Origin of the sequence: Marinobacter sp. AN1, assembly GCF_026013985.1 — a bacterium.
In the GTDB taxonomy this organism is placed as follows: Bacteria; Pseudomonadota; Gammaproteobacteria; order Pseudomonadales; family Oleiphilaceae; genus Marinobacter; species Marinobacter segnicrescens.
Genome location: NZ_CP110342.1, coordinates 519045 through 576715, shown reverse-complemented (window position 1 = coordinate 576715; position 57671 = coordinate 519045). Strand labels below are relative to the sequence as shown.

General features: G+C 56.2%; 50 protein-coding genes and 4 pseudogenes (2 of these 54 cut by a window edge). 30 read left to right on the top strand and 24 right to left on the bottom strand.

Annotation, left to right across the window (positions count from 1 at the left end; translation table 11 throughout):
* From LJ360_RS02490 to LJ360_RS02470, 5 genes are all read left to right on the top strand, one after another.
* Window positions 1–588, top strand: partial view of a hypothetical protein gene (locus LJ360_RS02490; protein ID WP_091855282.1) — the 3' portion only. Its footprint begins 126 nt before the window's first position; the window shows 588 of its 714 coding nt (coding positions 127–714); its start codon lies beyond the left edge, outside the window; the stop codon is at window positions 586–588.
* Window positions 589–641: 53 nt separating this feature from the next.
* Window positions 642–1034, top strand: coding sequence for a DUF2384 domain-containing protein (locus LJ360_RS02485; protein ID WP_264995154.1), 393 nt, complete (start codon window positions 642–644; stop codon window positions 1032–1034).
* An 82-nt stretch (window positions 1035–1116) separates the two neighbouring features.
* The gene (gene umuD, locus LJ360_RS02480) at window positions 1117–1560 is read left to right on the top strand and encodes a translesion error-prone DNA polymerase V autoproteolytic subunit (RefSeq protein ID WP_264995153.1); all 444 of its coding nucleotides are present in this window, start codon (window positions 1117–1119) and stop codon (window positions 1558–1560) included.
* Complete coding sequence (locus LJ360_RS02475) at window positions 1557–2306, top strand: CLCA_X family protein (protein WP_264995152.1); 750 nt, start codon at window positions 1557–1559, stop codon at window positions 2304–2306. Before umuD ends, LJ360_RS02475 begins: the two co-directional genes overlap by 4 nt.
* Complete coding sequence (locus tag LJ360_RS02470; RefSeq protein WP_264995151.1) at window positions 2303–3589, top strand: Y-family DNA polymerase; 1287 nt, start codon at window positions 2303–2305, stop codon at window positions 3587–3589. The genes LJ360_RS02475 and LJ360_RS02470 overlap by 4 nt, the downstream gene beginning before the upstream one ends.
* A gap of 40 nt (window positions 3590–3629) precedes the next feature.
* Here the strand turns inward: LJ360_RS02470 and LJ360_RS19945 are convergent, their stop codons facing one another.
* On the bottom strand, window positions 3630–3935 hold the full coding sequence (locus LJ360_RS19945) for a DUF1778 domain-containing protein (protein ID WP_413774390.1): 306 nt from the start codon (window positions 3933–3935) through the stop codon (window positions 3630–3632).
* Between the two features lie 201 nt (window positions 3936–4136).
* On the opposite strand from LJ360_RS19945, the gene LJ360_RS02465 reads away from it, so the two are divergent.
* Window positions 4137–4784, top strand: coding sequence for an SOS response-associated peptidase family protein (locus LJ360_RS02465; RefSeq protein ID WP_320108781.1), 648 nt, complete (start codon window positions 4137–4139; stop codon window positions 4782–4784).
* Window positions 4785–5316: 532 nt separating this feature from the next.
* Here LJ360_RS02465 and LJ360_RS02460 read toward each other — a convergent pair.
* Window positions 5317–6129: a PaaX family transcriptional regulator C-terminal domain-containing protein gene (locus tag LJ360_RS02460; protein ID WP_264995149.1), complete on the bottom strand. Its 813-nt coding sequence runs from the start codon at window positions 6127–6129 to the stop codon at window positions 5317–5319.
* Window positions 6130–6168: 39 nt separating this feature from the next.
* On the opposite strand from LJ360_RS02460, the gene LJ360_RS02455 reads away from it, so the two are divergent.
* From LJ360_RS02455 to LJ360_RS02430, 6 genes are all read left to right on the top strand, one after another.
* Window positions 6169–6975 (top strand): crotonase/enoyl-CoA hydratase family protein, encoded by an 807-nt coding sequence (locus LJ360_RS02455; RefSeq protein WP_264995148.1) that lies wholly within the window; start codon window positions 6169–6171, stop codon window positions 6973–6975.
* A 15-nt stretch (window positions 6976–6990) separates the two neighbouring features.
* Complete coding sequence (locus LJ360_RS02450; RefSeq protein WP_264995147.1) at window positions 6991–7563, top strand: class I adenylate-forming enzyme family protein; 573 nt, start codon at window positions 6991–6993, stop codon at window positions 7561–7563.
* A complete protein-coding gene (locus LJ360_RS02445) occupies window positions 7563–8513 on the top strand; it encodes a class I adenylate-forming enzyme family protein (RefSeq protein WP_264995146.1) in 951 nt (316 codons plus the stop codon). The genes LJ360_RS02450 and LJ360_RS02445 overlap by 1 nt, the downstream gene beginning before the upstream one ends.
* A 177-nt stretch (window positions 8514–8690) precedes the next feature.
* Complete coding sequence (locus LJ360_RS02440) at window positions 8691–9944, top strand: ISL3 family transposase (protein WP_264994661.1); 1254 nt, start codon at window positions 8691–8693, stop codon at window positions 9942–9944.
* A gap of 526 nt (window positions 9945–10470) precedes the next feature.
* Window positions 10471–11070, top strand: a complete 600-nt coding sequence (locus tag LJ360_RS02435; protein WP_264995145.1) for a hypothetical protein — start codon at window positions 10471–10473, stop codon at window positions 11068–11070.
* Window positions 11071–11980: 910 nt separating this feature from the next.
* On the top strand, window positions 11981–12316 hold the full coding sequence (locus LJ360_RS02430; protein ID WP_264995144.1) for a hypothetical protein: 336 nt from the start codon (window positions 11981–11983) through the stop codon (window positions 12314–12316).
* A gap of 112 nt (window positions 12317–12428) precedes the next feature.
* On the opposite strand, the gene LJ360_RS02425 is transcribed toward LJ360_RS02430, so the two are convergent.
* Window positions 12429–13730 carry an IS1380-like element ISMaq3 family transposase gene (locus tag LJ360_RS02425; RefSeq protein WP_011784498.1) on the bottom strand — a complete coding sequence of 434 codons (1302 nt, stop codon included), beginning with the start codon at window positions 13728–13730 and terminating at the stop codon, window positions 12429–12431.
* 286 nt (window positions 13731–14016) lie between these two features.
* Window positions 14017–15341, bottom strand: a pseudogene (locus LJ360_RS02420) (IS1182 family transposase).
* 262 nt (window positions 15342–15603) lie between these two features.
* Here LJ360_RS02420 and LJ360_RS02415 point away from each other — a divergent pair.
* The 3 genes from LJ360_RS02415 (at window position 15604) to LJ360_RS02405 (ending at window position 17963) form a co-directional block, all read left to right on the top strand.
* Entirely contained in the window at window positions 15604–15873 is a 270-nt protein-coding gene (locus LJ360_RS02415) for a zf-TFIIB domain-containing protein (protein ID WP_172515652.1), read from the top strand.
* Between the two features lie 181 nt (window positions 15874–16054).
* Window positions 16055–16498 (top strand): hypothetical protein, encoded by a 444-nt coding sequence (locus LJ360_RS02410; protein ID WP_039882014.1) that lies wholly within the window; start codon window positions 16055–16057, stop codon window positions 16496–16498.
* A gap of 31 nt (window positions 16499–16529) precedes the next feature.
* Window positions 16530–17963 carry an alkaline phosphatase D family protein gene (locus LJ360_RS02405; protein WP_074211047.1) on the top strand — a complete coding sequence of 478 codons (1434 nt, stop codon included), beginning with the start codon at window positions 16530–16532 and terminating at the stop codon, window positions 17961–17963.
* A gap of 247 nt (window positions 17964–18210) precedes the next feature.
* Here the strand turns inward: LJ360_RS02405 and LJ360_RS02400 are convergent, their stop codons facing one another.
* Together LJ360_RS02400 and LJ360_RS02395 are read right to left on the bottom strand one after the other, a co-directional pair.
* Entirely contained in the window at window positions 18211–20691 is a 2481-nt protein-coding gene (locus LJ360_RS02400; RefSeq protein ID WP_008173696.1) for a heavy metal translocating P-type ATPase, read from the bottom strand.
* Window positions 20669–20914 carry a hypothetical protein gene (locus tag LJ360_RS02395; RefSeq protein ID WP_136632012.1) on the bottom strand — a complete coding sequence of 82 codons (246 nt, stop codon included), beginning with the start codon at window positions 20912–20914 and terminating at the stop codon, window positions 20669–20671. The genes LJ360_RS02400 and LJ360_RS02395 overlap by 23 nt, the downstream gene beginning before the upstream one ends.
* A 359-nt stretch (window positions 20915–21273) precedes the next feature.
* Here LJ360_RS02395 and LJ360_RS02390 point away from each other — a divergent pair, with 359 nt between their 5' ends.
* The 3 genes from LJ360_RS02390 to LJ360_RS02380 all read left to right on the top strand — a co-directional run bounded on the left by LJ360_RS02390 (window position 21274) and on the right by LJ360_RS02380 (window position 28127).
* Window positions 21274–22575, top strand: a complete 1302-nt coding sequence (locus LJ360_RS02390; protein WP_264994259.1) for an IS1380 family transposase — start codon at window positions 21274–21276, stop codon at window positions 22573–22575.
* A gap of 297 nt (window positions 22576–22872) precedes the next feature.
* Window positions 22873–24816 (top strand): hypothetical protein, encoded by a 1944-nt coding sequence (locus tag LJ360_RS02385; RefSeq protein WP_264995143.1) that lies wholly within the window; start codon window positions 22873–22875, stop codon window positions 24814–24816.
* 320 nt (window positions 24817–25136) lie between these two features.
* On the top strand, window positions 25137–28127 hold the full coding sequence (locus LJ360_RS02380) for a hypothetical protein (RefSeq protein WP_264995142.1): 2991 nt from the start codon (window positions 25137–25139) through the stop codon (window positions 28125–28127).
* 346 nt (window positions 28128–28473) lie between these two features.
* Here the strand turns inward: LJ360_RS02380 and LJ360_RS02375 are convergent, their stop codons facing one another.
* The 4 genes from LJ360_RS02375 to LJ360_RS02360 form a co-directional block, all read right to left on the bottom strand.
* The gene (locus LJ360_RS02375) at window positions 28474–29775 is read right to left on the bottom strand and encodes an IS1380-like element ISMaq3 family transposase (RefSeq protein WP_011784498.1); all 1302 of its coding nucleotides are present in this window, start codon (window positions 29773–29775) and stop codon (window positions 28474–28476) included.
* Window positions 29776–29964: 189 nt separating this feature from the next.
* Entirely contained in the window at window positions 29965–30279 is a 315-nt protein-coding gene (locus LJ360_RS02370) for a hypothetical protein (RefSeq protein ID WP_264995141.1), read from the bottom strand.
* Complete coding sequence (locus LJ360_RS02365) at window positions 30269–31483, bottom strand: site-specific integrase (RefSeq protein WP_264995140.1); 1215 nt, start codon at window positions 31481–31483, stop codon at window positions 30269–30271. The genes LJ360_RS02370 and LJ360_RS02365 overlap by 11 nt, the downstream gene beginning before the upstream one ends.
* On the bottom strand, window positions 31476–31712 hold the full coding sequence (locus LJ360_RS02360; protein WP_264995139.1) for a hypothetical protein: 237 nt from the start codon (window positions 31710–31712) through the stop codon (window positions 31476–31478). The genes LJ360_RS02365 and LJ360_RS02360 overlap by 8 nt, the downstream gene beginning before the upstream one ends.
* 151 nt (window positions 31713–31863) lie before the next feature.
* Between LJ360_RS02360 and LJ360_RS02355 the strand changes: the two genes are divergently transcribed.
* From LJ360_RS02355 to LJ360_RS02340, 4 genes and pseudogenes are all read left to right on the top strand, one after another.
* The gene (locus tag LJ360_RS02355; RefSeq protein WP_264995138.1) at window positions 31864–32070 is read left to right on the top strand and encodes a helix-turn-helix domain-containing protein; all 207 of its coding nucleotides are present in this window, start codon (window positions 31864–31866) and stop codon (window positions 32068–32070) included.
* A 30-nt stretch (window positions 32071–32100) separates the two neighbouring features.
* Window positions 32101–32622, top strand: coding sequence for a winged helix-turn-helix domain-containing protein (locus LJ360_RS02350; protein ID WP_264995137.1), 522 nt, complete (start codon window positions 32101–32103; stop codon window positions 32620–32622).
* Window positions 32619–33014 (top strand): restriction endonuclease, encoded by a 396-nt coding sequence (locus LJ360_RS02345; RefSeq protein WP_264995136.1) that lies wholly within the window; start codon window positions 32619–32621, stop codon window positions 33012–33014. The genes LJ360_RS02350 and LJ360_RS02345 overlap by 4 nt, the downstream gene beginning before the upstream one ends.
* 187 nt (window positions 33015–33201) lie before the next feature.
* Window positions 33202–33812: pseudogene (locus LJ360_RS02340) on the top strand (transposase); the annotation flags it as partial.
* 96 nt (window positions 33813–33908) lie between these two features.
* On the opposite strand, the gene istB reads toward LJ360_RS02340, so the two are convergent.
* Entirely contained in the window at window positions 33909–34664 is a 756-nt protein-coding gene (istB, locus tag LJ360_RS02335; RefSeq protein ID WP_091849090.1) for an IS21-like element helper ATPase IstB, read from the bottom strand.
* Window positions 34665–34678: 14 nt separating this feature from the next.
* Entirely contained in the window at window positions 34679–36223 is a 1545-nt protein-coding gene (istA, locus tag LJ360_RS02330; protein WP_264995135.1) for an IS21 family transposase, read from the bottom strand.
* A gap of 231 nt (window positions 36224–36454) precedes the next feature.
* Between istA and LJ360_RS02325 the strand changes: the two are divergent.
* Window positions 36455–36979: pseudogene (locus LJ360_RS02325) on the top strand (IS3 family transposase); the annotation flags it as partial.
* On the opposite strand, the gene LJ360_RS02320 reads toward LJ360_RS02325, so the two are convergent.
* From LJ360_RS02320 to LJ360_RS02300, 5 genes and pseudogenes are all read right to left on the bottom strand, one after another.
* On the bottom strand, window positions 36960–37514 hold the full coding sequence (locus tag LJ360_RS02320; protein WP_264995134.1) for an SCO family protein: 555 nt from the start codon (window positions 37512–37514) through the stop codon (window positions 36960–36962). The pseudogene LJ360_RS02325 and the gene LJ360_RS02320 overlap by 20 nt on opposite strands.
* A pseudogene (locus LJ360_RS02315) lies at window positions 37511–37717 on the bottom strand (cytochrome c oxidase assembly protein); the annotation flags it as partial. The gene LJ360_RS02320 and the pseudogene LJ360_RS02315, both read right to left, overlap by 4 nt.
* Window positions 37718–37723: 6 nt before the next feature.
* The gene (locus LJ360_RS02310; protein WP_264995133.1) at window positions 37724–38683 is read right to left on the bottom strand and encodes an arsenic resistance protein; all 960 of its coding nucleotides are present in this window, start codon (window positions 38681–38683) and stop codon (window positions 37724–37726) included.
* Window positions 38684–38711: 28 nt separating this feature from the next.
* Entirely contained in the window at window positions 38712–39173 is a 462-nt protein-coding gene (locus tag LJ360_RS02305) for a hypothetical protein (RefSeq protein WP_264995132.1), read from the bottom strand.
* A 14-nt stretch (window positions 39174–39187) separates the two neighbouring features.
* Window positions 39188–40030, bottom strand: a complete 843-nt coding sequence (locus LJ360_RS02300) for a cation diffusion facilitator family transporter (protein WP_264995131.1) — start codon at window positions 40028–40030, stop codon at window positions 39188–39190.
* A gap of 120 nt (window positions 40031–40150) precedes the next feature.
* On the opposite strand from LJ360_RS02300, the gene LJ360_RS02295 reads away from it, so the two are divergent.
* Window positions 40151–41503 (top strand): TMCO4 family protein, encoded by a 1353-nt coding sequence (locus LJ360_RS02295; protein WP_264995130.1) that lies wholly within the window; start codon window positions 40151–40153, stop codon window positions 41501–41503.
* Between the two features lie 166 nt (window positions 41504–41669).
* Here the strand turns inward: LJ360_RS02295 and LJ360_RS02290 are convergent, their stop codons facing one another.
* Window positions 41670–42413 (bottom strand): Piwi domain-containing protein, encoded by a 744-nt coding sequence (locus tag LJ360_RS02290; protein WP_264995129.1) that lies wholly within the window; start codon window positions 42411–42413, stop codon window positions 41670–41672.
* Entirely contained in the window at window positions 42389–43921 is a 1533-nt protein-coding gene (locus tag LJ360_RS02285) for an argonaute PAZ domain-containing protein (protein WP_264995128.1), read from the bottom strand. Before LJ360_RS02285 ends, LJ360_RS02290 begins: the two co-directional genes overlap by 25 nt.
* 116 nt (window positions 43922–44037) lie before the next feature.
* On the opposite strand from LJ360_RS02285, the gene LJ360_RS02280 reads away from it, so the two are divergent.
* From LJ360_RS02280 to LJ360_RS02270, 3 genes are all read left to right on the top strand, one after another.
* Window positions 44038–44913 carry a WYL domain-containing protein gene (locus LJ360_RS02280; protein ID WP_264995127.1) on the top strand — a complete coding sequence of 292 codons (876 nt, stop codon included), beginning with the start codon at window positions 44038–44040 and terminating at the stop codon, window positions 44911–44913.
* 1068 nt (window positions 44914–45981) lie between these two features.
* A protein-coding gene (locus tag LJ360_RS02275) for an IS3 family transposase (protein ID WP_264995126.1) occupies window positions 45982–47209 on the top strand; the annotation gives its coding sequence in 2 pieces (ribosomal slippage) (window positions 45982–46358 and window positions 46357–47209; 1230 coding nt in all).
* 89 nt (window positions 47210–47298) lie between these two features.
* Complete coding sequence (locus LJ360_RS02270) at window positions 47299–48600, top strand: IS1380 family transposase (RefSeq protein WP_264994259.1); 1302 nt, start codon at window positions 47299–47301, stop codon at window positions 48598–48600.
* Window positions 48601–48899: 299 nt separating this feature from the next.
* On the opposite strand, the gene LJ360_RS02265 is transcribed toward LJ360_RS02270, so the two are convergent.
* Entirely contained in the window at window positions 48900–49865 is a 966-nt protein-coding gene (locus tag LJ360_RS02265) for a GlxA family transcriptional regulator (RefSeq protein ID WP_264995125.1), read from the bottom strand.
* A gap of 105 nt (window positions 49866–49970) precedes the next feature.
* Here LJ360_RS02265 and LJ360_RS02260 point away from each other — a divergent pair, with 105 nt between their 5' ends.
* The gene (locus LJ360_RS02260; protein ID WP_264995124.1) at window positions 49971–50513 is read left to right on the top strand and encodes a cysteine hydrolase family protein; all 543 of its coding nucleotides are present in this window, start codon (window positions 49971–49973) and stop codon (window positions 50511–50513) included.
* A 72-nt stretch (window positions 50514–50585) separates the two neighbouring features.
* On the opposite strand, the gene LJ360_RS02255 is transcribed toward LJ360_RS02260, so the two are convergent.
* A complete protein-coding gene (locus LJ360_RS02255; RefSeq protein WP_264995123.1) occupies window positions 50586–51854 on the bottom strand; it encodes an MFS transporter in 1269 nt (422 codons plus the stop codon).
* Between the two features lie 211 nt (window positions 51855–52065).
* Between LJ360_RS02255 and LJ360_RS02250 the strand changes: the two genes are divergently transcribed.
* A complete protein-coding gene (locus tag LJ360_RS02250; protein ID WP_264995122.1) occupies window positions 52066–52452 on the top strand; it encodes a PilZ domain-containing protein in 387 nt (128 codons plus the stop codon).
* A gap of 106 nt (window positions 52453–52558) precedes the next feature.
* Window positions 52559–53266 (top strand): nitroreductase, encoded by a 708-nt coding sequence (locus LJ360_RS02245; RefSeq protein ID WP_264995121.1) that lies wholly within the window; start codon window positions 52559–52561, stop codon window positions 53264–53266.
* Window positions 53267–53317: 51 nt separating this feature from the next.
* Here LJ360_RS02245 and LJ360_RS02240 read toward each other — a convergent pair whose 3' ends face one another.
* The 3 genes from LJ360_RS02240 to mltF all read right to left on the bottom strand — a co-directional run.
* The gene (locus LJ360_RS02240) at window positions 53318–55426 is read right to left on the bottom strand and encodes a sensor domain-containing diguanylate cyclase (protein ID WP_264995120.1); all 2109 of its coding nucleotides are present in this window, start codon (window positions 55424–55426) and stop codon (window positions 53318–53320) included.
* Window positions 55423–56406, bottom strand: a complete 984-nt coding sequence (locus tag LJ360_RS02235; RefSeq protein WP_264995119.1) for a substrate-binding domain-containing protein — start codon at window positions 56404–56406, stop codon at window positions 55423–55425. Before LJ360_RS02235 ends, LJ360_RS02240 begins: the two co-directional genes overlap by 4 nt.
* A 124-nt stretch (window positions 56407–56530) precedes the next feature.
* Window positions 56531–57671: the 3' portion of a membrane-bound lytic murein transglycosylase MltF gene (gene mltF, locus LJ360_RS02230; protein WP_264995118.1), read on the bottom strand. 245 nt of this gene lie beyond the right edge of the window; only the last 1141 of its 1386 coding nucleotides appear in the window; the start codon falls outside the window, past its right edge; the stop codon is at window positions 56531–56533.

Below are 57671 nucleotides of genomic sequence, written 5' to 3'. Positions count from 1 at the left end.
CCCGAAACGCTCTGGCACCGCTATCAGAAAACCCGTGCCGAGTACTACGAAGCCCGTTGGGCCATGCGGGCGGCGGCCATCAAATACCTGGACTTCATTCGTACCGAGCACCCGCGGGTCAAACCGTTTCGGGGAGTGGGGTTTCAGGGTATTACCCTGGGCATTGGGACCATCGGCGGAAACCAGACGGAACAGTGTTACTTCCAGGTGAACGCACCGGGCAATCCCATGCGCATTGCCATTACCGAGAACCAGACCCTCTCAATAGCCTGGGACCGCGCCGTCGATCTGTGGGGCGAAGCTTTCGGTATCCGCCAGAAGGACATTGAGGCAAAACGCCAGACTCCGCCCACGCCGGAGCAGTTCAAGCGGCTGCGCAAGCACATGAACGAGGAAGAACGTGCCAGCCTTGGCGTGGGCGTGCTGCACCATGTTTATGCGGAACAGCGTGCTGAGCTTGAGCGCCAGAAATCCCGCAACCGTCTTAATAAAGAACGGCCTGTTGACCGAGATGATCTGCTGGATGTGCATGCACGCCTGGAGCGGGAGATCAGCGAGTTCATGGAAAAATCCGGGGCGCGGGCCTGAGTCAGCGACCTGGCCGAGATGCCATCCCTATCAATTGAAGGTGAAGTACTCACATGCAATGCACAGAAGGCCCAAGCCCAGCTGTACCCGTCGATAAAGCGGCAGTCGCCCTGAAAGGGTTTCGGCACATTATGGTGCAATGGGGCTGCACGGAGGCCGAGCAGAAACAGTTGCTGGGACTGAGCCAAGCAGAGTTCGACGAGCTCACCGCCGACAAATCGGCTGAAATGTCCGGGCAGGTGCTTGAGCGAATCAGTTATCTGATGGGCATCGCCCGCGCACTCGATACGCTTTACCCGAGCGACGATCGAGCTGCCGAGCGGATCCGTAAGCCCACCACGGATGAGCCGTTTCGCGGGCTGTCGCCACTGGCTTTTATGTTGGCTGACCCGCAGGAGGGGCCGAGACTGACCCGCCGGTACTTTGATTGGAAAGCGATGACATAGGAGGTCGTTGCCAAGATTCGAGTTGACCCGGAGGGCGCCCCTGTAGAGAATACTGTATAAATAAACAGTATTCGGTGCCAGCATGTCCTGCATCCTGCTAGGTGATTACCATTCCCTATCCGCGCTCTCGATTCCGCTTTTCCTGGAGCGCATCTCCGCTGGATTTCCATCGCCGGCGGAAGACTACATCGAGAAAACCCTGGACCTGAACGAGCTGTGCATTGAGCATCCGGCAGCGACGTTCTTTGTTCGCGTCCAGGGCGAGTCGATGATTGAGGCGGGGATCTTCCCGGACGACGTACTCGTGGTTGACCGCTCCCTGCGGGCGGGGCATGGGGACATCATCATCGCCAGTCTCCGTTCGGAAATGACCGTCAAGCAACTGCACCTGACTCCGCCGCCCGTCCGGTTATTGCCCCGTAACCCCGCCTTCGCGCCGATTGTTCTGGGGGAGGACGACGTGCTGGAGGTCTTTGGCGTGGTAACCAACGTGGTCCGCTCGCTGCGTCGTGGCGGTAAGTCATGACAAGCAGCCAGCCTGTGTCCTTCGTCACCGTCCGGCGTCGATTTGAATTCCGCAGTATCGAAGTGGGCCGTTGGGTAACAGAGCCGGAGAGAGATCGGGCCGCCGTTCGCTTCTACCAGGCCCTATGCGATCTGATGACGGTAGTGAACGGCCCGGAATCGCTCATCTCCCTACGTGGCACCCTCGGTCTCCAATATGGCGTTGGCGGTCGTCCTGGCGTGGCGGCTCACTACATCCCAGCCACCCGTCAACTGGCCCTGGCCAAGAATGCCGGTGCCGGCAGCCTGGCCCACGAATGGTTCCATGCCTTCGATCACTATATGGGGGCCAAGGCTTTTCGGTCGTCCCTGAGCACCGCGTTTGCATCGAGTGCCTGGCTGGACAGCGTTCAGCGCAAACCGCATCCATTGAACGATCTTCTGGGTGAGTGTTTCCAAGCCATTTTGCTGAACGAAGAGTGGACTCAACCGAGCGAGCTGTTCCAGACGTCCCGACAAGCGGACAAGAAGTTAAAGGTGCTCTACTACGCCCGGCCGGAGGAAATCTGCGCTCGGGCGTTCGAAGCCTTTGTGGAAGATCGCGAGCCGCACAACCGATTTCTGGTCAACGGCACCGTTCATTCGGATGAAGCCCGGTCGGGACTGTATCCCCAGGGCGCTCAGCGCCAGCGAATTAATGCAGCCTTTGATGCGTATTTCCAGGCGCTGGGCGAGGCGCTCTATCGTCAGCAGGCCAAAGCCGGATGAAGCCATCGGTATTTGCGTTGGTGGACTGCAATAATTTCTATGCCTCCTGCGAGAAGCTGTTTCGTCCGGATCTACGGTACACGCCGGTCGTGGTCTTATCCAATAACGACGGCTGCGTGGTCGCCCGCTCGAAGGAAGCCAAGGCGCTTGGTATCAAGATGGGCGTGCCGATACACCACATCAAAGCCGAGATTCGTCGCTACGGCATTGAGGTCTTTTCCTCCAACTACACGCTCTACGGCGATATGAGCCGACGGGTAATGACCACATTGGAAGCGCTGGCGCCCCGGGTGGATGTGTACTCAATCGACGAGGCCTTCCTGGATCTCACCGGAATCAACCGGGTAGTTCCCGTTGAAGAGTTTGGGCGGCAAGTTAAAGACACCGTCTACCAGAACGTCGGGCTGCCTGTCTGTGTCGGGATTGCGCCGACCCGAACCCTGGCCAAACTGGCGAACCACGCCGCCAAGAAGTACGCCGCGACCGGAGGGGTTGTGGACCTGACCGATGCAATCAGGCAAAGGCGCCTCATGGACAGAGTCCCAGTCGGTGAGGTGTGGGGTGTCGGGCGCCGGATAACGGCTCGTCTGGAAAGCCTGGGGATTACCACAGCGTTGCAACTGGCCGAGGCAGACCCTGCCACATTGCGAAACCAGTTCTCTGTGGTACTGGAGCGAACAGCCCGCGAGTTGAACGGCATTCCCTGTTTACCCTGGGAAGAGGCGCCTCAACCGAAAAAACAGATCATGTGCTCCCGATCCTTCGGTCAGCCACTGACACAACTGAAGGACCTGGAAGAAGCTCTCGCGCATTTTGCCACCCGGGTAGGCGAGAAGCTCAGGCGCGGCGACCAGTTCGCTGGCGAGATCATGGTGTTTATTCGGACTAATCCATTCAGGCCTGAGGTACCTCAGTATTCCGAGAGTGTCACGACCAGGCTCATCATCCCGAGCCAGGATTCGCGGGTCATAGTGGATAAGGCGTTGGAGCTATTGAGATCCATCTACCGTCAAGGATACCAGTACGCCAAAGCGGGCGTTCTTGTCAGCGAACTGGTAACGACGTCGGTACGACAAGCGGATCTGTTTGAAGCCGAGCCTGCTGAGACTGGGGGTGGTACCCGCTCCGAAAGGCTTATGGCTTTGATGGATCAGATCAATCGACGATCCCGGGGTGCCCTGACCACCGCAAGGCAGGCAGGTAACAATGCCTATGCAATGCGACGTTCACATCTCTCACCGGCCTACACCACAAATTGGCGGCAGTTGCCCGTCGTGCACTGAAATGGCTGGATCACAGTCGTACCAGCAAAGCGGGAAGCAATTACCTCGATTTTTGAGGCTGTTGAAAACGACGTTTTCGGTCCGCATGCCGACTTGCTGCCTCACGCAACGGTTCATTAGGCGGAGTAGGATTGCCGAGTACCTCCATCATACGATCGGCCGCTTCATTCGTAACCCTGATCGTCGTGGCTTCCTCTACGATTTTCTTGGCCATTCTAGTGGCTGCATCGACCAGAAATTGGTTCATACTCCGTCCGGATAACTCCGCTGCACGCGCAATGCGCTGGTGCGTCTTAGGGTCGACACGGGCGGTCACACGAGTGAGTCTGGTCTGATTGGTAGTCATGATGAAACCATCGCTTGGGGATTACGCGAAGTCTGTCGCGCAGATGTTGGTCGAATGAAAGGCATGGCGGCAGACACGACGACTCTATAACGACGATTCTAGCAGCTTCTGCCGGCGGCGGATGGCCTTTTCATACCTGTCAGGCGTAGGATCGTTTGGTACATAGCGTTTGGGAGGCTTGTCATGTGTGGGCGCTACAATGTGACTGATTCACCTGAGGTCCAGGAGCTAATGGGGCAACTTGGTCTGCCAGGTATCGCGCCGCGCCCTCAGCTGAATGTGCCACCTGGCGGTATCGGCGAATTCGTGATGGAGGCGGGTGGTGACCGTTATCTGGAACCCGGTATCTGGTCATTGCTGATCGAGCCCCGTCCGGAGGGGCATGGCTACCGGCCAAACCCGAAATTTCACACCTTCAACGCACGCAGTGACCGGCTCGCTTCCAGTCCGCTCTGGAAGAAGGCCTATCCCTCCCACCGCTGCATTGTCCCCGTCAGCGCGTTCCACGAGTGGCAGGGGAAGCAGGTCTATAATATACACCCAGAGCGGGAAGCCACAGCTCTGGCCGGGTTATGGCAATCCTGGCACTTTGGGGAGGAACAGGTAAGCTCCTTCACTGTGATCACGCTACCGCCTCACCCACGGTTCAGTCACATCCATCCGCAGAGCATTCCTTTGATGCTGAGGCCGAGGGATTTTGATCTGTGGCTGGATCCGGATTTTCATCACACGGACGCCTTTGCCCATTTGATGAAAACGCATATACCGGCGCCACTGGTGTGTGAGCCGGTCAGGAGTACGAAGGACCTGGCGCCTGTTGCGGAAGCCGAAGTTCTTGCGGCAGATTAGGTATTGATAAAGACTCAGAGAATGGAGCTTTTCAATGATTGGGGAAGAACAACCACACCTCACTGACCAACATGGTGACGCCGGCCTTCGCTGGCTGCTGGATCGTAGAGAACGGTGGGACCTCACTGACTCGGAGTTGGCTTGCTTGCTGGGCGTACCTACCAATAGGTTACTTAGCTGGAAGGATCAGGTAGCGTCCGCTGAACTTGTGCCTCTACCGTCTGAAGTCTTGGAAAGGATTGGGTTGCTGTTGGGGCTCCATAAAGGGCTGGTTAACCTGACTCCAACCGGCCAAGAATCTATGGCTGTGGAATGGTTTCAGAAACCTGTCGACCTTTGGGGGCTGGACGGAGAGTCTATTCGTTCATTTCTGCTGAAAGACCCACGTACCAGCGAATTGATCCAGATGGTGCAACGCATAAAATCGGCTGCCCTTTAAGGAACCCGGAACCAGCCCAGTCTATCTAGCGGTGGTATTTAAACGAGCTTTTTCTCGCCCCCCCCTGGTGCGCTGCCAGTGAGGCACCTGTAGTTACACGCCCAATACCTTCAACCAGATTTTGATCGCCACCGTCTGATACTCCTGCATCAGGCTGATCAACCTGAGCCGTTGCTTGCTGGGAACAAGCTCCTCGGGTAGCAGAGGGTCCCGAATAATCTGACGAATGACGGATCGGCCGAAGACCAGAGATTCCGCTGCAGCCGTCTCTGGTGACAAGGTTTTCAGTCTCCCCAGCTGATCAGATACCTGATCAACCAATCGCTTGTAGTCCCGGAGCAAAGTTTGTTTATCCCAAAGTGACCTTGCTGCCTGCTCATCGTCCTCTGAGAAACCCTGAATCTCAAATACATGCGCTTCAGCAGCCAGGCCAAGCCCCTTCAGGTCCTTGCGCAGGACCTTGACGCCACCAACCAGGTTATCCGGACGAACACTCAGCCCTTCAAACAGTCGCTCGAATCCTCGAAGCTTCATTGATCGTTCGTGAGCCCGCCACTGTGTCTTGTTCCGACGTGGTACCCCACTATCCAGGACACCCACCCAGCCACCGTGCCAGGGCGAGCTGCGACGCTCTTTCGCGATCCAGTTTTCAACGTCCAGGATAAGACTGTTACCAGCCGGGTTCCAGGCATAAACACCCCGAGCCGGGTTGGTCACCTTGCCTTCTTTGACCAACCGCGTCAGAGCCACCCGGACGGTTTGTTCTGTGAGTCCCACCAGTTCACCAGCCTGACAGAGCGATGAGGCGGACAGCTCGTGTGCCGGGTGGGTTGCCAACAGATCCAGGACCAGGTCATTACCGGTCAACTCGGGGTTTTCATTACTGCGGTTATCTTTTATGGTCATTACGTGTAATATTACTCGATAATGTCTATTTGGACATGAATGGTAACAAACGGCGAGGGCTACGTGGACAATTCCCCAGTACGAATAGAAGAAAACGGTCAGGTTTGCACGATCATCCTGGATCGGCCTGAAAAAAGAAACGCCGTTGACCGACAAACGGCAGCGGCGTTGCTGGAAGCCTTCGAGCAGTTTGAAGGCAACGATCAACTTCGCGTTGCCGTCCTTTGGGGGGCAAACGGCACGTTTTGCGCCGGTGCTGACCTGAGCGCCATGGCCGATCCGCAGACGAGGAATGTGGTAGATCCGGAGGGCGAGGGAGACGGTCCCATGGGGCCAACACGCATGATGTTGAGCAAGCCGGTAATCGCGGCGGTTTCGGGGTACGCCGTCGCCGGGGGCCTTGAACTCTCATTGTTTTGCGATCTGCGTGTCGTGGAGGAATCCGCTGTCTTCGGGGTTTTCTGCCGTCGCTGGGGCGTGCCGCTGGTCGACGGCGGTACCGTGCGCCTGCCGCGGGTTGTGGGCCAGTCGCGAGCCCTGGACATGATCCTCACGGGAAGGCCGGTCGATGCGCAGGAGGCGTTGCAAATCGGGCTTGCTAATCGGGTGGTACCGGATGGGACAGCACGCAGTGCCGCTGAAGAACTCGCCGCCGATATTGCCCGGTTTCCCCAGCAATGTATGAATGCCGATCGGGCCTCGACCTACCGGCAATGGGACCTCTCCCTGCCAGATGCGCTAAAAAATGAGGGCAAGCATGGCTATCCCATCGTCTATGAAGAGGCCATTGAAGGCGCGGACCGATTTACCAAAGGGGCCGGTCGACACGGCCAATTCGATAACTGAGAAAGGAGTACGACAATGACAACAACTTACCTTGATCTGATAAACCGTGGCGCAAAGCACTATCCGGACCGGACGGCGATCGTTTATGAAGACCAGACCTTCACATTCAAAGACGTGGACCAGCTTAGTAGTCAGCTGGCGCACGCACTCTATGCGGAAGGCGCCAATCAGGGTGACCGTGTTGCCCTGTTGCTCAATAACGGCCCCTACAGCGTTCCGCTGGATTTTGCCTGCGTGAAAGCAGGCTTGAACCGGGTGCCTTTGAATGCTCGGCTTTCCGTTCAGGAACACGCTCGCATGCTCAAAGAAACCGGCGCCCGGCGTATCGTTTTCGGTGCTGATCTGGCCGATCATGCAGAGGCGCTCAAGCAGGCGTTACCGGGCCTGAAGTGTCACGGGCTGGATAGCCAAATCGACGGTGGCGATGACCTGATGGCTAGCGCGCGCTCCCAGCCTACATCGGCACCCGATATCACAGTCAATGATGACGATGTCATCCTTACCCTGTTCACGTCCGGTACGACCGGAACCTTGAAGGCAGCTCAGCATACTCAGGCCTCCTATGCTGGCGTATGCAAAACGTCCTGATGAACTTGATCAACGTGGAACACGAGGACGCCATGCTCCATGCGGCGTCACTCATTCATGCCAGTGGGGTGTTCGTCCTGCCTTTCTGGCTACGGGGTGCAAAGACCGTCATCATGAAGGCGTTTGATCCAACCGCCTTCCTGGAGCTCATTGCCCGCGAACGGATTACGGCCATTAATGTGGTTCCGACCATGCTCCAGATGCTGCTAGGGCACCCGGGTTTCGAGAAAACCGATGTTTCCTCGTTGAAGCAGGTCATTTACGGAGCCTCTCCGATGCCGAGACCGGTCATTGAAAAGGCGATGGCGCTTTGGGGCAGAGAGCGTTTCTGGCAATACTATGGCCAAACCGAGTGTCCGCTGACCATTACCGTTCTCCGGCCGGAGGATCATGAGGGCGATCTGCTTGGTTCATGTGGTAAGCCCTGTGTAGATGTTGAGCTGCGCCTGATTGATGACGCTGGAAACGATGTGCCGCACGGTGAGCCCGGCGAAATTGCCGTAAAGGCCCCCTCTATGATGAAGGGGTACTACAACGCCGACCAGCTGAACGCTGAAATGTTCACTGACGACGGCTGGCTCCGTACGCGGGACGTGGCGATTATGGACGAACGCGGCTTCTTGCATATGAAAGACCGCACCTCCGATATGATCATCACCGGCGGCTACAACGTCTACCCACGGGAGGTCGAGGATGTCCTTATGGAGCATCCTGCGGTAGCCGAGTGTTCCGTCGTTGGCACCAAAGATGAAAAATGGGTCGAGGCGGTGACCGCAGCTATTGCGCTCAAGCCTGGTGAGGAAGTTTCCGAGGCAGAGCTCATCGACTTTGTCAGCGGTCGCCTGGCCTCCTACAAGAAACCAAGGAAGGTGGTCTTCGTCGACAGTGTGCCGAAGACGGCGGTTGGAAAGCTGAACCGCAAGGCATTGCGGGATATGTTGGCGAGCTAGCCGAATCCCTGGTCAGGAGAAACTAGTGGCCACGAGGGCCCGGGTGATAGATGGCCCGGGCGTGTCCACGCTCGGTTCGATTTATGGCTCTCTTCCATTCCGTGTGGAATCGGTCGCCAGCTAACGCCTTTTTGAGCCATACTCCCTGATATCTTCTGACCTCCAGCGAACATCTCTATGAATCCGGAACTCTTGTTCACACAAGCCTTGGGTCTGACGTCACCATGGGCTGTCGATGACATCGATTTTGACCCAAAGGCCCAGCGTATCGATTTCCGGGTCTCCTGTGAGGCGAAGCAATTACCGTGTCCTGGTTGTGGGCGATCTGATCAGCCTATTCACGACCGGAAACCGCGAACCTGGCGGCATTTGGACTTCTTCCAGTTTGCCGCCTATGTCCATGCCGAGGTGCCCCGGGTGCGCTGCGGCGGCTGCAAGAAGACCACTCAGGTGGAAGTACCCTGGGCTCGCCCGGGCAGCCGTTTCACCCTGCTATTCGAAGCCTTTGCGCTCACGTTGGCCAAGGCCATGCCGGTATCGACCACGGCAAGGCAGCTGAGGACTGATGACAGGGCCCTTTGGCGGGTACTGGACCACCATGTCACCCAGGCACAAGCTCGTGAAGACTACAGCACCGTGACCACCATCGGGGTCGATGAGACCGCCTGTCGGCGTGGCCATCACTACATCACGCTGGTGCATGACCTGGCCGAGCGCCGACTCATCTTTGCAACGCCCGGTCGTGACGCCCAGACTCTGAAAGGATTCTCTGAGGATCTTGCAAGCCATCAGGGCAAGGCTGATCAGATCCGGCACGCCAGCATCGATATGTCTAAAGCCTACATCAGCGGCCTGGGGCAGCACCTGCCCAACGCCGAAATCACCTTTGACCGGTTCCATATCATTCAGCTGGCAAATCAGGCTGTGGATGCCGTGCGCAAGTCTGAAGTACGCCACGACGCCCGCCTGAAGCGAACCAAATGGGCCTGGCTCACGGACATGGCCCGCTGGAGCAAAAAGCAGGATGAGGCCGTCTACGACCTGACCCGCTCCAACCTGAAGACCGCTCGTGCCTGGCGCATCAAAGAGGCCTTGCGTGACATCTTCCAGGCCAAGCCTGGTCGTGAACAAGCGGAAGGGTTACTGAAGCGATGGCACTCCTGGGCCAGACGCTGTCGGTTGGAACCGATGAAACAACTAGCTGCCACCATCAAGCGACACTGGGCCGGAGTCCTACAGGGCTTTGAAAGCGGCTTGAGCAATGGTTATGTCGAAGCCATGAACAGCCTGATCCAGGCGGCCAAGGCCCGTGCGCGCGGCTACGGCACGGCGAGCCACTTCATTGCCATCTGCTTTCTGATTGCCGGCAAGCTCAAGCATCTGCCAGCAAACCCGTTCCAGACGCCATTACAGAGAATGGTTGCAAGCTAATGTTCCACACAAAACGGAAGAGAGCCCGATTTATTGATGAAACCGGCAGCGGCGGTATTCACCCCATTCAAATCTGACTCTTTCAAGAAGTGCGGCCCGCCCTCAGAGATTTTCAATTTTGCATTCTGCGCGCAAACTATCGCGGCCACGCAGGCTGTCCGGGTAGGTTGGCCGCCGCCCACATCCCCGACACCGTTCCTGCAGTTAATGTTCAGTTAGAAGACGTTGGGCGACGGTATCTGCGACTTCCTCCTCCTACGCCAGGTAGTTGATCCATTAGGTCGATCCCATGGTCGTCTCCCAGCCAAGCTGCCGACAAACCGAAACAGTACCTTGAATCGAAGAATCCGCCGCGTGACTTTAGGTGATGTCTGCAACCTTTTTGCTGGTCATACTCAATAGGGAAAACGGCGTTTTGAGGGGGTAATTTCGTGTAATCATGATCTAAGCGCTTGTGTCAGGATGCTTGCCGACAGTCACTCCACAGACAGGGCGCTTTTTATGAATGGTTATTAAGGTGATATTTATGGAAGTAAAATACGATATGGCACTAATTGATTCTTCTGGTAATGAGCCCGCATACATAGCTCCTTCAGGTAGCCTATTATATTTGAAAGTGTTCTTTAGTTCAGAGAATTCCGGCGGCCAAGTGTCAGGCATTTATCTTCTAGAATATGGTCAGTCGAAAGACTGTGATTGGCTGGATTTTAATAGGCACTCAATGTCTTTCCCTCTCGGAAGATACGTGATGGATTCCGAGCTTTCGATCTTAGAAAATAATATACAAACCTTTCTGCCAAAGATTCAGGCCGGTTATAAAAGCGTGGGAATTGATGAACCGGCACAATTTGATATTACGGCCCTGAATGCAATTAATGAGTTGGTCGGGTCGATAACAGGATTGAAGCTGAAGTATAGTGATCCGTATGAGCCATTCGAGGTGTTTTCGAGAACATTCGCTGAAATGAGCGAATCAGATCTTGATATATTTAGAAAATACACAGATTTAAATCTTCGAGATTTGGCAATCAGAACTTCAGTTGCAACAACTCCTTGTATGCATCCATATGACGCTTTTGTTTTTATAAAGGAAACATGGGAAATGGCAAGAAAAATGGAATACTAGTCTTATTAGTACCCATCTAATTGGGTTGCCCAGTTCAGTGTTCGGCCTATATACATTGGACTGGGTCGCCCTTGATGTTCGCCTATCCCGCGACCGGAATGCTCATAAATCATGAGCTTGCTACCCAAAAGCGCGGATCGCTGGATCGGCAGAACGGCCCGAGACATAGAACACTGGGCTGGTGCTGGGCAGAAAAAGTGTTAAAAATGGAAATCTTATATTTTCCTAACTAAAACATGGTTCTAGGGGTGTTTTTGGTAAATGGCAACAATAGGGGTCAGGCCGATTTTCCGCCTATTTTCTGTGAAACAATAGTGGGGCAATGGTCAATCGGAGTAGAGCAGTCCCATGTTGGCACTAGAAGAGATCCTCGTAACAACACCTTCCTTGATGTATGTACGTGTCGATCAGATCGAGCCGGCTCCCTCATTAGGCCGGGAGACAATATCGTTAATAGCGAGTGCGGTACCGGCTCTGAGAGACAGTGCGGCATTGACACCTCTCGCGTTGCAATGGATTGCACACCTGCATCCACCTCTGCTGCGTCGACAACAACGTGGCGCACGCCGGTTCCATGTGCTGGCGAACCTTCGTACGGTAGAGCTATGCCAGCGCCTACCTGCGGATACGAGGGTACCGGCGTTAGTGACGACGGCTCACAAATCGGTTCCAGCCTCCGATATTGTTACAGCCACCCATTGCCTGTCTACCATCGCGCATGGACTGGATCTGCGATATGCGAGTCAATCTCTGTTACAGCTGATAACGCTCGCCGATCCCGGGCTTTTGCAGGAGCTATCCCCGAATTTCGCGAACCGTTCAACTATTGAGCAATGGCTAGGTTTGAATCGGCGGCGACAACTGCCGCCGCGTGAATACGCAACATCCGTTATGTCGGAGGCAACGTCCGATGAGTAGAGCATTTGACGGATTTGGAGAGCTGTCACGCGAGGAACAGTTCGCCCGGTTGGTTCTGCCGAGGGGTGATTGGGCAGAACTGGAGTTGGTCGAAACCGCCCTGCTACAAATCCTACCGAGATTTAAACAGTTTGGCTACGAGCTACCTCAGGCAGAAAAGCTGTTAACAATTTGCCGAGATGGACGAATGCGTGAATATGTAACGATTGACGCTAAAGCCGCCAGGGATGGAGGGCTGATGACAATCTACCCACAACATGGAGGGTTAAAGGAGCTAGCCCGGATTTCTCATAGTGCTCCAACAACCTTCGCAGACCAAGCCTGGTAGTGCCAGATCCGAGTGGTCATGGTCGAAGTTGGCGATTATTTAGCCAGTTTCCGGCATTCAGGCACAACTCCCCCTTTCCCCCATTGGTATCGGGCCGGGGGAGCCCGATTATCTACTGGGGCACCAAGCGCTGAACCAGTGCTGAGAGATCGTTCTTGTGTGGATAGCTATCACTCATCAACACCCGTATTCGGCGGGTGTTGCGGATGATGACTGCGCCAACCTTGATCAGCTTCAAGCGCAAGGTGCCGGCACTCATACGTTCGAAGGGCGTGTTTTTCAGATGCACCCGCAAACGCTCGAACAGGGTGTAGGCGAAGCCGGATAAGATCAGCCGCCACTGGTTGGTCCACCAGTGTGTGCTGGAGGTGCGACCGGCAAACAGATCCAGTTGTTGATCCTTGATCCGGTTCTCCATATCACCCCGTGCGCAATACTGTTCGTAGTAGAGCTTGAATCCGTCATCGTAGCGGGAGCTGATAACGAACCGGGGGTTCGGGCCTTGAGGGCCATATTCCAGGCGCGCAACCACCCAGCGTGGCTTATGCCAGCTTCGGGCTTTGTAGCGGAAGCGGAAGGTGCTGGCGAGCTTATGGCCATGAGCCTCGTAGTAGGTCCGGACTTTGTCCATGGCTGGGGCGGCAAGCGCCTCCAGCCGCTGGTTGCGGGCCATGCCTACGATGTAATCCACCTGGTTGCGATCGCACCAGGCCAGCAGTCGGGGCTTGCTGAAGTGGGAGTCGCCCCGGAACACGATCCGGGTCTGTGGCCAATACTCGCGAATAAATCGCACCAGCAGCGCCAGAATGGCCCAGCTGTGCCGGGCATCACCTCGATTGCTGGTGCGCAGATAGCTCACCAGCAAGTGCCTACCGCAGAAGACGTAAAGCGGGAAGTAGCAGTGATGGTCGTAATACCGGTTAAAGAACTTACCCGGCTGGTCGCCGTGCACCGGAATATCGGTGCCGTCAAAATCCAGCACGATTTCCTTGGGCGGCTTCTCATGCTGCTCGATAAAGTGGTGCCAGAGCAACTCATGCGCTTTGACAATGGTTTGCCGATCCATCGCCTGCTCCATTCGACAAAGCGTGGACTTGCCGGCCAGAGTCGAGGCATTCCCCGTGGCGGTTTGTAGTGCCTGATCAAAGCGAAGCGCTTCATGATCATTCAGATCTTCGTAGCCACCGGCCACACCGTAGACCCGTTGCCGGACCAGGGACTTGAGCTCATGACGAATCATCCGGGGATCCCGCTGGTCGGTCAGAGTCTCGGCCAGCCGTTGGGTTAACCGGTGTTGTTTGTCGACTTCGCGCAGTAACAGCAAGCCGGCATCGGAGGTGATATGGCCTCCGGAGAAGTCGGTTTCAATCTGGCGGCGGGAAAGTGGCGAGAAGGTCAGTTTTTGAGGTACCATTTTGGATAGCGGTTGTTGGTGTTGATTGATGGTGTAAGGTCCTGAAATTTTAACACTTTCAGCCGCTTTCTTTTATCCCCTCATGAGAAATTCGGGCTAGGAGTCTGCGCGGCAGAAACGTTTTGAGCCCTCGTTTCCGCCAGACCGGATCATTGTCTGGCCGGAAGGAGTGTTCGCGATATCGGATCGGCTCCATCATCGCTTTCGATCCAGCCAGTTAACCGGTTAAAGGGGCATCGCAGGGCCCCAGCTGTACCTACCGTGAGCCAAAGGCTGCCTCAGCGACTTATGCCAGCCTCATCAGTGAACTCATGCGCCTGAGATTGAGCGACAGACAGACAAGATCCCATTCACCCTGCACCGCCTGAAGGCCCCGCAAGCCGAACTGCCGGAAGCCCAGGACATTCTTGATCCAGCCATTCACCGCCTCAACCATGTGCTTGCGCTGAGCGTAGACTGCTCGCCCCTCCGCCGTGGTAAGCTTCTCCTCCATGCGGGCCGTCGCCGGGTACCGGCTCGCGTTTATATCTCCGGTTTTTTGCCTTCCCGGCGCAGCGAGACGTAGCCATCTATGCCTTTTGTCTCCAATGCCTGCAAGTCTTCCTCTTTGCGATAACCCGCATCAGCCAGACATTGGCCCGGGTAACTTCCCAGAGTTTCTTTTACCTCGCCCAGCAGCGGCACCAGACAGCCGTTATCACTGGGGTTGTTACCCTGGCGGTTGCCCACGATGATCTGGAACTCGCCATCCACGGCCAGTTGGCCGTTATAGCATTGCTGGAACCCATCATTCGTTTTCATGATCCGGCTTTGGGGGTCGGTAAAGTTACTCTGAGCCTTGTCCTCCGGAACTCCATAATCTCTCTTGAAGTTCCGGCCACCCTTGGGTGAGCGGCGATCATCGTCTGGATGCCGGCCTTTGGCCTCATCTTGCGTTTTTTGATCCGCTTCCAGTTTCTCCTTCGCTGCCCGGATCTTGTCCAGCCGCCCCTGACGGTGCTGAAGCTCTTCGGGTAACTCGTCGCCCCGCTGATCCGGGCCAAACTGTTGGTCTTCCGATTCATCCACACGGCGAGCCTGGCCACAAAGCTCATCAACCTCTTTTGACAGACGGGCTTCTTCCTCCCGCATGCGGTCATAGCTCATGGCCTTGTGCTTACTGGCGTTGGCCCGGACCTTGGTGCCATCAATCGCCAGCGTACCGAGAGTAACCAATTCCGCTTCCTGGGCGATCCGGACCACCTGAATAAATACGGCCTTGAACGCAGCCAGGTGTTGCTTGCGAAAATCGCAGATAGTGCGGTGTCTGGGGAAATTGCCAGCCGCCAGGACCCGAAGGGCGACATCTTCTTCCAACTTCCGGGCGATCTTTCGTGATGAAAACACGCCGGTCGCGTACGCATAGATCAACACCTTCAACATCATCCGCGGATCGAAAGGCGAGTTGCGCCGACCGCTCCCTTCATACCGGGCGTAGAAGGCACTCAGATCCAGTTCCTCGACCACGTCACTGATGAAATAGGCCAGATGCCCTTCGGGCAGCCACTCGTTCAGGCTCGGGGGAAGAAGCAGTTCCTGATCAGGTGAATAGGGGCGGAAGGTGGTTCCCATCGGATTCTCCGGTGCTGAAGAATTTTTACGTATTATGCCAGAAGGTGGCTCCTGCCGCGCAGACTCCTAGACTGCCCCTTGATTCACAACAGATAATAGATCACCTGCTCAATGGGGGCAGGGGGCTTCTGGGCACACCAATTAATCATGGTTGGTGCCGATAACATGCTGGAGAATATTTTGATTAGTTGCCCCAAGTGTGAAGGGGTGTGAGTATGGTGCTACTATGATTTCCCTGATGATTGACCTAAAGGAGAAGCTCATGAAATGTCCAGTATGCGAGAGTGTTGATCTGACGATGGCCGATCGACAAGGTGTGGAAATTGATTATTGCCCCAAATGCCGGGGCGTGTGGCTGGACCGGGGGGAGCTGGACAAGATCATCGAGCGTAGTGCCGTAGAACTGGCGCCGCCACCACGTCGCGAGCCAGAACCCCGAGGCTATGACAAGCACGGCGGTTACGGCAAGCATGGAGGCCATGGCAAACATGGGTATCGCCGCAAGTCCTGGTTGTCGGAAATTTTTGATTAGACAGGTTTGTTCAGGCGGCGCAACTCGGGTGGACATGGGCCTGCCTGGTGTCACCGCGGCGCAGGATCCTTACGTCTGGACTTTGACCTGGGGCCTTGACGCGCACCGCGGTCATCTGGTGGTCAAGGATGCGATACGTTGTGTTGGCGGAGGTGAACGTCACCCTTAGAGGAAGCAAATCATGGGACATCATCTTTTCCGGCGACCCAAACACAGACGGTATCGCGACATGGGTGGGTATTATGAGGGCGATGACCATTCCGGCTATCGCGAACGCAGAGCCCTGCCGGTGCTGAATATTCCGACCTCGGTCATCGTGGCCGGGCTGGTCATATGGTCTGCGCTTTCGCTCGGCGCTTGGTGGCTGGTCGATCCGGTCCTCTCCTGGATCTCCGGTGCAGCCGGGCCACTGGCCGATACCGGAGCGGGGCTTGCGAAGTGGTTTGGCCTTGGGGAGGAAGCCACGGCTTTACGTGATGCGGCCAATATTGAGGGGCTGCTCGGCTGGGCGGGTGGATCGATTCATTTTCTTGTCAAGACGGTCGTTCTGCTGGTTTGGGTTGCAGGGCTGATCGCGCTGATTGCAATACCCGCTGTCCTGCGACGAGGACAACGGCGACAGTAGTGCCCGAAGACTGATCGGAACCACCTTGCGCATGACATCCGAACCTCCGGTCATGACCGGACCGCTTCTCTTTCTCGACCATGTCGAGAAATATGTGTTACGGCTCTCTGTCCTTTTCATTGCGGACAATGGCGAGTGCCCGGAGCCAATCGAAACGGTCCACGGCGTACATACAGCGGAAATCCTCGCGGAATACGATCATATGACCGTTTGGCGAGCACGCTTCGACCTGCCCGCAAACCGCTCGTCCTGTTATGCCTGGAACGGCCAAAGTTACTCCTTGGCAAGTGATTTTCGAGGCGATATACGGATCGCCTATGTGTCCTGCAACGGCGAGCAAATCGGCGATCTGGAGCGCGAAGGGTCCGAGCGCAATGCGATGTGGGCACGCCTGACAGAAGATCACCGGAACGCGCCGTTTTCCCTGCTGCTGCACGGTGGCGATCAGGTCTATGCTGACCAAGTCACCGAGGGTCACCCCCTGAGCGAGGACTGGCCCGAACATATCCCCAAGGATCCTTCGCGCGCCGATCTTGCCGATTTGCGCCATTATTTGCGCGAACGCTTCCTGGAGCGCTACGTGGCGCTTTATCGTGCGCCGGAATTTGTCTGGATCGCCGCGCGCGTGCCGTCTCTCATGCAGTGGGACGACCACGATATTTGCGATGGCTGGGGATCGCTACCGGGGTCGAAGACCGACACACCGGTCGGCCAAATCCTGTTTGATGTTGCCCGCGAGAGTTTTTTGACCTTTCAGCATGCCGCAGTAGATGGTGATCTGCCTGAACGGTTCCACGATCCTGCCGGGCTGCATCTGGGCTGGAGTGTTCGCACAGCCGGTCTGCGCCTCCTTGCACCTGATATGAGGTCGGAGCGTACGCGCCACGAGGTAATGGGGGACGGCGGCTGGAAGATGATTCGAGCTGAGGCCTCGACCCCGGTGCAGGGTCACACGTTCCTGATGTCCAGCGTGCCGTTGCTGGGTCCACGCCTGTCGGTGCTTGAGGCTCTGATGGTCGCCATCCCCAAAATGCAGAAATACGAGGACGATCTGCGCGATCAGTGGCAAAGCCGCGCTCACCGTGACGAATGGTGCGATATGCTTCGGGTGATCCGGGACATGGCGCTTGCCAACGGCCATGATGTCACGGTGCTTTCGGGGGAAATCCACCTGGCGACGCGTGCCACGATGAAGCTCGGCGCCGGTCGCTGGTTACACCAGCTGGTTGCCTCGGGCATTGCGCATCGCGCCCCGCCAAGGGTGTGGGCACGAATTCTGGGGGCCCTTGCACAATTTGGTGAATCGCCGCTCAAGGCGTGTCCGATCCGAATCCCATGTATCCCCGGTCAGAAGTCGCGCTATATTGCGGAACGCAACTATCTGGTGCTTGAGCGGCGTTCAGATATATGGCGCGCCCGTTGGGCTCTGGAAGAGAGCGGGATAACACCGCCCCTTATTCTGTGATAATAATCTTCACACATGTATGTAAGGCCGCTAGCGCGGTCGTCGGAGTTTGCGCAGCCGATGATCCAGCACCAATGACCTGTAAATTGTGTGTTATTACCTGCCTTTTTCAATCCGTCATTCACGTCAAGCAGAAGCTCGAACAAATGAACACGCCTTGTATCCCCATCCAGGAAGAGTGGTCCGAGAGTTTGTTCGATCCACTTCATTGGGAGCTTCCTGCAACGGCTTCCTGTTGTCTGGTTGATTACACCGACATTTCCGCATTGGATACCCTACCCACGGGTGTAACAGGTGGAGCAAAACGAAATGCGAGCAAGCGCAGTGCGTTGAACACGACGACAATAGTCGACCCTTCGTGAACCGCCACCGCAGGTCCAATCCCAAGACCGAGAATCGTCGCGGGAACCAGCAAGGCAACAACGCCCAGGCTGAACCACAGGTTCTGTCGAATGATTGAGCTCGTCGACCGGCTCAACGCCACGGCGAAGGGCAAATGGTTCAGGTTATCCGCCATCAGAGCCACATCGGCGGTTTCCAGCGCGACATCCGAGCCCGCCGCGCCCATGGCAATGCCGACTGTGGCGTTCGCCATCGCGGGAGCGTCGTTGACGCCGTCGCCAACCATCGCTACTTTAGCCTCTGCGCGCAGTTTTTTGATCGTCTCCACCTTATCATCGGGCATCAGATCACCGCGTGCCTCGTCAAGGCCGACAGCCCGCGCGACAGCGTCCGCGACCTGCTGATTGTCGCCAGAGATCATGATCATCCGGCGAATGCCGATCGTGCGCAGCGTCTCTATCACCGCCGGTGCCGCTTCGCGCGGCGTATCCATCAGCCCAATCACGCCAAGATATCGGTCGCCTTGGCGAACAACCATCGTGGTGCGGCCGTTCGCTTCCAATGCTTCTATTTGGATCTTCAGAGAAGGAGGAATGGCAGGGCCGCCAATCTCCGCGAACAGGTCATCCTTACCGATGTAGGTTGTCTCGCCCTCGACGTCTGCCACGACCCCGCGGCCCGTAATGCTGCGCAGGTTCAATGACTCGGCGGCAGGCGTATCGCCCAGGCGTTCGCGTCCACCCCTGACAACGGCAGCGGCGAGGGGATGGTCGCTCAACATCTCGACCCCAACCGCCACCCGCAGAAGCTCCTCTTCCGCTACGTCATCGGCCGTCACCACATCGACGAGCTTCGGCTTGCCTTCTGTCAGTGTGCCGGTCTTGTCGAAGGCGATGGCCGTCAGCCGCCCCAGATTTTCGAGCGGGGCACCGCCTTTGATCAGAACACCGCCACGGGCGGCGCGTGCGACCCCGCTGAGAACCGCGCTTGGCGTCGCGATCGCAAGCGCACAGGGGCTTGCCGCTACCAGTACAGCCATGGCGCGATAGAAGGTGTCGCTGAAAGGTTCGTCGACGACGAAGCCCGCAAACAAAAGCGCAACGGCAAGAACCAGAACCGCCGGTACAAAGATGCGTTCGAACCGGTCGGTCAGGCGCTGGGTGGGCGATTGGTTGGTTTCGGCCTCGTTCACCATCTTGACGACGCGGGCGAGGGTCGAATCCGCCGATGTGCGCGTGACTTGAATTTCCAACGCACTGCCGCCGTTGATCGTACCGGCAAAGACACGGTTTTCGGCATCCACGAGGTCGGGTTTTTCCGCGGCAACGGTCGCATCCCCGACGGGTGATTTGTCCACCGGCACGCTCTCGCCTGTGATCGGTGCTTGATTGACGCTGCTTTCACCCTTGATGACGAACCCGTCCGCGGCCAGACGCTCGTTCGGCTTCACCAGCACGATGTCACCGACCCGCAAAGCATCGACGGCGATCTCTTCGACCTTGGCATCCCGGCGCACGGTGGCGGTTTTGGGCGCCAGGGCGCCAAGCGCTTCGATGGCCCGCTTGGCGCGACCCATGGCATAGCCTTCCAGCGCATGGCCAAGACTGAAGAGGAGCAGCAACAATGCGCCCTCGGCCCATTCACCAAGCGCTGCCGCGCCCGCCGCCGCCACCAGCATCAGAAAATCAATCTCGAACCGGCCAGTGCGCACACTGTCAATAGCCTCGCGCAGGGCGTAGTAGCCGCCGAAGAAATAGGCGGGCACGAGGACGAACAGGGGTGCCCATGGCGGCGTCGCCACGAACTTCGGCAAAAGCCAGCCAATCAGCAACAGCGCACCGCACAAGGCCACAAAAATAAGTTCCGTTTGCGCACCAAATATGCCGCCATGCTCATGATCGTGTGCTTCTCCAGTCGGCTCATGCGGTCTGGATTCGTCTTGTACCAGCGACAGTCTCATGTTCTGAAGGGCATTGCGCAGAGTGTTTTCATCAGTTTGCCTTCGATCAAATTCAATCCGCAGCGGCCCCTTGGCATTGGCCTCGGCCTCTACAACCCCCGGGAGACTGCGCAGCTGTGCGCTGACCGCTCTTGCCCGACGTTGATCCGGAATACCTTCAACCTGCCACACGAGGTGCCCGAACTGAGAGGTAATCTCTGCCCCGAACGCCTTGGCGACTTCGCGGACTCGTTCAAGCGAAAGCAATGCGGGGTCGTAATGAATACATAGCTCCATGCCCCCACCGCTTTCTGTATTGCGAACGTGGGCGATAGAGACACCTTCACGAGTTTCCAGGCTCTCGGCTAGCCGCTGTGCACAAGCCCCATGCGCATCCGGCGTGTCGGGAAGGAGGAGCGGGAGGTCAAGGCGAAGTGTTTTTTCCATGGTTGCACATCCTATCTTTTGTTGAAACCAAAACGCGACTGGGATCGGTACCTGGAATATGCTGCGAGACAAACGCAAAGCCGCAGGCACACAACGCTGCTGCCGCGTAGGCTATCATGCTGGCTTCGCGGCGGTGCCATAACCGATCCATTCCGGTCAGCCCGCCCAACACCGTGCTGGCGATTGTTTTGCTCGCAAGCTGCAACTGAAATTTCCAAGCCAACTTCTTTCTCCAGTGTTTTTGTCTTTATCCGTTCAAGTAGGCGTAGATGATATATTCTGCACCGAATTCACTGCTTGTCGCTTCTGCCCGGTGTGTGCGTCAGGTTGACAATACGCGACACCAATCGACATGGAGTACATGGGGCTTATTGCAAGCGCAATGCGAGCTGACGCGTTATTGCCTCCTCTACTGATTTTCTACATGATATCCCTGTGTGATGTGTTCTTGGGCCTCACGGGCATCCAGTTCCCTAGCCCGGATTTCTCATGAAGAAGGTAGCATGAGGAAGGAAGAAGCGGCTTAAAGTGTTAGAATTCAAGTTCCTACACAAAAACCCACACTAAAAGCCGCTATCCAAAATGGTACCTCAAAAACTGACCTTCTCGCCACTCTCCCGCCGCCAGATTGAAGCCGATTTCTCCGGAGGCCATATCACCTCGGATGCCGGTGTGTTGTTACTGCGCGAAGTCGATAAACAACACCGGCTAACCCAGCGACTGGCCGAGACGCTGACCGACCAGCGGGATGCCCGCATGATTCGTCATGGGCTCAACACCATGATCCGGCAGCGCGTCTACGGCGTGGCCAGCGGCTACGAAGATCTGAATGATCATGAAGCGCTTCGCTTTGATCAGGCACTACAAACCGCCACGGGGAATGCCTCGACTCTGGCCGGCAAGTCCACGCTTTGTCGAATGGAGCAGGCGATGGATCGGCAAACCATTGTCAAAGCGCATGAGTTGCTCTGGCACCACTTTATCGAGCAGCATGAGAAGCCGCCCAAGGAAATCGTGCTGGATTTTGACGGCACCGATATTCCGGTGCACGGCGACCAGCCGGGTAAGTTCTTTAACCGGTATTACGACCATCACTGCTACTTCCCGCTTTACGTCTTCTGCGGCCGGCACTTGCTGGTGAGCTACCTGCGCACCAGCAACCGGGGTGATGCCCGGCACAGTTGGGCCATTCTGGCGCTGCTGGTGCGATTTATTCGCCAGTATTGGCCACAGACCCGGATCGTATTCCGGGGCGACTCCCACTTCAGCAAGCCCCGACTGCTGGCCTGGTGCGATCGCAACCAGGTGGATTACATCGTAGGCATGGCCCGCAACCAGCGGCTGGAGGCGCTTGCCGCCCCAGCCATGGACAAAGTCCGGACCTACTACGAGGCTCATGGCCATAAGCTCGCCAGCACCTTCCGCTTCCGCTACAAAGCCCGAAGCTGGCATAAGCCACGCTGGGTGGTTGCGCGCCTGGAATATGGCCCTCAAGGCCCGAACCCCCGGTTCGTTATCAGCTCCCGCTACGATGACGGATTCAAGCTCTACTACGAACAGTATTGCGCACGGGGTGATATGGAGAACCGGATCAAGGATCAACAACTGGATCTGTTTGCCGGTCGCACCTCCAGCACACACTGGTGGACCAACCAGTGGCGGCTGATCTTATCCGGCTTCGCCTACACCCTGTTCGAGCGTTTGCGGGTGCATCTGAAAAACACGCCCTTCGAACGTATGAGTGCCGGCACCTTGCGCTTGAAGCTGATCAAGGTTGGCGCAGTCATCATCCGCAACACCCGCCGAATACGGGTGTTGATGAGTGATAGCTATCCACACAAGAACGATCTCTCAGCACTGGTTCAGCGCTTGGTGCCCCAGTAGATAATCGGGCTCCCCCGGCCCGATACCAATGGGGGAAAGGGGGAGTTGTGCCTGAATGCCGGAAACTGGCTAAATAATCGCCAACTTCGACCATGACCACTCGGATCTGGCACTACCAGGCTTGGTCTGCGAAGGTTGTTGGAGCACTATGAGAAATCCGGGCTAGGGAAGCGTCAAAGCATCGAGTCATCCCGGTGGAAACTCGCCACGTTGGTAATGATTTGCGTTGATGAATGGCGTCAAAGATTGAGCACAGCTCATTCTGATCTAAGCTCGCGAGAGGATTTTGCTAAACGGATGGACAGTGTTTGGCGTTCGGTACGGCTGATTTCACCTGCGGCACTAGAGTATTTGCCCGACCTGCAGCAATCTCCCCGGCGGATTCACAGACAGCTTGAGTCGGTAGTCCAAAAAATCGATTCTAGAAAGATCCCTGACTACTCGAACCAGGTTAGTCGCTTCCACAATCTCCGGCTTTTTTTCGAATCGTTTTTGCGGCTTGGGGAGTATACCCCTCGGTCAGGAAAGCGCTCGCATAAAGAAGTGCAGGTGGAAGTCTCCTTTGATCGTGACAAGTTTGACCCAGAGGCTGATGTTGATTCGGTAGCGGCAAAAAATCGGTTAGTAACTCATAAGAGATCCAGGGCAGAGCTCCATAATGCGGAACATTACATACACGGTAACGCCCCAGAGGAACTGATTGACGGCCCCCAGTTTTTTCAGAGCGTAGAGCCGCTTGAGATTAACCGGGGCGCAAGTTTGGCGTCGGCGGCCCGCCAGCAGATTGGCCGCAATGTGAATCGTCGCCGAGCAGCGCAGCTCCTGCCAGGTCGTTGGGAGGTATTGAATGATTCTGAGGTGAAAAAGCTGGGCGCCAGGCTTGTTAAGGCTCCAGAAAACGAGTTTGCCAGTTCGGTAGCGTTGATGCTGGTTTTATTGACTGGCCGAGAGCTCAAAGATGTACTGACGTTCCGTGTCGTCAGGCAACGTGATCAGCTGCGCAATAAACGTTCGGTCGCAAAGGCCTTTTTGGTCACTGATTCCGCTGAGTGGGTAGCCGGAGTTGTTCGGCCTTCGGAGCGAAAAACGGTTACAGACAAGAGAAAGAGCCATCTACAGCGCCACCATGAGGACGTTTGTCTCCCAATCCCCCAGCATATCTGGGATTTGATATCACCATGGGTTCAGACCCGAGCTAGAGGTGCGAAGACCGCAAGCGCTGAACTTTTCACAGAAAATGATAAACGGGAAATTCCTGACCAGGCTCAGGCAATGATTTCCTCCATCAATCGTGGCAGGGCTGCGCGTCTTACATTGTTCCGTATTGCCTATCATCTCACCGAGGAACTTCATCGAGAAACGGGAGATCTGATCGAAGCCCTATTAATAAGCGGTCGTGAACCTCCCACTGGCCCCTCTGCGGCCCTCTATTACCATTATGTGAATCGCCAACGTTTGGTGGACTATTACGTGGCTGTGACAAATCGATGGCAGCAACTCATATTTCCGGATGCGCCTGTTGTTTTTCGCCAGGGAGAGTTCGGGCTGGATGGAGTCGTGGGTTCTGATCTGGTCATAAAAACGAATGTCATAAGATCAGCCATTCGCGGCCTAAGAGAGCAGTGTCAGTACGACTACGAGCGATTAGGCGTCCAGGGTGGACTACGTGATCTTCATAACTCGCTGACTAACTATACGTTGTTGATGCTGTTGTGGCTGACTGGCTATCGTGCGGTTCAAGACCCTGTGGCCCGGGTCACCGATTTTAACTTTCATCGCGGCACTCTCATCATCACCGATAAAACCTCGGACGGAAATGGCCACAGTCGTCTTGTTCCCTTGTGTCGCCCACTGCAGGAACAACTCCGCATCTATCTGGCGCATACAGAACGTGTAAGGCAGCGTCTTGCCATCATTGAGCACCGCAACCACCCCACGCTGTTTTTCTATTTGGACGAAGATCTGAATGAACTGCAGGTTCGCCCCAAATCGATGGAGGAGCACCTCTGGGCGTACACAATGCCGTTAAACCTGAACCGCCACTGGCTGCGGGGAGCATTACGGCAGCGAGGTGTCTGCGGTAGCTACGTTAACGCATTCATGGGGCATTGGGGCGCAGGTCAGGAACCCTGGGGCAAGTTCAGCAGCATTGATCCATTGGATTATCGTGAGACTGTGTGTGAGGCATTGGACAGCATCGCTACAGAACTCGGGTTCGACGTTGTAACGGAGTCGTACTGATGTCAGACCAAGGTTTGAGGGCGTGGATTGGTTGGTCTGAGCCAGTGCAGCAGCTACAAAGTCGCATCTCACGCTTGGAAAAGAGCTCACCAACTGGAGAAAAGCGCCGCGAACTCGACAGGGCTCAAATCAAGTTTCGGATCTACGAATCAGCGCTAAATCGACTGCGGGGATGGAGTTCGGACCTCTACCGGGGCGAGCCTGGGGTTGAGTTGTCGGACGATGAGAGCGGTGAGTTGGTTCAGGTCGTGTGTTCGAAACTGACCGGATACATGATGAGGGACGCCCACAGATTCCTTGTCCGGGGCCTAGAGCGAGGTATGAAGGAGCTGCGATGGATGCTGCAACTCCCTGCACCGCTCACGGTCAATATTACCGAACCATCGAGTATCTCTCCGGAAGTTGGGCAGCGAATTAGCCAGTTCGATACCTTGGAAACGTCGTTCTGGAAGGAATTGAAGAACCCTGGGCCGACACTCGATATAGCAGCGATGGAGCTGGACGCCGGTCGATTGCTCTACTCAATGATCGCCCATTCCGGGTTGGTTAATCTCATGCTCCTGGAGCGTCTCCCCATTGCCATTCAGACGGGTGCGGGTGTACATGGGCAAATCGTTTGGCTGGATCTGACCAGTGATGTGGCAGGGGAACAAACAACCCTCCTGCGCCGGGTTTTTCCCTCCCCGGTAACGCAAACTCTCTTGGTTCGTTGGTATCGGCGGTGGGGCAGGAAGTGGCCAGCGGTTAAAGCTAAACCTGACGAAAAGAGCATTAATTTTAAGTATTTATTGAAACCATACGTCATGCGTCTTTGCGTGATAGCAGGTCTGCCCGAGGGGGTTGCGCATAATATATCATCGATAGCGCAGGCTGACCTGGCGATGCGAGTACCGACCTCTGTGCTGCATTTTTTACGCAGTCGCATGCTGGGGATGCCGATGCCCGTAGAGAACTGGTATCGGTTGTTAACTGGTCAGCAAGGGTTGCTCAAGACTTCCTATGAGCCTACCGAAAAGGCACGCGTCAAACAGGGTGCTAGGGTACAGTTGGTGACCGAATTTCCTGACCAGCACCCGCTTTTACAGCAGATGAATGACGCCATTCGTAACGTAAAAGCGAAGGCGATCCCATCCGAGTTGGAGCGGTTTCTCCAGCGGCAAGGCATATCCCCCATACTGCAGCTAATGGGGCATTGGGCGATTGACCTGGCTCGGTACGGCGGCAGGAAGAAAGATAAACTACTGGCTGACACGATCGCTACTTACCTGAGTCGTATTAGCCCTTTGCTGGATCATGCTGACGCTTTCTCGGACCCGTTTCTGTTGGACGCAGACAGCTGGCAAGACGTCTATGACAATATTCTGGGACGAACCCACGGGGGCATCTCAAACCGGATTAGCGCACTTAACGACTTCCACCAGTTTGTCGAGCGCACCTATGGCATTCCGCCTGTAGACATCGGAGGCATCAGTGGGCAGGCCCGGGTGGATGCCCGGCTACTGTCTCCGCGGGAATACTATCGGGTGAAGGGAGTATTGAAAGCGCGAGCTAGAACAGATCGATGGGCATCGGTTCAGGAGCTCGTGCTGATTCTCGGGTACCGTTGCGGACTGCGCCGCAATGAAGCGTTGGGGAGGCTGTTCGCGGACTTCGCAGGTATCGATGACCCGCTTTTGGACGATGTGCAGTTGTTAGTGCGGCCTAATAAAAACGGCAGGATTAAAACAGAAGCGGGTACGCGCACTCTGCCCCTCCGTATCCTCTTGACCGAAGAGGAGCTTAATCGACTGGAGGGGTTCTGCGCAGACCGGAGGCAACTGATTTCAGGCAATCCTGGGATGCGTTCGATTTTTGCGGAGGAAGTCGGTGGGTATCGAGCGATGCCGCAGGCGCAAATTTTTGACCCGCTGACACGATTGGTCAACGAGGTAACCGGTGATGGCACGTTCCGGTTTCACCATTTGCGCCACAGTTTTGTCAGTTTGGTGTTTCTGCGTCTAATCGAGAATTGGCCTGGGGAGCATATACCAGCTGAATGGCGGCAGGACGAGGAGGGCAAAAACTGTTTGCCATCCATGGATGCGCCATTTTGGCAGAAGTTGAGGCTGCCTGGACCGGGACAGGCTCTATGGGAGGTAGGAATGCTGGCCGGGCACGCATCGCCATCAATATCTCTGCACAGCTACTCTCATCTGGTGGATTGGCTCGCTCGCTCATTTCTGTGGCGGCGCAACAACCCGAATTTGCATATTCGAGAACAGGCGGCCCTGTTGGGCAAGTCTTTGGCCGCTACGGAAAAATTCCGGCAGAGGCAGGAAATTCCAAGCGATAAACGGCTGGCTAGTCACCTCGCTGAGAAACTGGCGGAGCATTGGCCACGTGTCGGGCGCAAGGTGTTGCCCAAACTGCGCGAGTATGTGCCACCTGAATTATCTGAACCCGACGAATTAGAGCCACACCAAACCATCACGTATCGAGATGCCTATGAGTTGATGTTGGCCATGGAGACTATCGTTCCCGTTGGAGGCGGAGAGACTGCCCGTCGGGGCTTGAGAGCGGCAGCAAACCTTAAAGCAGTCGATTATGAGATCGCAGTGAAATGGCATTGTAACGCCGTAAAGGCGATGTCTTTACGAACGAATCGTGAACGAAACCCGCTTGAGCCTTCGCCTGCGCCACCGAAGGCTAACCGGTCCCGGTTATCCACTGAGCGGGAAGAGGTCCGTCGTTCCATTGAGGAAAAAGATCATCGAAAAGGTGACGTAGAGCTGCAAAGCTTTATTAGTCCCCCGAAAACACCAGATACCAAAGCTTTTGCGAAGAAGTATTTTGGTAGGCTGATGCAGTGGTACCAGGATCATCCGGACTTGGCCATCGAGACTTTTTTTAAGGTTCTTGAAAGTTCTCAGCGAAGTAAGGGCGAAATCGTAATAAGAGATGTGCCAGGGCAAAAAAGGTACTATCAGATGTTGTGTCAAATGCGGTTAAAGAGCCGGGTTACAATAAGAATTAGAATTACACGGGAAATGATAGAAAGGGAAACGGAGATAGTCGATTATTGGGAAGCGCGGTTCAATACTGAACGAGATCGTATTAAGCTGGAACCAATAGAGAAGAGTTTAGAGCTTGGACTGTTTGGGAAGAGCCGTATTTTGGTAGAGCCACCATCAGAATTATACAAGACTCAGAATCTCTTCTGGAGCGTTCTGCGATTTGTGGTGCTTTCGGCTTATGTCGTGAATGCTGAGCCATCTGGAGATGATTGGGAATTCTATCGGAACGAACCAGGGCACCAACGATTGATGCCCTGAACTTACTAGCAGGGTTGAATAACCTGCACGTGAAGATTTGACGCCCTTGGTTGGTCACTAATCCTCAGCGCCGCAGAAACCCGCTGTCCTGGGGTGGGGTACCACCCCGAGGGCATGCGGAGCTCATGCATGATGGCCACGGCATGCCTCCCCCGGCAGAGAAGGACCAGGCGCCACACCCTAACCCGGATTTCTCATAGTGCTCCAACAACCTTCGCAGACCAAGCCTGGTAGTGCCAGATCCGAGTGGTCATGGTCGAAGTTGGCGATTATTTAGCCAGTTTCCGGCATTCAGGCACAACTCCCCCTTTCCCCCATTGGTATCGGGCCGGGGGAGCCCGATTATCTACTGGGGCACCAAGCGCTGAACCAGTGCTGAGAGATCGTTCTTGTGTGGATAGCTATCACTCATCAACACCCGTATTCGGCGGGTGTTGCGGATGATGACTGCGCCAACCTTGATCAGCTTCAAGCGCAAGGTGCCGGCACTCATACGTTCGAAGGGCGTGTTTTTCAGATGCACCCGCAAACGCTCGAACAGGGTGTAGGCGAAGCCGGATAAGATCAGCCGCCACTGGTTGGTCCACCAGTGTGTGCTGGAGGTGCGACCGGCAAACAGATCCAGTTGTTGATCCTTGATCCGGTTCTCCATATCACCCCGTGCGCAATACTGTTCGTAGTAGAGCTTGAATCCGTCATCGTAGCGGGAGCTGATAACGAACCGGGGGTTCGGGCCTTGAGGGCCATATTCCAGGCGCGCAACCACCCAGCGTGGCTTATGCCAGCTTCGGGCTTTGTAGCGGAAGCGGAAGGTGCTGGCGAGCTTATGGCCATGAGCCTCGTAGTAGGTCCGGACTTTGTCCATGGCTGGGGCGGCAAGCGCCTCCAGCCGCTGGTTGCGGGCCATGCCTACGATGTAATCCACCTGGTTGCGATCGCACCAGGCCAGCAGTCGGGGCTTGCTGAAGTGGGAGTCGCCCCGGAACACGATCCGGGTCTGTGGCCAATACTCGCGAATAAATCGCACCAGCAGCGCCAGAATGGCCCAGCTGTGCCGGGCATCACCTCGATTGCTGGTGCGCAGATAGCTCACCAGCAAGTGCCTACCGCAGAAGACGTAAAGCGGGAAGTAGCAGTGATGGTCGTAATACCGGTTAAAGAACTTACCCGGCTGGTCGCCGTGCACCGGAATATCGGTGCCGTCAAAATCCAGCACGATTTCCTTGGGCGGCTTCTCATGCTGCTCGATAAAGTGGTGCCAGAGCAACTCATGCGCTTTGACAATGGTTTGCCGATCCATCGCCTGCTCCATTCGACAAAGCGTGGACTTGCCGGCCAGAGTCGAGGCATTCCCCGTGGCGGTTTGTAGTGCCTGATCAAAGCGAAGCGCTTCATGATCATTCAGATCTTCGTAGCCACCGGCCACACCGTAGACCCGTTGCCGGACCAGGGACTTGAGCTCATGACGAATCATCCGGGGATCCCGCTGGTCGGTCAGAGTCTCGGCCAGCCGTTGGGTTAACCGGTGTTGTTTGTCGACTTCGCGCAGTAACAGCAAGCCGGCATCGGAGGTGATATGGCCTCCGGAGAAGTCGGTTTCAATCTGGCGGCGGGAAAGTGGCGAGAAGGTCAGTTTTTGAGGTACCATTTTGGATAGCGGTTGTTGGTGTTGATTGATGGTGTAAGGTCCTGAAATTTTAACACTTTCAGCCGCTTTCTTTTATCCCCTCATGAGAAATTCGGGCTAAGGCCAAAATAACGTTTCGGCATTAATTGTATGCTCAGAATGGTGAACTTGTCCGACCAGTACGCCAGACGAATCTCGGCCTGTTGAGCGTCAGCCATAGTCCACCTCCAGCGTATTCAGATCGTACTCCAGCTGGCGGACGAACCAGGCAAGACTTTCCTCCCCGGGCAGCATCCGGTGAGCAAGCATCTGACGGCACACCCAGGTCTCTAGTGCCTCCAGATTCGATCGTTCACCACCCAGTCCCAGGTGCAGTACTAACCCCCTCCCCTTGGGAATCTGGAAAGCCGCATTCAACGCGCTGGCCACATTGCGAATCACCCTCCTCTCGCGAGGAAGAAGGTTTGTCAGCGGAACGAACGTTAAACCTGGCGTGGTATCGCTGATATCGAACTCAGTTTTCATGGCACACCTCCTCATCCGTTTCCGCTGAAGCATCGAACTCGGTAATAAGAAGCCGCTCGAACGCGGAACCATCACGGCGGGTCAGGTTGGGCACATAGCGGCTATAGACCCGGAACAGCATCTCGGTTGTGGTATGCCCCATCTGCCGGGCAATCCACTCCGGGTTCTCGCCTGCGGCAAGCCAGAGTGTGGCAGCAGTGTGGCGAGTCTGGTAAGGCCGGCGCTTACGCAGGCCAAGGTGCCTGAGCAACGGATACCACACCCTCTTGGTTACGTTGTTATGGGACAGGGGCGTCCCCGACCGGGTGCAGAACACAAACTTCCTGTCGCCGGTCGCCCGCTGCTGCTCCTTGAGAGCGTCATATACCAGCTGCGACATCTCGATGTTACGGAACGAGCCGTCGTTTTTGGTGTAGCCCAGCTCACCATTCACCAATGACTGCCTTACCAGAATTTGTCGGCGTTTAAAGTCCACATATTCCCACTGCAGCCCGTCGATTTCTCCGGTACGCATACCGGTGAAGAAGCGGACTGTGTAGTAGTTTCGGAAGTCCGGACGAACCGACGCCAAAATCAACTTCACCTCGTCCAAGTCGAATGGCTCCACATCCGTGCGGGGCACCTTCAGGGATTTGATCCCGTGATAGGGTGAGCTAAACTCGTACCGGTTGGCTGCCTCTCCCAGAATCATGCGCAAAGGCGTCATGATTCGGTTGATACGACTAGTGGAAAGCTGCTTCCCGCTCCGGGTGGTTACTTTGGCGAGTGAAGCCCGGAAGTCGAGAATGTCTTTCTTGGTGATGCGGCCAACTTCTTTCTCTCCGAATTCTGGATTCAGGTAGTTCTTCAGCGTTCCCTCCACCGTGGTAATGTGCGATTTGCGCCACTGGATTCGCATTTCATTTAACCAGTCACGAGAAAAGTCAGCGAACAGTGGTGTTTCTGCCTGAGCACGAACCACTTCGGCTGCTTCCAGCTTGGTATCCGGTGCAAAATTCTTTGCACGGGGGCTACTGGGAAAGTAACTTGCGTAGTCGAAGGTGCCCAGGGTAATTTCCGCTTCGATTTTCTTCAGAATGCGCTCCAGCTTCCTGCGGTTGGTGGGCGTGTCATCCAAGGTTGTCTGTTCCCTGCAGCGTTTGTTCCTGTATCTGAAATCGAAGAACAACTTGCCGGATTCCGGGCGAGCGACAATTTTACCCATGGCACACACCTCCACCGGCCATTGGGACCGCCAATGCGTCGTCTGCGGACTGCTCCAGCATGTCTCGTTCAATCACGTTCCAGATATATAGGATCTTCCTTCCCCCGAAGGGCCGCACATAGTGAATCCCCTCGATCAGTACAGAGTCTTTCAACCTCTCCCGAATGGTGCGCACATCATATTTGATGCGCTGGGCGAGTTCCTCGGTAGTCAGATACTCCTGTGACATGACTAATCACCTCTGATATCGTTGAGTGCTGGAGGACATACCGCATAACTAGCGCCTCAAAATGTCCTCCTGAAGATCATTATGCACTCATAAAGACCTTTTGCAAGTCTTTTTGATCTCCTGTGGGTTAATTTGTTCTTTGGTGGGCCAAATGATTAAGTGCCATCTGTCTAAGCTGATGGGCGAGAAGAAGCTAAAAATCGTCGACGTGGCGAGAGAAACGGGGGTTAACCGGGGCACTATCACCCGGCTTTATCACGAAACCGCCAGTCGCGTAGAGCTCGAAACTATCGAAGCACTTTGCCGATATCTGGACTGTGACGTCGGTGATTTGTTCGAGTTCGTAGACGAGCGGTGAGCAAAGCTCTGGCATGGAGTAGTACAGGCAATGGCAATACCTGATTTTCAGTCAGTCATGCGTCCGGTTCTTCAAGTGGTTAGCGACGGTCAGCCTCGGACCTTGGCCCATGTGCGCGAGGCCGTGAAAGACGCGTTTGAGCTGTCAGAGGAAGAACGGAAAGAGCGTCTGCCATCCGGGAATCAGACGGTAATCAACAACCGGGTGGGCTGGGCAAGGACATACCTCAATAAAGCCGGACTTCTCACGATTCCGGAAAGAGGCATGGTGCAGATCACCGAGCGAGGCCAGGATGCATTATGCAATGGACCCGAGCGCATCAGTGTTGCATGGCTAAAACAGTTTCCCGAGTTCCATGACTTCCATACCCAGAAACCAAAACCTGTCAGCGATTCCTTGAAGTCGGCGGACGACACCACTGAAGAGGCTACGCCCGACGAGCAACTCGCTTCTGCGCACCAGTCTTTGATGGAAAACCTTGCCGACGAAGTGCTGGATAGCATCCGCAAAGCATCACCCTCTTTTCTGAAAAACTGGTCGTCGATCTTATGATCTCGATGGGCTATGGCGGGTCCAGGAAAGAGGCGGGGCAGGCTACGCAAACGACCAACGACGATGGAATTGACGGGATCATAAAGGAAGACAAACTTGGCTTGGATACCATTTACCTTCAAGCCAAGCGCTGGATCAATACGGTACACCGACCTGAAATCGACAAGTTTATCGGCGCGTTGACCCGGCAGCGCGCCCGCAAAGGTGTGTTCTTGACGACCTCAGATTTTTCAACGGGAGCCCGAGAGGCTGCTGCCGGGCTCGATATGAAGGTCGTATTGATTGATGGTCGCGAATTGGCCCAGCTGATGATTGAGAACAATCTGGGTGTCAACGTGAAAGATGTCTACGAGGTGAAGCAAGTAGATACAGACTACTTCGTCGAGGACTAGGACGACGTGCCCCTCCCCCTCGTGCAGAAACTCCGCTGATAAGGACGGAGCGAATTATTAACCTTTCAAAAACGTAGTTCTTGAGATAAAAGCCCAGACAGATTTTCATGATGTTCTTGTGACCTGCCCCCAACTTTCTAACCCATTCTGATCTTAGTAATGTTCATCACCAGAGAGGACGATGAACATGAAGAAGCGATTCACCGAAGAACAGATCATTCCCATTCTGAAGGAAGCCGAGGCTGGCCTGCCGGTCAAAGAGCTGTGTCGCAAGTACAACATCTCGGACGCAACCTTCTACACCTGGCGTAAGAAATACGGTGGTTTGGAGGTCTCTGAGGCCCGTCGTTTGAAGGCCCTGGAGGAAGAGAACGCCCGGCTCAAGAAACTGCTGGCCGAGTCCATGCTGGACACAGAAGCTCTGAAGGCGGCTCTCAACCGAAAGTACTGACCGTCGGGAACAAGCGCGAGGCTGTGCGTACCATGCTGTCGGAGACGACGATATCCGAGCGCAAAGCCTGTTCACTCGTCGGGTTATCCCGCGCAACGATGCGGTATCAGTCTCAGCGTTCTCCAGAGGAGCGTGAACTGACAGAGCGCATCAAAGCCATTGCGTTCGAACGTCGCCGGTTCGGGTACCGGCGTGTTCATCAGTTGCTGCGTCGTGAGGGTGCTGAGGTGAATCACAAGAAGGTTTATCGACTTTACCGGGAAGCAGGCTTGGCCGTCCGCAAACGCAAGCGCCGTAAAGGGGTGATGGTCGAACGGCAGCCCTTGGTTCTGCCCGATGCGCCGAATCATTGCGTATTCCGGCGAACGTGACCGGTCATTCCGGGGATCGTGACCGTTTTGCACACGGCCATCACGCTGGAGTCAGTTTTGTACTCTGAGCGGTCACGATGGGTCAACCGATTCCGCATTTTGTGCTTTTGCTTTTCGCAGTGATTCCCCCTTCAGATTGAGTCGGTGAGCCCCGTGCAGGAGCCGGTCCATGATGGCGTCAGCCAGCGTGGCGGAGCCGATGTAGTCATGCCAGTGTTCGGTTGGTAACTGGCTGGCGATGAGCGTTGAGCCTCGCCCGTGCCGGTCTTCGATCACCTCCATCAGATCCTGACGTTGTTGTGCCGTGACCTTCTGCATACCCCAGTCGTCCAGGATCAGCAGGTCGGTTTTCAGCAACTGGTTCATCAACCGTGCGTAGCTGCCATCGCCGTGGGCGATGCGCACCTGCTCGAACAGGCGCGGCACGCGCAAGTAGCGAACCGAGAGCCCTTGCCGGCAGGCCTGGTTGCCCAGGGCGCAGGCCAGCCAGGTCTTGCCGCAACCGGTCGGGCCGGTGATGCACAGGTTCAGGGATTGGCGGATCCAGTCACAGCTGGCCAGCCCCGCCATACGGGAGCGCTCCAGCCCTCTCGGGTGGCGGTAATCGACGTCTTCCACGCAGGCAGGGACCCGCAACCGGGCCGCCTTCAGCAGCCGATCCAGACGTCGATTTTCACGATGTAGCACCTCCCGGTCGATCAGCAAGGCCAGGCGTTCCTCGAACGCCAGGTCGTGGGTGTCGGGCTGTGCCCGTTGTTGTTCCAGGGCATCGCACATGCCGGTCAGCTTGAGCTGGCGCAGGGTATCGAGGGTGTTTTGAGTCAACATCAGTGTCTCCGGGATCAGTGGTAGTAGCGGGGGCCGCGAACGTTGGTGTGAACGGGCAGATCGGCCAGTTCCGGTTCTTCCTCGGTCAGTGGCAGAGGCAACTGATCCAGACCCCGCTTCAGGATCGAGGTGATGCTCTGGTAACTGGCCGAGTTGATGGACAACGCCCGGGCACAGGCCTGCTCCAGCCGGTCACGGCTGTAACGTCGGCTCAGGTTCAACAGCCCCAGGCAGGCCCGGTAGCCATGCTCGGGATGAGGACGATCCTTGAGCTGGCGCTGCACCACGTCGAGCGTGGCGGGGCCGATGTCCGTGGCCCAGTTCAGGAAGCGGCCCGGTGACCAGTTCTGGTGGGCCTGATGGGACTTGGGCATATGCTCGGTCAGGGTGACGAAGCGGCCCTTGCCGTGACGGGAATGAAGGGCGACCCGCTGGCCCTTGTGCATCACCTCCACGGACGTATCGGTCACCCGAACATCCAGCTTCACGCCCACGAGTGCGTGAGGCACGCTGTACAGCCGTTTGTCGATCTCGATGTGGTAGTCGATGCCCGGTCGTGCCTTGCGCCACTCGGCGTAGACGTAGGGCGTTGCGGGGAGCGGCCTGAGCGCGGGTCGGTCCAGTGCCTCGAACAGGCTTTGGCGGCTCTCGGAGCGCCCCTGGAACGGGCGCTTGTTTAGGGCCGGTAACAGCCCGGTGATGGCTGCATTTAGCTCGGCCAGGGAGAAGAACGTCTGATGTCGTAACCGGGCCAGGATCCAGCGCTCAACCAGCAGCACAGCGGCTTCGGCCTTCGCTTTGTCCTTGGGCTTGTAGGGGCGTGCCGGTAATACCGCCGTCTGGTAATGGGCGGCCAGCTCCGCGTAGGTCTCGTTGATCTGGGGCGTGTATCGGTCTGCCTTGGTGACCGCTGCCTTGAGGTTGTCCGGAACCAGCAGTTCCGGCACGCCGCCATAGAACGCCAGCATCCGCTGGTGGGAGGCGATCCAGTCCGGCAGGCTCTGGCTCCAGGTGGCCTCGGCGAAGGTGTAGCTGGACGCACCCAGCACGGCCACAAAGACCTGGGCCTTGCGCATCTCGCCGGTGCTACGGTCCACCACTGGCACGGTGGGACCGCAGTAGTCGATAAAGACCTTCTCGCCGGCCCGGTGGACCTGGCGCATGCTGCGCCGCTGCCGGCCTCGCCACAGCCGGTAGTGATGGCAGAACTGGCTGTACCGGCGGGCCTTGTCGCCGTGGCGTTCCACATATTCGGCCCAGAGTAGTTGCAGGGTGACGCCCTTGGTCTTCAGCTCCTGATGGACCTGGAAGTAGTCGGGCTCGGCAAAGCGTGAAGGCGGCGTTTTGGCCGGGAACAGCTGGGCTTCCAGCCGCGCTTCGTCCGTGCCTTCCGGCAACGGCCAGGTGATGCCTTGAGCGGTGGCCAGGCTGACGTATTTACCGACCACACCCTTGGAAAGGCCACAGGCGCGGGCAATGCGGTCATGGCTCAGGCCCGCTTCGTACTTGAGGCGCAAGACCTCGATGATTTGTCGCATGGAAATCCTCGCTGCCGGCATCCGCCCTTCCTCGTGATGAAAAAGGAAGTGGTATGCCGGATAAAATTGAAGAATTCCAGCGCTTTGGCAGTGATTCCGGAGGAACGTGACCGATGATTCCGGCATCGTGACCGGCGATTCCGGAAAACGACCCGAAATCGGTCACGATAAAACGGAATGAGCGGTCACGATCGCCCGGAACAGGCGGTCACGTTCAAACGGAATGGGTGGTCACGATGGGCCGGAATATGCAATCATACGTGGTCTATGGATTTCGTCATGGATTCTTTGGCCAACGGGCGCAGGATCAAATGCCTGACGATCGTGGATGATTTCACCAAGGAATGCCTCGACATTCCCGTTGCTATGGGAATCTCAGGCGAACAGGTGGTCCGCACCCTGGATGGCATAGCGGCCTTCAGAGGCTATCCAAAGGCCGTCAGAACCGATCAGGGGCCGGAATTTACTGGCAGAGCATTGGATCAATGGGCCTATCATCATGGCGTTGAGCTGAAGCTGATCCAGCCTGGAAAGCCGATGCAGAATGGTTACGTCGAGAGCTTTAACGGAAAATTCCGGGATGAGTGTCTGAATGAACATTGGTTCCGGGATCTTGCTCATGCCCGCGAAAAGATCAGCAACTGGCGCTTGGACTACAATGAGCGGCGACCGCATTCATCCTTGGGGTATCAGACACCCCTGGAGTTTGCCTCCGCTCTCCGACTTGGAAAAACTGATTCAAAAGTAACGGACATTACTAGGGAGCAGTTGGATTAAAGACTGGGGGCAGGTCAATCGCGCTGCTGTGTGACACGGCGTAATTCCCGTCGGGGCCAGGTTCTTCATAACCGAAGGTTGTCCGATATCGTTTGGCCAATTGGCGAAGCTGGGGTTCTTCTCCGGTGAGCCCAACAATATTGTCACCGAAAAAATCCACGTACTCTGCGAGGCGCTCAGGCGTGTCACGTTGCGGATCGACACTCACGAACAAAGTGAGCACTTCTTCCTGAAGCTCGGGGGCCAGGCCACTGGTTGCTTGGTTGAGTTTTTGCAGTGCCGTCGGGCAAACATCGGGGCATGAGGTGAATCCGAAAAACAGCATTTTCACGCGGCCGTTGTAATCATTGCCAGACACCGGCTCGCCCTGGCTGTTGATCAGATCGAATTCCAACTCGGGCATCAGGCCACTGATACTTGTTCCTTGCCAGTCCTCCTCATCGTTGCCAAAGCAACCCGTCAGCAATATGGCCATCACCAGCGTAGAAATGGCCGGTATGATTTTGGTGCTCGGTTGCCAGAAACGGGTGCTCATGACGCTGTTTCCTCCAGTTTTTGGGAATGATTGGTGTACTTTCCGTCCTGATGCATGGCGCGACGAAGGATAAGCAGAATGCCGAGAATGCTCATCATGGCCGGTGGAATGTAGGTCAGCAGGCCACCAAGGAATTGATCGACCTCGGGATCCAAGGGCCAGGCGCGGCCACAGACCTCGTAAACGTCGTAGACCATGTCACGACCTTTTCAGGTGTTCGGTAGCAGCCGACTGGGCACCCACCTCAGATAAAACATCATTCCAAACAGTTCCACCAGGGACTGCACGACAATCACCACGACGACCGTAGCCCAGGCCTCTGGCATTGACAGTGCCAAAGGTAACACCACAAAGGAGTTGCGTGTGCCAAGGCTGAAGATAACGGTTCGCCCGGTTGCTACCGGTAATCGAAAGACCCGCTGTAGAGTTTTTCCGACCAGGGCCGCAGCAAGCAGATAGGCCGGGAACAGAATCATCAAGGGCCAGATGAGAGGGCCGGTACTGTCGATCTGGCTGACCTGTGTCATCGAGACGATGAACAGTACGACTGTCAGCAGAGGAACTGGCATCAGGCCCATCGATCGAATCAACGCGGTGGCTTTTCCGGAGTATTCGCCCCATTTTTCAGTCAGAAATGCCAGGATCAGCGGGACGATAATCAGCCCGACAAAAGCCGGCAGTAGGTGTCTCCCAAGCTCAAGGTTTACGTCGAACTGATTGCCCAGGAAAAGCCAGAGGTAGAGTGGCAGAAGAGCCAATTGAGCAATCAACAGAACCGGCGTTGCCGCAATGGCTCGAGTGCTGTCGCCCTTCCCCAAATGAGTGAATGTGATAAACCAGTCGGTACAGGGCATCAGCAATACCAGAAGCACGCCCAACCTCAGCGCGTCATTGTCAGGCAGTGCCCATATCAGTAGAGCGATGATCGCCGGCATCACCAAGAAATTGCCCGTGAGCAATGCACCCATGAACCGGCGGTCTTGGAATACATCAGACAGGTGAGTCAACGGTGTTTGAGTAAACGTGGCGTAGAGCAGAACGCCGAGCAAACCCCAGATCAAGTAATCCGGCACACTGTCGCCGAGGGAAGATGTCCAGCCCACAACCAGGCCGAAAACAACAGCAACGAGGTAGGCCCAGGCCTGATGGCGTTCAATCGTTTCCCGCATGGAGTTCCTGGCCTTGTTGGTTCGAAAATCAGATGGATGATGAATGATGCGCTATCTCACGCAGTAAGGTGCGCCACCGACGCTGGCGATAGCGGTAGAAAACGTGTGCGTAGAGCCATACTACTATCGTAAATACCCCTGCCTCTATGTTCACCTCATCACTGTAGGTGCAGGCCTTGCTTCCATCAGGGGCCACCTGAATGACGTGGTTCCAGACGGGGACCAGGCCTCCGCCTTCCTCAGTCGCAAGAACTCGCTGATCGTCGTCAATCCTTTCAAACGTCAGGGTGTGTTTCCATGCGGGGATGAAGCCAAAAAACAGCAAGCGTGTGACTTCTTTATTTCCTTCTCGCCATTGTTGCGGAAAGCGGCCAGAATCTCCAAAACCCAAGAGGCCCTTGCAAACAAACAGCAGCGTACGGCTCTTTTTGACCAGCGGCCAGACTTGATCAGCAGGCGCTGGAAAGGTTGTTGCCAGTGTCAGTTTCACGCTCACATTCCTTTTCAATGAGTCAGCGACCCACAATGGGCATCGGTCGGGCATTGATCATCTCCGCGCTCCCACTGGATGGTCGTATGCTGGATGCCAAAGTGCTCGTTCAACATTTCCGTAGCCTCACTGATCACCTGGTCGTCACTCTCTGGGTCTGGTTTCACCAAGTGAACGGTCAGCGCATTTTCGGTGGTACTCAGAGCCCAGATGTGAAGGTGATGGGCTGATTGCACGCCGGGCAAACTTTCAAGACGCTCATGGACAGCCGAAGGATCAATCCCCTTGGGAACAGCATCCACCGCCAGGTTTACGGAGTCCTTCAGCAACTGCCAAGTGCCCACAAAGATCACGACGGCAATAACGAGACTCACGATCGGATCAATCCAGGTCAGGCTGGTGAACATCAGTATCGTGCCAGAGACCACGACGCCTGCCGACACTGCGGTGTCTGCGGCCATATGCAAGAAAGCGCCCCGGATATTGATGTCACCTTTCTGCCCTTTGAGAAAGAGCATCATGGTTGCGCCGTTGATCAATACGCCAATGCCAGCCACGATCACGACGGTCAGCCCAGCGACGTCGGCAGGATCTGTGAGGCGCTGAATGGCTTCCCAAGTAATACCACCGACCGCGGCGATCAGAATCAGAGCGTTAAACAAGGCCGCCAGAATGGTGGTTTTCTTCAGGCCATAGGTCTTGGCGTAGGTCGCCGCTTTGCAGGCCAGCCAGCTGGCTGCCCAGGCCATGATCAGCCCCATCACATCGCTGAGGTTGTGGCCGGCATCGGCAAGCAGCGCCAGCGAGCCGGATATAACCCCGTACACCGCTTCGATTCGTTCGGGCAAGTCATACATCAGCTTAGATCCGGCACTCGCTGACGATAGTCGGTCACCCTCCGTTGGGTTCTACCCCGTTACTTCCGCGTTTTATGGCATGATTTACCTCTCGATACACTGTGTAGGGTCGGATTTTCGATGTTTAAAAAGGTCGGGCGTATAGCTGGTTCCGTTACTTCTTATGCCGGGGCGGTAAAACAAGCACGTGGCGATGCGCCAACGGTTACCGCCTGGTGTTCTTGGTGCGGCGCTCATTGCCTTCATACTCTTGTGACAGAGCGGATCATTGGCCGGTCGGATTACGTCTGTGACAACTGCGGTGGCCCTACGGTGAAATGCCGCTATTGCGACAACATGGCGCGGGGGGCCGGGGCTTTTAATGGTGATGGTGACCAAGCCCCTGACTATTCATCAAGCGATGAGCCCACCAAGAGCAAGGTTGCAAACTATTTCAAGGAACGCTGGACGAACGAGCTTTGCTCAGAGCACGATGGAACCGTTCCCGACTTTTCTAAAGCCACGCTGAGAATCGCCGACCTCTCGGAGTTCGCCGATCTAATGAAGCCTAGACAGAAAAATTACTCTGGTGCGGCCAAGAAGGCTACCTTTGTGGCGGGCAAGACCCTTGCTGTTACGCTCGGCGGCGGGCCTTTTGCAATCGCAGCCGCCGCTGGATCGGGGCTTGGAGGGAGAGCCGGCTACGGTATCGCCAACAATTACCTCAAAGACATCCCTGACTACAATTTCGTGAAGGTCCAGGAGGGACTCTCGGCCTCTCGACACAGTGTCATCGTGATAAATGGGCTTCTGTCCAAAAAAAATCCCCAGACGGTGAGAGAGGAAGAATGGTTTGACCTTACACACGACTGGGTATCAGGCTTGCGAGGCACATACGATGATGACGATATTTGGCACCTGAACTGGGACGCCAAAAGCCTTGCAAACTTCGGCTCCTGGGCAGGAGCCAGTACTGGGGCGGGAATACTTGCAGCGAGTTCTGGTCTGTCCAACTTGGTGCTTAGCGTGTCAGGCAACCCCTGGTATTCAGCCATGCTCAAAGCGCAAAAGACCGGGGCCATCCTGGCGGAAGCGCTTAGTCGCACAGAGGGGACAACGTTCACGCTGATGGGGCATTCCCTTGGTGCCCGTGTGATTTTTTTCGCTCTCATGGCACTTTCAACCAAAGACGAAAGATATGTCAGGGATGTTGTGCTGATGGGCGGTGCCGTTGGGCGCGATAAAGTGAAGTCTTGGGAGAAGGCTGGGGCAGCGGTTACCGGCACTTTGTACAATTGTTACTCTGCCAATGACGACACACTGAGGCATTTATACCAGATGGCTAACGCCTGGCTTTCCAAGCCGGCTGGTCTGGGAGCGGCGATGCCGCCAGCCTTTAATATCGACTGTACAGACTTCATTAGCGGCCACACGGTCTGGAAGGCCAACTTGCCCCAATTGTTGGAGCGGATCTCAGGGCTGGGCAAGGCTTAGCCACATGATAATGGCGTGACTTTGCACGGTACGAGAGAAAAATGAGCCTAACGTATTGTGGCCGAAGCTCTATCAAACTGGCAGCCGCCGTGTAATCAGGGCGGCAGATCAAACCGCCTCGTAATTTAGTGGGTAATCGGTTCCACAACAGAGAAGCGATTGTGCGCTATAGATACACCGGACAGGCTCGATCCATATATGACAAGGCTTCCAGGCTGCAAGTTTGCCGCAACGTCGCAAAGCGATCTGCGTGATGCGTCGTTACCGGTAACCTTGGGTGACGATACAGAGATGCACCATGAATTCGGCTCAGTAGCAGAACCTGCTGGGCCATGATCTCCAACGACTCGCCTCCGTAGCGCTTTCGCAATCGAAGCGGCCTTACACTGACTTTATCGCCCCAAGAGCCCAACTCATCTCCACTGTAAGTGGCCACAATTAGCTCATCCAACCCAATAAACCGGTAAATATCCCCTACGTCTGGATTTCGGTACCTTTTCTTTCCGGATTGATAATATCTACGAAACAGAATCGGTGCGCCGCTTTTGATCACCTCAAGAACATTGATCTTGATCTTGTAGTGCTGTTCAATTTTCTTGATTACATCGAGGCTTTCGAAAAAGCGGCCATCACGATGGATGGTAATCGTGCGTGGCAGCTCCCCGTTATGGTGGCGGCCATATTCCTGAATACTTTTATGCAGCAGACTTTTCAGCGCGTCGTCACCCAGGCGTTCCCCAGTTTGCAAATCCGCCAACTGCCAGCCGAGCTGCGCTCCGTTTCGTGTGAATAAAAAGGCCGAGCCCGGGGCTCGCTGCGATACCCCGCCCAGATCCAGCCCGATAAAGAGATCTACCTCGCCCGGCACATCTTCCAGACCGCAAATTAAACCACCGCCTTTACTGAACACACCGGCCGCCAGATTGTTGTAATAGGTTTTTGATACGTCTTGGGGTGGTGGTCCGTGAGCATGAATTGGCAAGCTAGCTTGTGGCGAAATGCTACATCTCGGATCTCAGCCTTGTTGGCAGCCTTGTCGATAGCAATCACAAGCAGTGTGTTCTCAGGAGGGGTATTGGTCAGTCGCTTGTCCAGCTCCATGACATTTTTCAACGGCTTGGATGCGGTCAAACCCAGCCATTTTGGCAACGGATCAGCTGATATTCTTTGGCAGGATTCGCGCAGCTTGTAGAAGTGTTGGCTCAAGGCATCCGAGCTCACTCGGGTACCAACAGCCAGACAGACAACTTGTGCACGCGTCATGCCCCTGAAAGCACCCAGTTTGAGTACGGCTTTTTCTGTGTCATCAGTGCGCCCGCTGTGAAAACGCAGACGGAACGGTGGACGGATGTTACCTGCTGCCTCCGCCAACGGCTCAATCGGCACCACCTTTGCGCGAAATCCTGGCAGAAATAGGCCTTTCACCATCTCACCTGAAACTCTCAATCGATCCATGATCGGCCACTTAAGATCTCTGGCCATTCGGTTGAGCAAAGGACTGTCAATTTTCTGAAGGGTTTCAAAGTCGAACATGGGCTCTAGCAGCGCACCCAAGTGATCAAACGTATCCTTACGCCCGTAACTAACCTTGACCACATGGCTGGCATGGACGATTTCCGCCTGTCCTGGCTGGATGTGGCCTTTTTCTTCATGGTAGCTGTAAAGCGTATGCGGAGTGCCCGGCACCGCTGAATCGGCAGTCTTATCGTTTGCCAACCCATGAAAGTCAGCAACGCCCGGTGGCTTACCTTGAACAATGTAACGATGGCGCACTCGCTTGATGTTTTTCAGCCAGTCCGGCCGCTTATTGATGACCCAGTCCAGCGTAATACCGTCCTTTGCACATATCTTGTGGCGTACGGAAAGCCCCAGAATTACCTGGCCACTGGGCAACAGTTCCGGCGTTATTTGAAGGGTCTTGAACAGTTCAAGATAAGCGGACTTGGCGCGGACCCGCTCTGATGGATTGGCCTCTTCGATTTCAACCCAGCCGGCGGGATGCCTGGATGCTTTCAGGGGGCGACCGATTGAGGGGTCTTGGTTTCGCGCAAAATTGAAGGCCGCGCGGTGGAGGTCCTGATTCAAAAGCCGTTCGATAGCACCCCGCTCTTCATCTCGGGCAGCTTGGAGTGCCACTTCGCCTTCCGGTTCCAGAGAGCATTTAAAGCCGAAAGCATCAATGTTCAGTGAGTCCAAATGCTGAAGAGCAACAACCGCGTAATGGCCCACATCGGTCACCGGCTGCCAGCGGTTGCTCTTCGCAGCAAGCCTGGCAGCTTTTCGAGTCTGCTGAACCTGCGATTCCTTTTCATCAACACCCGACTCAATGGTCACGCGGTAGCGGTACACAGAGATCTGTCTCAGGTCGCAATCAAGCCCCATGGCCGAAAGACCAACCTGTTCCTGAGCTGTAGCCATATTGAAGCATCTCTTTCGAATTGACGATTGGAAGAAGGATGCCGTGACCCTGGCGATCATGCGATACTGAACGGATTTACAATCTGCCCGATTTTCAAACAGAACCAGGTGTTTATATGGATGCAAACATCGACACAGACCTCAACTGGGAGCGCGTTGCTCAGTTCCATCTGATCGAAGTTATTGCCCTGTGGGAAGGAAGACTGACCACCAACCACCTGAAAGTGGCCTTCTCCATTGGCAGAAGCAAGGCGTCAGAGATCATCAAGTCCTATCAACGAAAAGTACCGGACAATATCCACCTCTGCAGTCAAGCAAGGGGGTACATACCCGAAACCGGTTTTCAGCCACGTTTCAGTCACGGTGAGGTGAATGAGTATCTGAATCTCCTGCACGGCGGATCCATTCAGAACAATCACTTTTATGCCCTGCAAACAGGGCATGCCCCTATAGACAGATTGCAATCCCTGACACGTCCCGTTGATCCAGAAATCGTGCGCGTTATCTTGCAAGCCGTGCGTGAAGGCCAGCGGATTAATGTGTGCTATCGATCCTTCGCGAACCCTGGGGGAGAAGAACGGCTGATTGCACCACACACACTGGTCTCGGCCGACAGTCGTTGGCACGTTCGTGCATTTTGCGAGAGAGATCGGATGTTCAAAGACTTCATGCTGCACCGGTTCGTCGATGTGCCTGACATCGAGGGCGAACGACTTGAGATGGCAACTCCGTCCAACGATGTGGAGTGGTTCCGGGAAGTTGAAATGGTGCTCACACCCAATCCAGCCCTGCGACCAGAGCAACAGCAGCTCGTGGCCGACGACTATGCCATGGGCCCGGACAAAACACTGCGGGTTATAGTGCGTTCACCATTGGTGAAGTACATGGTGGTTGCACTAAAGATAGGAACGCCTCACCAAACCCGTACGAACCCAAAGGCTCATCAACTAGCGTTAGCCAACCGGGATGCATTGCGGCAGTTGATTTTATAAATCCCTGTGTCGCTGCTGCTTTCGGAGAACAGCACTGACCAATCTCCAGCACGTTTTAAAGAGGCTCCCTGGTAATCTGGGTCATCGGACCAAAGTGGCCCAGGCTGGCCATGGTGGCCCACGTGGGCCAGAGTGGCCCGAGCGGGCCAAATTAATCGAAAGTGGCCCATGTGGGCCGAAATCGTGCGGTGCCTCCGGTTGGAGAACAGGTCTTTAGCCTTGCCGCTCTCAATCCCTGCCTCGCGCTCTTGCACCGACGTTTATGCTCACGCCTCCCCCGCCGCAGCGTAAGTACTCCTCACCGGACATGAGCTGGGGCCAAGCTGTTGGACCCACTGTTGGCGTCCCTGCGCCGTGCTCTGTTTGTTTCCTGACCCTGACTGTCGAACTGAGAGATACGGGTCGTTCACCTCATTGCACATTTGGTGGAAATCACGGATGGAGTGGTACAGGAGCTGCCAGTGGTTCCGGATGTACCATTTGCGCGCCTGAGCCAACTCCCGCATACCCCCGAAGGCCAGGTATACGCCTTGTATTTATACCGAAATGGCCTCACAACGTGCTCTGTAAGCGCCTGCCGTGAAGTTGCTGGGACTATGCCCACGCCAAAGCTATCGCAGCTAAAAACCGCAGTACTCTCGACCAAGGATAGATAGCACGCTAAGTGTCTTATTTTGGTCACACCTCACCGGACATTTTGAAGAGCGAGAAATACGTGCTAGCGTGAGCATCACCGGTGAAATTTGCCACTAGGGCAGCGGTCAAAGTGTCCGAATTGGGTCACCAGTCACCGGACAAGTCTGTGCCCAAAATTGGCGGCAATCGGCGAAAAGCCCACACCCCAAGGGCTAGAGAGCAACAGGTCTTTCGCATTCATCTGGTTGATTTGCGCCGATTTAGCTCCGCCCAGCACGAATCCCACCATAGTATTTCGCTGCACTCCGGAGGCAGAGGTCAGAGGTTCGAATCCTCTCGGGCGGGCCATATCCACAAAAAAGCCCGCCATTGTGCGGGCTTTTTGTGAAGGATGTCCCGTCCTGAAATACGTTGTCATCTGGAGATGCACAGATGGACAACATCACTCCCACCCGCAAGAAGCGCACGCAGCGTGATTACAACCTCGGCTTTAAATTAGCGGTTGTTGATCAGGTCGAAAAAGGCGAGCTCACCTACAAACAGGCGCAAAAGACCTACGGTATCCAGGGTCGCAGTACGGTTCTCACGTGGCTTCGGAAGCATGGTAAATTGGACTGGTCCTTGCCCAGGAGCTCGCCCATGAACCGATCCCAGGAAACGCCCGAGCAGAAGATAAAGCGACTGGAAAAAGAGCTGGAAGATGAGCGTCTTCGCAACCTCCTGCTCAATGAAATGGTCGATATCATGGATCGGGATTACGGAGCCGGCCTGCGAAAAAGTATTTATCCAAGGAGCGCGCACGCTGCAAGCAAAAGGCAAAGTGAGCCTGAGCAAAAGCTGTTCGCTCTTTGGAGTATCACGCCAGGGGATTTATCAACGTCTTCAGCGGCGGAGAATGCGTCAGATTCAACTGGAGCCGGTTAAAGTTCTTGTGCAGCAGATTCGAAAACGATTGCCACGATTAGGAACACGCAAGCTGTATTATCTGCTGCACGAAGAATTTCAAGCCCTTGGCATCAAGCTTGGCCGAGATGGTTTGTTTGATTACCTTCGTCAGCACCAGTTACTGGTCCGCCCGAAGAAAAACTATACGAAAACAACCAACAGCCGCCATTGGATGAGGAAGCATCCTAACCTGCTGGCAGGATGTGAGCTGCATCGCCCGGAGCAGGTCTTCGTGAGCGATATCACCTACGTTGAAACAGGTGAGGGGGTGCATTATCTATCCCTGATTACGGATGCCTTCTCACGCAAGATCGTGGGCCATAACCTCAGCCATGAAATGAAAGCTTCCGATACCGTGGCCGCGTTGAACCAGGCAGTCCGTCACCGTATGACCGATCAGCCCCTCATACATCATTCGGATCGAGGCCTCCAATATTGCTCTTCTCTGTACCAAAGCGTGCTACGGAAACATCAGATTCGGCCATCGATGACCGATGGGTATGATTGCTACCAGAACGCTCTTGCTGAACGGATCAACGGCATCCTCAAGCAAGAGTTTCTTATCAACCGATGTCGAACCTTTGCCGAGTTGGGTGTACTGATCAAGGAGTCCATTGCTGCCTATAATACCTACAGGCCACACCTCAGTCTCGGCATGAAAACGCCCCAAGAGGTGCATGAAAAAGCCAGCAACCCTAGGCCGGATTTCTCATGAAGAAGGTAGCATGAGGAAGGAAGAAGCGGCTTAAAGTGTTAGAATTCAAGTTCCTACACAAAAACCCACACTAAAAGCCGCTATCCAAAATGGTACCTCAAAAACTGACCTTCTCGCCACTCTCCCGCCGCCAGATTGAAGCCGATTTCTCCGGAGGCCATATCACCTCGGATGCCGGTGTGTTGTTACTGCGCGAAGTCGATAAACAACACCGGCTAACCCAGCGACTGGCCGAGACGCTGACCGACCAGCGGGATGCCCGCATGATTCGTCATGGGCTCAACACCATGATCCGGCAGCGCGTCTACGGCGTGGCCAGCGGCTACGAAGATCTGAATGATCATGAAGCGCTTCGCTTTGATCAGGCACTACAAACCGCCACGGGGAATGCCTCGACTCTGGCCGGCAAGTCCACGCTTTGTCGAATGGAGCAGGCGATGGATCGGCAAACCATTGTCAAAGCGCATGAGTTGCTCTGGCACCACTTTATCGAGCAGCATGAGAAGCCGCCCAAGGAAATCGTGCTGGATTTTGACGGCACCGATATCCCGGTGCATGGGGATCAGCCGGGTAAATTCTTTAACCGGTATTACGACCATCACTGCTACTTCCCGCTTTACGTCTTCTGCGGCCGGCACTTGCTGGTGAGCTACCTGCGCACCAGCAACCGGGGTGATGCCCGGCACAGTTGGGCCATTCTGGCGCTGCTGGTGCGATTTATTCGCCAGTATTGGCCACAGACCCGGATCGTATTCCGGGGCGACTCCCACTTCAGCAAGCCCCGACTGCTGGCCTGGTGCGATCGCAACCAGGTGGATTACATCGTAGGCATGGCCCGCAACCAGCGGCTGGAGGCGCTTGCCGCCCCAGCCATGGACAAAGTCCGGACCTACTACGAGGCTCATGGCCATAAGCTCGCCAGCACCTTCCGCTTCCGCTACAAAGCCCGAAGCTGGCATAAGCCACGCTGGGTGGTTGCGCGCCTGGAATATGGCCCTCAAGGCCCGAACCCCCGGTTCGTTATCAGCTCCCGCTACGATGACGGATTCAAGCTCTACTACGAACAGTATTGCGCACGGGGTGATATGGAGAACCGGATCAAGGATCAACAACTGGATCTGTTTGCCGGTCGCACCTCCAGCACACACTGGTGGACCAACCAGTGGCGGCTGATCTTATCCGGCTTCGCCTACACCCTGTTCGAGCGTTTGCGGGTGCATCTGAAAAACACGCCCTTCGAACGTATGAGTGCCGGCACCTTGCGCTTGAAGCTGATCAAGGTTGGCGCAGTCATCATCCGCAACACCCGCCGAATACGGGTGTTGATGAGTGATAGCTATCCACACAAGAACGATCTCTCAGCACTGGTTCAGCGCTTGGTGCCCCAGTAGATAATCGGGCTCCCCGGCCCGATACCAATGGGGAAAGGGGAGTTGTGCCTGAATGCCGGAAACTGGCTAAATAATCGCCAACTTCGACCATGACCACTCGGATCTGGCACTACCAGGCTTGGTCTGCGAAGGTTGTTGGAGCACTATGAGAAATCCGGGCTAGGCCGCTGGCTTCAACAAAAACCGTCAACGTATATTAGGACGGGTCAGGAAGCCTTTGTGGTTAACTTTCTCGATAAAAACTTCGCCACAACGGTGCCTGGGCCGAAGCTGACCGCGATGCATTGGTGAACGGTAACCTAACCAGCGCGCCCAAACCTCCGCCGGTAGTCACCCGGCTTGAGCCCCACGATCCGGGAAAATACCTTGCGAAAGGCCCCGGGGTCAGCATATCCAACTTCCCACGCGACGCTTTCCACAGGCAGCCCGCTGGTCTGCAACAGCTCCTGCGCCTTGCTGACCCTCAGGCGCTGGCAATACTCGCCGGTCGTCATACCGGTCGCTTTCTGAAAACGCCGTAGAAGGGTACGTTGCTCCAGCCCGGCTTGCCCGGCCATGCTTTCCAGCGAGGCCTCCCTGGCGCCCGTAGCCTGCAACCAGTGTTGCACCTTCAGCACAGCCCTGTCCTGATGGCGGAAATTGGGAGTGAACACACTATAGTACCGCTGCTCCCGACCAGGTGGGTCAATCAGCAACATGCGGGCAGTGCGGATCATGACGTCGGCTCCGAGAAAGCGCTCCACCAGTCTGAGGCCCAGGTCCGTCCAGGACATCACCCCTCCGGCGGTGATGATATCGCCATCATCTATAAGCAACCGGTCCGTATCGACCCTGGCAGCCGGGAATCGCAAACGAAACCTGTCCCGGTAGACCCAGTGGGTAGTAACTGTCCTGCCGTTCAGGAGTCCGGTTTCACCCAGTACAAACGCCCCGGCGCAGACCGAGCTGAGCACCACACCGCCCTGGTGCTGCTCACGAAGCCAATCAGCATAGACGGCCGCCTGCTCTGCGGTTGGTGGCTGTTCCAGGCACGGCGGCAGGATCAGAACCGAGAGCGCACTGCCAGCACCCGGTGAAGTATCGAATACCCGCACCAGCTCACCCGACCCATGCGCCTGTTCCCAATGACTGATCCGCAGGCCCTCGCTGGCGCCTTCCTGCTTCGCGGACGTCGATGCCATGACCAGGAGGTCGGTCAGGCCCAGAACCGCAGCTTGCTGCGCGCCCGGATAGCGCAGGATTCCCAGTTCTGTGGGTTGCCCCATTATGTCGTTTTCACCCTGTAATCTGTCGAAATTGCCACTGACGATTGTGGACTGCTCCGCGCACAATCACCAGAGATACAACAGACCGATGAACAGGAGCAGATGATGAGCAAACGAGCCGTCCTGGTAGTAGACCTGCAGTGCGAATACTTTGCTGGCGGTAAGCTGCCGCTGGCCAATATTGAAAAAGCGGCCACCAACGCAGCCGGTGTAATCGAGAAAGCCAGAAGCAACGGCGACCTGCTGGTACACATTCACCACGAATCCCGGAGCCCTGACGCGCCGGTATTCACCCCCGGAACCGAGGGCGTAAACATTCACGAATCGGTAGAACCCCAGGGAGAAGAGCCTGTCATTCTCAAGAACTACCCGAACTCCTTCCGGGAAACACCGCTCAAGGACATGCTGGACGCCAAGGGTATTGAGGAAGTGGTCGTCATCGGTGCGATGAGCCATATGTGCATAGAGGCCACCAGTCGGGCGGCAGCAGACTTTGGTTACCAGGTCACCGTGCTGGAAGATGCCTGCGCCACGATGGACCTGGAGTTCAATGGAATAAATGTGCCCGCCGCACAGGTCCACGCGGCCGCCATGGCCGCGCTGGCATTCGCCTATGCGACGGTCAGGACGACCAATGACTATCAGTAAGGTTTGATCCGACAGGCGCCGGTAATGTTAGCCCTCTCTTTATTGCCGGCGCAGTCCGAGACTGCACACCATTCAGGTCGCCAGGCTCACCTTGCCCCGCTGCGACCAGGGATATTCCTTCACGGGAAGGTGAACCACCGCGGACAGCGCGCCCACACCGACACCCACCCACCACACCAGGGTGTAGTTGTTGTAGATATCGTACAGCGCCCCGCCAAGCCATACGCCGAGGAAGCCGCCCAGCTGGTGGGAGAAGAACACCAGGCCGTAGAGGGTGCCCATGTATTTGAGGCCATAGATGTGGGCGACAAGGCCGGAGGTCAGCGGAACCGTGGCCAGCCACAGTGAGCCCATTGCCACCGAGAACAGCACCACACTCTCTGGCGTAATGGGCGACATGATAAATGCGCCAGCGACCAGGGTACGCAGCAGGTAGATGGTGGCCAGCAGGTATTTCCGTGAATAGTGGTTACCCAGCCAACCCGCCAGCAGGGTACCGCCGATATTGAACAGCCCAATCAGTGCGATGGAGATGGCCCCCAACCCGGCGGCGGAGGTGATACCCAGCGTGTAGAGCAGGCTTCCCGGATCAACCGGGCCACACATTTCGGTGATAAAGGCGGGAAAGTGCGCGGTGATAAACGCCAGCTGATAACCGCACGAAAAGAAGCCGATAAAGATCAGGATAAACGACGGGTCTTTCACCGCACGACGGATAACGCTGCCCATCGGCTCCTCGTCAGCAGCCGGCTTCTGCGGCTTAGGCGCACGCATCATCAAAAGTGCCAGCATTGACACCATAATGAACCCGGCGAACACCACAAACACCGACTGCCAGGGCATCTGGCTCAGCAACGACTGGGCTACCGGTGGCCCCACGATCTGACCGGCGGACCCCGCAGCAGTCGCGATACCCAGCGCCATGGAGCGATGCTTGTCAGAAGTGGCGCGCCCCACCACCGCCAGGATCACACCGAACCCGGTTCCGGCTATACCGAAACCCACCAGCATCTCCAGCAACTGGTGCTGGCCCGGAGTGATGGCGTAAGCCGAGAGTACCAGGCCGATGACGTAAAAGGCTCCGCCACCCAGGATCGCCTTACGGTCGCCGTAGCGCTCAGCGAAGGCACCGAATATGGGTTGCCCGATTCCCCACGCCAGGTTCTGGATTGCAATAGCCAGTGAGAAGGACTCCCTTGGCCAGGCGAACTCGGTGGCAATGGGCAACTGGAACAGCCCGAACGACGCGCGGACCGCGAAACTCACCAGGATAATGATGCAACCTGCAACCAGGACAGGGTTCATCAATCGCTCATAGGTACCGGTGGAGGCATTTGCCACAGCAGGATCTCACTTTTTTCACTGGCAGGAAGCGGAAACAACGCAGGAATAGTTCACGATTCCCCTGCGGCGTGCAAGTACAACAACAGATCGGCCACCTCAACGGTCATTTAACATTCTTTTACTATTCAGGGGTATTGCTGCATTGCATCCGTCGACAATTGTGACATGCTTTTCAATGAAATCGTAAGCATCCGAAGGGAATTGATCGATGCAAAAGCGAAAACATTACCTCCGTCCGGATCTCATCCAGGTCGAGGAACGACCAGACCTCCGCCGATCCGTACGTGTTGTGCCCGGAAGTATCAGCGCAAGGCTGACTGCCACTGACCCCTCCCTGCCAAACAAGCAGGTCCAGCCCAAAGACTGCCATTGCGTGGATCTGAGCGAGCATGGCATTGCCGTGCTGTGTGACAGCGACCGTATTTCTTCCGGGGACAGGGTTTCGCTTGACCTATTGCAGGGTGGGCACCGGATGGACAACCTTACCGGCTCCGTGGTTCGTGCAGAAGTGAGCCAGCAGCATACCCGCCTTGGTATCGAGTTTGACCACCAACACTTTACTCATCCCCTGTTCCAAGCCATTCTTGGGCGATAACTTCAGACTGGCATTTTCCGGGGTCTGTTAACGGGGAACTCCCGACAGAGTTCCTGTTCGATCCTGCCAGCCTGTGCGCCTATCCAATTAAACAAAAAGGTTATTGATGAAACTCGATCAGGCAATCCAGGAACGGCGATCCATACGTGGCTTCAAGGACAAGCCCATACCGAAAGAGCTTCTTGAGGAAATCATCGAACTGGCCAACCGGGCCCCGTCCTCCATGAACACCCAGCCCTGGCATTTGCATGTCCTCACCGGCGAGCCCCTGGAGCGAGTCCGCCAGGGCAACACAGAGCGGATGCTCGCTGGCATACCGCCCAGCCGCGAGATCCACGACCACGGTGCCTACCAGGGTGTCCACCGCGAGCGTCAGGTTGAAATCGCGGTCCAGCTGTTTGAAGCCATGGGAATCGAGCGGCATGACAAGGAGCGCAGGCAGGACTGGGTAATGAGGGGGTTTCGTCAGTTCGATGCCCCGGTATCCATTGTCGTCTGCTTCGACCGGGAGTTGCTGGATAACACCATCGCCCACTTCGACACCGGTGCCATGACCTACGGCCTGGTGCTGGCCGCCTGGAGCCGTGGCCTCGGAGCGGTGATCAATGGCCAGGGCATCATGCAAAGCCCGGTTGTGCGGGAAGTGGCCAACATTCCCGAGGACCAGGTTATCCTGACCTGCGTCGCCCTGGGCTGGCCGGACGATGAGTTCGTCGCTAACTCGGTGGTTTCACGGCGCCGGCCGATCAGCAATACCGCCCGTTTTCTGGGGTTTGATGAGCAGGGCGTCATGGAGTCTGAGAACAGGGCGTGAGGAGCCGGCCGGACCTTCGAGGATCCGGCCGACGAGCCCCCGGCTTGCACGTCAGTCCTCATCGCTGTCAGCAGGGATCGCGACATTGTTGTCGGAGAGGATCAGGGAGCGGCTCGTTTCATCCGTCCCTTCGTGGACATCGTGGTAAAAGCGATAGTGGTTCTTGCCCTGCTGCTTGGCCTGATACATGGCCATGTCCGCCTGGCGTAGCAGAATATCCGCATCCACATCCGGGTCCTGGGGATAGAGGGCTACGCCCATACTCGCGGAAACATGAACCCATTCCCCGCCAACTCGAACGCCAGTAGACAGTGCTGCCAGTAGCCGGTCCAGAATCGGCCGGGCATCCTCCGGCCCCTGGACCAGGCCCGGCAGCAGTGCAACGAATTCGTCTCCGCCAAGGCGGGCCACTGTATCGCACTCCCGCAGGACCCCTCTCATGCGCTCCGCCAGCGCTACAAGAAGCTCATCTCCAGCGGCGTGGCCCAGGGTGTCATTGACCAGCTTGAAGCCATCCAGGTCCAGGAAAACCACCGCCAGAACCTCTTTTCGACGCCGTGCAAGGGTAATAGCCTGTCTGAGCCGGTCCGTCAGCAGGATTCGGTTTGGCAGTCCGGTGAGCCCATCGTAATGGGCGATCTGCCGCAGCTTTTCCTCATTCTTTTTGAGGTGGGAGATATCAGCCAGCAGGGTAACGAAGTGGGTCATCTCACCGGACTCACTGCGGACATCGGCAATAGTCATCAGTGCCGGAAACCTGGATCCATCCCGTCGGGGAACCCACCACTCGCCACTCCAGACGCCCTCGGACTGCAGGGTCCCCGAAATATCGACCCAGAAGCCCTCACTCTCAAGGCCGGAAGTGAGCGAGGTGTAACTGCGGTCAACCACCTCGTTACGGGAGTATCCGGTGAGTTTGGTAAAGGCCGCATTCACGTCCAGCACAATACCGTCAGCACTGGTCAGCACAATGCCTTCCCGCGCGTACCGGAAGACCCCGGCCGCCATGGAAAGCTTCTCTTCTGCTTCCTTGCGGGGGGTTATGTCCTGGTGGGTGCCATACATCATCAATGGCTCCCCCTCATCTGTCCAGGAAGCCACCCGTCCCCGGTCAAGAACCCAGACCCAGTGGCCCGACTTGTGCTTCATACGGGCCTCACACTCATAGTACGGCAGTTCACCACGGAAATGTTTTTCAAGCAGGTCCGTGCTGTGTTGCAGGTCCTCGGGATGGGTAAACTTCATCCAGGTCTCAATGGAGACCGGCTCCAGTTCACTGAGGGAGTAGCCGATGATTTCGGCCCAGCGTTCATTAAAAACTGTTTCCCCGCTGTGGACGTTCCATTCCCAGGTGGCGGCCCGGGTTCCGGTGATGGCGTTTTCAAGCCGTAGCCGCTCGATCTTGCGCCTTTCCTTCGCCTCCCGGATCGCGTCCAGCATGGTGTTGATGGTATCGCTGAGAACGGCAATCTCCCGATACCGGATTTTCGGCATCCGCTGGCGGGGAATTCCGTCGCTTTCGCGGTTACGGATGGCCGTGTCGATATAATTTATGGAACGCAATAGGTAACGGCGAAGCACCACGATCAGTGCTCCTGACAGCGCCAGCCCCAGAACCAGGATGGTCAATAATTCTTCCAACAGCACCTGGTCAAGCTTCTGCACCAGCCGCTCATCGGACGCATAGACCGAGACCTGCCCCAGCACCTCCCCGTCTGCCGCCAGGATGGGACGGCGGTCCGAGTAAAAGGCCTGCTGCAGCCGCTCATTCAACCCGGGATCCTCCTCTGAGTAGGGGACGTAGCTGCCCTGACCGTCACGGACGCGGCCGGAGAAATAGCTGGTGCCAATAATCTCGGCCATTTCGTAATCTTCTATCACGACGGCAAAGTGCTGTGTCAGCGCCGTTTCCGTAGCTACCAGCTGTTCGTATTCGTTGACAGCGTAGGCCTCGATAAAGGGAGCAATGTTGCGGCTCAGTCGTGCCAGGCTCTCGCTAACGTCACCGTGCATGGCGTTAACGATCTCGGTGCGCTGGGTGGAGTAAACGTAAATCGCGTGGAACGCAAACACTACCAGGATCACGGCGATCATCGACAGTGTGATACGCACTAGCAGTGAAGGTGCTATGGGATCACGGGAAGCGGGACGGTCGGTCAACGGGCCGCCTCCATCCCGAGCACATTGCGCTCGATCACCGGCATCAGGCGGTCCAGGTTTTGGCGGGAAACCGGCAACACGGACAGGCGTTGTAGCTTTTCGACCTCAGACCCCTGCAGGTGCAGGTCCATGGTTTCCACCGCCTTTTCCCCCATCAGGAACGGCTGCTGCATACCGGCCCCTACCAGCTGTCCCGACGCAATCATCCCGATGAATTCCGGTTCCGCATCAAAGCACACCAGCAGGATCTCGCCAGTCATGCCGGCATCGGCGATCGCGTCCAGCGCACCACGGTAACGGTTGGACCCCTGCAGCCAGATAGCCCGCAGCTCCGGGTGCCGATCGATCAGGGTACGGGTGTGGTCGTAAGTTTCACGGTAGGAAAAATCGGACTGCTGGAGGATCCCAGCGGTCCGGACGCCCCTTTCAGTCAGTGCCTGCAGGAAGCCCTCAGTACGGGCCTTGCCGTTGGCCCGTTTCTGGGGAATGGCAACAATACCCACAGAGCCACTTTCCCAGTCCGCTTCCACCATGGCATCAACGAGCAGGTGGCCCACATCGTAGGCGCCCTGATGATTGTCGGATTCGATGTAACTGACGTAGCTGTCAGCACCGGCACCGATGTCAGAGATTACGACTGGTACACCGGCGTCGCCGGCCAACTCCAGCACGGTCACCGCCGCCGACGAATTGGTGGGGGACAGGATGATCCCGTCCACCCCGGACCGGATAGCTTCCATGGTTAGCCTGAGCTCTTCCCTTGCCTGGTTCCCGGCACTGTACACCTTCAGGCTGTAGCCCCGCTCCCCGGCCTTGTGCCTCACCCCTTCCGCCATGATGCGCCAGAAGGGTATGTGGACATCCGATACCAGGTAGGCCAGCCGCTTTTCGGCGGCTGGGACGTCGGAAGCCATGGCGAGCTGGCAGGCAAGCGTCCATGACAGGATCACAATCCGTAAAAGTTTTGTACTGCCTGTCATCCGGCTATCTCTTAATTTTACAGACAACAATACGTATATATTTGTTACATAATGCTACAAAGGCTACCCGGCGCTCAATCAGAAAAACGTGGGGATTCAATGCCTGGGCCGGTATCAGGCCTGGCTATTCCTCTGGCGAAGCACGAAACGCCCGGCGAATCACATCCCGGTAGTTACGAATCCGCTGCACATAGTGCACTGGCTCATAGCCACGGGCGTAGCCATACCGGGTACTCGGGTAATATCGTTTGTCGGCCTTGAGCGGCAGCACCTGCTCCATGTCCTGCCAGGAATCCGGGTTCTTGCCCAGATCCCTTGCCAGCTGCCGTGCATCCAGCAGGTGGCCACGGCCAATGTTATAGCTGGCCAGGGCCAGGAACGTCCGGTCCGGTTCGGGAATGGTTTCCGGCAGGCGGCGGTGACGATCGGCCAGGTAACGGGCACCACCGTCGATGGCCTGGGCCGGGTCGAGCCGGTTTGATACACCAAGAGACTCCGCCGTGCGTCCCGTCAGCATCATGATGCCGCGAACACCAGTCGGCGACCGTGCCTGGGGATCCCAATGGGACTCCTGATAGGCCAGTGCCGCCAGCAGATCCGCTGGCATGCCAGTGGTGATCTCGGCTTCCCGGAACAAGTCGATATACCGCGGCAGCCGGTTCTCAATGCGACGGTTCAGTGCCCTGAGATCAACAAAGTCGAACTCACCGATGTAGGCGTAGTACCGGTTTTCCATCAGCCCCATGGCTTCGTCGCCTTCACGGCTGTTCATCCATTCCCGGGCATCAGAGGCCAGCTCACCGGCCTCGGCGGGCAAGTACCAGCCCAGATTGCGACCCTGCGTGAGGTTCATGGCCACTTCCAGGTGCGGAAAGTGGCGACGCATGACCTGGACGATGTTGGAGTCAGCCACCGTGCAGGAGAGATCCTTTTCGGCTACTTCGGACAGCAGGATTTCCGTGGTTCGCTCACGATCTTCGCGGAATTCGATACCCGGATGCTGTGCTGCCAGCTTCTCAAGCGTGGCAACATAGCTGGCATCGGCAGTCACGGTGATCTCCCAACCCGGAATATCGGCCGGCTTGCGAGGCAAGGGCCGGTCATCGCGATGACAGACCAGTTGTTCGGTGATTTCCGTATGGGCAGGGCCGCGGGTGTACCACCCGTTTCGCTCAGGCAGATGCGTCAGGCCGGCAGCGGCCAGGTGGGTTGTGCCTGCCTCCAAGGCATCCAGCACAGCACTGGTGGACTCAAGCATCGTCCAC

Excerpts from the sequence above, each read along its gene's own strand:
- LJ360_RS02345 (WP_264995136.1), top strand. The coding sequence starts at position 32,619 with ATGATCTCGATGGGCTATGGCGGGTCCAGGAAAGAGGCGGGGCAGGCT.
- LJ360_RS02460 (WP_264995149.1), bottom strand. The coding sequence starts at position 6,129 with ATGACCATAAAAGATAACCGCAGTAATGAAAACCCCGAGTTGACCGGT.
- LJ360_RS02400 (WP_008173696.1), bottom strand. The coding sequence starts at position 20,691 with ATGGAAAAAACACTTCGCCTTGACCTCCCGCTCCTCCTTCCCGACACG.
- LJ360_RS02370 (WP_264995141.1), bottom strand. The coding sequence starts at position 30,279 with ATGAAAACTGAGTTCGATATCAGCGATACCACGCCAGGTTTAACGTTC.
- LJ360_RS02390 (WP_264994259.1), top strand. The coding sequence starts at position 21,274 with ATGGTACCTCAAAAACTGACCTTCTCGCCACTCTCCCGCCGCCAGATT.
- LJ360_RS02260 (WP_264995124.1), top strand. The coding sequence starts at position 49,971 with ATGAGCAAACGAGCCGTCCTGGTAGTAGACCTGCAGTGCGAATACTTT.
- LJ360_RS02385 (WP_264995143.1), top strand. The coding sequence starts at position 22,873 with ATGGACAGTGTTTGGCGTTCGGTACGGCTGATTTCACCTGCGGCACTA.
- istB (WP_091849090.1), bottom strand. The coding sequence starts at position 34,664 with ATGTTGACTCAAAACACCCTCGATACCCTGCGCCAGCTCAAGCTGACC.
- LJ360_RS19945 (WP_413774390.1), bottom strand. The coding sequence starts at position 3,935 with ATGACTACCAATCAGACCAGACTCACTCGTGTGACCGCCCGTGTCGAC.
- LJ360_RS02365 (WP_264995140.1), bottom strand. The coding sequence starts at position 31,483 with ATGGGTAAAATTGTCGCTCGCCCGGAATCCGGCAAGTTGTTCTTCGAT.
- LJ360_RS02310 (WP_264995133.1), bottom strand. The coding sequence starts at position 38,683 with ATGCGGGAAACGATTGAACGCCATCAGGCCTGGGCCTACCTCGTTGCT.
- umuD (WP_264995153.1), top strand. The coding sequence starts at position 1,117 with ATGTCCTGCATCCTGCTAGGTGATTACCATTCCCTATCCGCGCTCTCG.
- LJ360_RS02300 (WP_264995131.1), bottom strand. The coding sequence starts at position 40,030 with ATGTATGACTTGCCCGAACGAATCGAAGCGGTGTACGGGGTTATATCC.
- LJ360_RS02455 (WP_264995148.1), top strand. The coding sequence starts at position 6,169 with ATGGTAACAAACGGCGAGGGCTACGTGGACAATTCCCCAGTACGAATA.
- LJ360_RS02375 (WP_011784498.1), bottom strand. The coding sequence starts at position 29,775 with ATGGTACCTCAAAAACTGACCTTCTCGCCACTTTCCCGCCGCCAGATT.
- istA (WP_264995135.1), bottom strand. The coding sequence starts at position 36,223 with ATGCCGGCAGCGAGGATTTCCATGCGACAAATCATCGAGGTCTTGCGC.
- LJ360_RS02380 (WP_264995142.1), top strand. The coding sequence starts at position 25,137 with ATGAAGGAGCTGCGATGGATGCTGCAACTCCCTGCACCGCTCACGGTC.
- LJ360_RS02285 (WP_264995128.1), bottom strand. The coding sequence starts at position 43,921 with ATGGCTACAGCTCAGGAACAGGTTGGTCTTTCGGCCATGGGGCTTGAT.
- LJ360_RS02485 (WP_264995154.1), top strand. The coding sequence starts at position 642 with ATGCAATGCACAGAAGGCCCAAGCCCAGCTGTACCCGTCGATAAAGCG.
- LJ360_RS02270 (WP_264994259.1), top strand. The coding sequence starts at position 47,299 with ATGGTACCTCAAAAACTGACCTTCTCGCCACTCTCCCGCCGCCAGATT.
- LJ360_RS02435 (WP_264995145.1), top strand. The coding sequence starts at position 10,471 with ATGGAAGTAAAATACGATATGGCACTAATTGATTCTTCTGGTAATGAG.
- LJ360_RS02405 (WP_074211047.1), top strand. The coding sequence starts at position 16,530 with ATGACATCCGAACCTCCGGTCATGACCGGACCGCTTCTCTTTCTCGAC.
- LJ360_RS02245 (WP_264995121.1), top strand. The coding sequence starts at position 52,559 with ATGAAACTCGATCAGGCAATCCAGGAACGGCGATCCATACGTGGCTTC.
- LJ360_RS02280 (WP_264995127.1), top strand. The coding sequence starts at position 44,038 with ATGGATGCAAACATCGACACAGACCTCAACTGGGAGCGCGTTGCTCAG.
- LJ360_RS02235 (WP_264995119.1), bottom strand. The coding sequence starts at position 56,406 with ATGACAGGCAGTACAAAACTTTTACGGATTGTGATCCTGTCATGGACG.
- LJ360_RS02450 (WP_264995147.1), top strand. The coding sequence starts at position 6,991 with ATGACAACAACTTACCTTGATCTGATAAACCGTGGCGCAAAGCACTAT.
- LJ360_RS02295 (WP_264995130.1), top strand. The coding sequence starts at position 40,151 with ATGTTTAAAAAGGTCGGGCGTATAGCTGGTTCCGTTACTTCTTATGCC.
- LJ360_RS02410 (WP_039882014.1), top strand. The coding sequence starts at position 16,055 with ATGGGACATCATCTTTTCCGGCGACCCAAACACAGACGGTATCGCGAC.
- LJ360_RS02350 (WP_264995137.1), top strand. The coding sequence starts at position 32,101 with ATGGCAATACCTGATTTTCAGTCAGTCATGCGTCCGGTTCTTCAAGTG.
- LJ360_RS02430 (WP_264995144.1), top strand. The coding sequence starts at position 11,981 with ATGAGTAGAGCATTTGACGGATTTGGAGAGCTGTCACGCGAGGAACAG.
- LJ360_RS02440 (WP_264994661.1), top strand. The coding sequence starts at position 8,691 with ATGAATCCGGAACTCTTGTTCACACAAGCCTTGGGTCTGACGTCACCA.
- LJ360_RS02415 (WP_172515652.1), top strand. The coding sequence starts at position 15,604 with ATGAAATGTCCAGTATGCGAGAGTGTTGATCTGACGATGGCCGATCGA.
- LJ360_RS02475 (WP_264995152.1), top strand. The coding sequence starts at position 1,557 with ATGACAAGCAGCCAGCCTGTGTCCTTCGTCACCGTCCGGCGTCGATTT.
- LJ360_RS02250 (WP_264995122.1), top strand. The coding sequence starts at position 52,066 with ATGCAAAAGCGAAAACATTACCTCCGTCCGGATCTCATCCAGGTCGAG.
- LJ360_RS02265 (WP_264995125.1), bottom strand. The coding sequence starts at position 49,865 with ATGGGGCAACCCACAGAACTGGGAATCCTGCGCTATCCGGGCGCGCAG.
- LJ360_RS02360 (WP_264995139.1), bottom strand. The coding sequence starts at position 31,712 with ATGTCACAGGAGTATCTGACTACCGAGGAACTCGCCCAGCGCATCAAA.
- LJ360_RS02470 (WP_264995151.1), top strand. The coding sequence starts at position 2,303 with ATGAAGCCATCGGTATTTGCGTTGGTGGACTGCAATAATTTCTATGCC.
- LJ360_RS02425 (WP_011784498.1), bottom strand. The coding sequence starts at position 13,730 with ATGGTACCTCAAAAACTGACCTTCTCGCCACTTTCCCGCCGCCAGATT.
- LJ360_RS02445 (WP_264995146.1), top strand. The coding sequence starts at position 7,563 with ATGAACTTGATCAACGTGGAACACGAGGACGCCATGCTCCATGCGGCG.
- LJ360_RS02320 (WP_264995134.1), bottom strand. The coding sequence starts at position 37,514 with ATGAGCACCCGTTTCTGGCAACCGAGCACCAAAATCATACCGGCCATT.
- LJ360_RS02355 (WP_264995138.1), top strand. The coding sequence starts at position 31,864 with ATGATTAAGTGCCATCTGTCTAAGCTGATGGGCGAGAAGAAGCTAAAA.